Source organism: Caballeronia udeis (genome assembly GCF_001544555.2).
In the GTDB taxonomy this organism is placed as follows: Bacteria; Pseudomonadota; Gammaproteobacteria; order Burkholderiales; family Burkholderiaceae; genus Caballeronia; species Caballeronia udeis.
On the sequence record NZ_FCOK02000001.1, the window covers coordinates 111918 to 169173 of the forward strand.

Genomic DNA, 57256 nt, shown 5'->3' on the forward strand with positions numbered 1-57256 from the left:
ATGTATTGCCAGATATCCAGCTCGGTCCAGTTCGAGATCGGGAACACGCGCAGATGCTCGCCGTTATGCAGGCGCGCGTTATAGATGCTCCACAGTTCCGGGCGTTGCGCTTTCGGGTCCCACTGGCCGAATTCATCGCGGAAAGAGAAGATGCGCTCTTTCGCACGGGCCTTTTCTTCATCGCGGCGCGCTCCGCCGATCAACGCCGTATAACCGTACTCTTCGATGGTTTCGAGCAACGTCACCGCTTGCGCGGCGTTGCGCGAATCCGTTTCGCGACGCAGGCGCACGGTGCCTTTCCTGATCGAATCTTCGACATGACCGACCACGAGTTCGGCACCAATCTCAGCAGCGCGGCGATCGCGGAAGTCGATGACTTCGTCAAAATTATGACCGGTATCGATATGAACCAGCGGGAACGGCAGCACGGTCTTGCGGCCCGAGCCCAGCCCAAATGCCTTCAACGCGAGATGCAGCACAACGACCGAATCCTTACCGCCGGAGAACAGCAACGCAGGCTTGCTGCACTCGGCCACGAGTTCGCGCAGGATGTGAATGGACTCGGCTTCGAGCCAGTCGAGGTGGTCCATCCGGTTACCGCGGTTCGCCACCGGGGCGTTGACTGTTGAATCGAGCGTGGTGCTCATATGCGTCGTTCCTTGGTTACTTTGCATGACACCAGGCTTGAGCGAGCGTCATGCGTCAATATCAATGCGTTCAGAGCGCCGAACTTGGCGCTGCGCTGCGGTCTTCCACGATCTTTATATTCGTCACGTGCAATCCGCATTCCTTCGTGTCCCGCGACTCCCACCACCAGCGTCCTGCCCGGCTGTCTTCGCCCGGACGGATGGCGCGCGTGCACGGCTCACAGCCAATGCTCGGATAACCGCGCGCATGCAGCGGGTTGACGGGGACATCGAAAGCTTTCAAATAGGCCCAGACATCGGCTTCAGTCCAGTCCGCGAGCGGATTGAATTTGGCGATGCCACGCGGCGCGTCGTGCTCTTCTTCGTGTAACTCTACGCGAGTCACCGATTGCTCGCGGCGCTGTCCCGTAACCCACGCGCTCACGTCTTTCAGCGCACGATTCAGCGGTTCGACCTTACGAATCCCGCAGCAGCTTTTACGCAGGTCGACGCTTTCATAGAACGCGTTCAGACCGTGATCCCGAACATACTCCTCAACCGCTTGCGGCTGCGGATGAAACTGCTCGATATCATAGCCATAACGCTCTTTCACACGGTCGATCATGCCCAGCGTTTCAGCATGCAGACGGCCCGTGTTCAGCGAAAAGATGCCGATCTTTACACCGCGTGAAAGAATGGCATGCGTAAGCAGCATATCTTCGGCCGCGAGACTGCTGGCTAGCTTGACGTTCGCATGACGTTGCGCGATGGAATCGAGCAGGGAGTCCAGACGTTCGACCTTGGCTTGCAGTTCGGCATTCATGCCGACGCTCCGGCGACTGAGCTACGTTCCGCTGCGCCACGACGGCGAAACAGCGGTTCCGGATTGTCCACTGCACCCTGATACGGAATGCTCAATTCAGCGAACGCATTCAGCGCGTCGTGAATGTCTTTGTCGGCGCGAACGGCGAAGGCGTCGAAACCGCAACGTGCGTGAAAGCGCAACTGGTCGCGCAGTACGTCGCCGATGGCCCGCAACTCACCCTTCCACTGATAACGTTCGCGCAGCAAACGGCCGATGCTGAAACCGCGGCCATCGCTGAACTTCGGGAAATCAACGGCGATCAGCGCGATCTTGTCGAAATCCTCGACCAGTTCCGCGGGTTCATCGTCGGGGGCGAGCCACACGCCGATCAGCTCTTTCTTCTGCGCCGCGGTCAGCGCGTTCTTGTGCTCTTTCCACCACGTGAACGGCACGATTCCCCTGGCCGGCAACAATGCATCGACTGCGGGCAGCGTGCCATCTTCAGCGGCACGCACCACGGTCCAGTCGTCTTCAACCACTTCGCGATTCTTGATTATCAAAGCCATGTGCTTTTTTCCTTGAGCGACTCAACGTAGCAGATCAAGCATGCGCCGGTTGGCGCGACGCGTACACGCGTTCCTTGAACGGCGCGATGCCGATACGGCCGTACGTCTCGATGAAACGCTCGCCTTCAATGCGGTTCTCGACGAACGTATCGATCACTTGCGACACCACGTCGGGCATCTCTTCCGCCGAGAACGACGGGCCGATCACGCGGCCGAGATGCGCGCCCGTTACGCCCGAGCTTTGCTCGCCGCCGAGCGTGACCTGATACCACTCCGAGCCGTCCTTATCGACACCCAGCACACCGATGTTGCCGATGTGATGATGACCGCACGCGTTGATACAACCCGAGATGTTGAGCGTCAGGTCGCCCAGGTCATACACATAGTCAAGATCGCTGAAACGCTCTTGAATGGCTTGCGCGATCGGGATCGACTTCGCGTTCGCGAGCGAGCAGAAATCGCCGCCCGGGCACGCAATGATGTCGGTCAGCAAACCAATATTCGATGTCGCGAAACCCAGCGCCTTCGCGCGTTCCCACACCGTGTACAAGTCGCGCTTCTTCACGTTCGCGAGGATCAGGTTCTGCTCGTGCGAGACGCGGATTTCACCGAACGAGAATTCGTCGGCGAGATCGGCGACGGCTTCCATCTGCTTGTCCGTTGCGTCGCCCGGGGCAATGCCCGTGGGCTTCAGCGACAACGTCACCGACGCGTAACCCGGCACCTTGTGCGGACGCACGTTGCGTTCGATCCAGCGCGCGAACGCCTTGCTTTCGATCAGATGCTTTTCATACGACGCATCCGTATCCGGCAGCTTTTCATACGCGGGCGGTGCGAAGAACTGCGACACGCGGTCGAGTTCTTCCTGCGTGAGCGTGGAAGGACCGTCCTTCAAATGGACCCACTCTTCTTCCACTTGCTGCGCGAATTTCGCGGGGCTCAACGCCTTCACGAGAATCTTGATCCGCGCCTTGTACATATTGTCACGACGGCCGTAGCGGTTATACACACGCAATACGGCTTCGCAGTACGTCAGCAGATGCTGCCAGGGCAGATCTTCCTTGATGATCGCGCCAACAATCGGCGTGCGACCCAGGCCACCGCCCGCAAGAATGCTTGCGACCACTTCACCGGCTGCGTTCTTCTTCAGATAAACGCCCAGATCGTGCACTTGCACGGCCGCGCGATCTTCCACCGAGCCGTTGATCGCGATCTTGAACTTGCGCGGCAGCCAGGCGAATTCGGGGTGAAAAGTCGACCATTGGCGCAGGATTTCCGCCCAGGGACGCGGATCGACGAATTCATCGGGCGCCACGCCGGCAAATTGATCGGCGGTGATGTTGCGGATGCAATTGCCTGACGTTTGAATGCCGTGCATTTGCACCGACGCCAGCTTGCGCAGGATCTCCGGCGTCTCTTCGAGCTTGATCCAGTTGAACTGGATGTTGGTCCGCGTTGAAAAGTGGCCGTAACCGCGGTCGTGCTCACGCGCGATCGTGCCAAGCATGCGCATCTGGTCGCTGCGCAAATTGCCGTACGGAATCGCGATACGGTGCATGTACGCGTGCCGCTGCATATAGAGACCGTTCTGCAGGCGCAGCGGCCGGAATTCTTCTTCGCTCAACTCGCCGGACAAGCGGCGGCGCACTTGGTCGCTGTATTGAGCGACGCGTTCGTCGACGATTTTCTGGTCGATCTGATCGTATTGATACATTCGGGGGCCCCAGTTTTTAGTAGTTCCACCAGTACGGCGTCCTAGCCACGCCGCACATCGCCATGAGTAGAGTCATTGCCTGGAACGCCGTTCGGACAGTGCGTTCATTTGCTTATGACAAATACAGATATCGATATTGGAAAAATTGGCTCGATGGTAATAAACTTCCTATATATTGCAAACGACTGATAAATTACTTTGATATGCGGATGGGTTATATATGAATCTGCACCAGTTCCGCTTCGTGCGCGAAGCCGTCCGGCAGAACTACAACCTCACCGAAGCCGCTAAAGCGCTGTTCACGTCGCAGCCAGGGGTATCGAAGGCGATCATCGAGCTGGAGGATGAACTCGGGGTCGAGATCTTCACGCGTCACGGCAAACGGGTTCGTTCGCTGACGGAGCCGGGGCGAATTATCCTGGCATCGGTGGAAAAAATCCTGCAGGAAGTGGAAAGCCTGAAGCGTGTCGGTAAAGATTACGCGGCGCAGGATCAGGGCAACCTGGTGATCGCGGCCACGCATACGCAGGCGCGTTATTCCCTGCCGAACGCCATCGCGGAATTCAAGAAGCGTTTCCCGAAGGTGCACCTTTCGATTCTGCAAGGCAGTCCGACGCAGGTGGCCGAAATGGTCATCCACGATCAGGCCGACATCGCCATCGCCACGGAAGCGATCGCCAACTATAAGGAACTGGTGTCGTTGCCGTGTTTCCAGTGGCACCACGTCGCGGTCGTGCAGCCGGATCATCCGCTGCTCGAGCGCAAGCTGCTGACGCTCGACGACCTGGCGCAATACCCGATCATCACCTACGACAACGCGTTCGCCGGCCGCTCGAAAATCAACCAGGCTTTCGCGCTGCGCAACCTGACGCCCGATATCGTCCTGGAAGCCATTGATGCCGACGTGATCAAGACTTACGTCGAGCTGGGCCTGGGCGTGGGCATTCTCGCGGATATCGCGTTCAACCCCGAACGCGATAAGCATCTCCGCGCGATGCCCGTTGGCCATCTGTTCGGCACCAACGTCACGCGGCTCGCTTTGAAACAAGGCGCGTATTTACGCAGCTATGTGTACACGCTGGTCGAACTGCTTTCGCCTTCCATGAACCGCAAGCTGATCGAGCAGGCGCTCTCGGGCGAGCACGAAAGCTACGAGCTTTGATTGACCGGGTTCGAGTACGACGCGGGCCGCGCTCGCGTCGAAACTCGTGCCGCGCGATCGCGCCGCGCGATTTTTGTCAGCCCCACACTTCAGCATTTTTAAACCACACCTCTTCGCGGAGACCTTCCAATGAAGTTGTCGAAGTTCATGCGCCCGGCGCTGATGTTCAGCGCACTCGCGTTTTTCAGCGCAACGGCCAGTGCGCAACTGAAAGTCGGTATCGATCTGTCGAGCACGGGGCCGGCGGCCACCATCGGCATCACGAGCAAGAACGCCATGCTGATGTGGCCGAAGACTATTGCGGGTCAGCAGGCGGAATACATCATTCTCGACGACGGCTCCGACCCGGGCGCGGCCGTGCGCAATATCCGCAAACTGATTACAGAAGACAAGGTCGATGTGATCGTTGGACCGAACATCACGCCGGCAGCGCTCGCGGCGCTCGATCCGGTGGCCGAATACCAGACGCCGATGATCACGCTGATCGGCTCGGCGTCGGTGGTTGAACCGCAGGAAGGCAAGAAGGTGTGGGCGTTCAAGATGGCCCAGACCGACAGCGCCATGGCCGACGTCATGACGCGCACGATGGTCAGCCGGAACGTGAAGACGGTTGGGTTCATCGGTTTCGCCGATAGTTACGGCGATAGCTGGTTCAACGAATTCTCGAAGTTTGCCGAATTGCGGCATATCAAGGTGGTCGCGAGCGAGCGTTTTAATCGCACCGACGCGAGCGTGACCGGGCAGATTCTCAAGCTGATGGCCGCGAAACCGGATGCGGTGCTGATTGCGGGCGCGGGTACGCCGACGGTGCTGCCGGAACGCACGCTGATCGAGCGCGGCTACAAGGGCGCGATCTATCAGACGCACGGCATTGCGACGCCGGAGTTCATCAAGCTCGGCGGCAAGGATGTGGAAGGCACGCTGTTCCCGACGCAGCCGGTCGTGGTCGCGCGGACCTTGCCGGCGGATCATCCGTCGAAGAAGGCGGCGCTGGTTTTTGTTGACGCCTACGAAGCGAAGTACGGCAAGGGCACGGTCACGCAGTTTGCCGGCGATGCGGCTGGGGTCTATCCACGGCTGCAGGACGCGGTCGGACGGGCGCTGAAGGCCGGGCAGCCCGGTACGGTGGCGTTTCGGGTGGCATTGCGCTCGGAACTGGAACACGCGCATGAACTGGTTGTGCCGAACGGCGTGGTCAACACCAGTGCCACCGATCACGTCGGGTTGGATCAGCGGGCAAGCGTGATGGGCATCATCAAGAATGGCCAGTTCACGTATTTGAGCCAGTGAGTGGTCCATCTGGTCGAGCGCATGCCGTTATCTCCCGCGGGTGTCCGAGGGCTTGCCCGCGGAAACGATTTTCGGCATAATCGCTGACTTGCCGGTTGGCGTCGGATTTCTTCCGCCCTCAGTCGGCTGGTTCAAATGCTGTTTGCCCGGGTGGTGAAATTGGTAGACGCAGGGGACTCAAAATCCCCCGCCGCAAGGCGTGCCGGTTCGATTCCGGCCCCGGGCACCATTTCCGAAAAGCCGTTTCTGCGTATGCAGAGACGGCTTTTTCGCATCTGGGGCTGGGTTAGATCAGGGTTCGATCAATCACCCCGAGAAGCCACGTGCCAACCCGAACATTCCTCCGATCAGAACGCGTCCATCCCCGATATTCTCGTGGACTAGCATCGCGACCGCGAAGCTCTGACAGCCCTTCCCCGTCACGATTGTTTCTCTCTCCTCAAACCCCCGCGCACAAACAGATATCATGTGCGCTCGTTAATACTGCCGTGCACACCCGGCATTCCTGCTGGAGTTTCTATGGCCTCATCCCCTGATAGCGTCAGCATGGCGTTGTTTTGCGACTTCGAAAACGTCGCCCTCGGCGTACGCGACGCGAAATACGACAAGTTCGACATCATGCCGGTGCTCGAACGCCTGCTGCTCAAAGGCAGCATCGTGGTGAAGAAGGCTTATTGCGACTGGGATCGCTACAAAGGTTTTAAAGCCGCCATGCACGAAGCGAGTTTCGAGTTGATCGAAATTCCGCACGTGCGTCAGTCCGGCAAGAATTCAGCGGACATCCGCCTCGTCGTCGACGCACTCGATCTCTGCTACACGAAGTCCCATGTAGATACCTTCGTCATCATCAGCGGCGATTCGGACTTCTCGCCGCTCGTGTCGAAATTGCGTGAGAACGCGAAGAAAGTGATCGGCGTGGGCGTGAAAAACTCGACTTCCGACCTGCTCGTCGCGAACTGCGATGAATTCATTTTCTACGATGACCTCGTGCGCGAGCAGCAACGCGCGATCGCCAAGCGTGAAGCGCGCGAGGCCCGTGAAGCACGCGACGCACGGGATGCGAACGCGGCGGCTTCCTCGGCCAAACGCTCACCCGACGACGACCGCCAGCCCAAGCAGGAACTCGAAGCACGCAAGGCCAAGGCCATTGCGATCGCGGTGGAAACGTTCGATGACCTCGCCTCCGAGCGCGGCGAAAGCGGCAAGATCTGGGCCTCGGTCCTCAAAAGCGCGATCAAGCGGCGCAAGCCCGATTTCAACGAGTCGTACTACGGTTTCCGCGCGTTCGGCAATCTCCTTGAGGAAGCCCAGTTGCGCGGCTTGCTCGAAGTCGGACGGGACGAAAAGTCGGGATCATTTGTGTTTCGCGCGCAATCAGTGGCCGCAACGGAACCGGTAAGGGACATCGAGGCGCCCGTCGCGCCGAAGGAAAATCGGCAAACGGGGAATACGGGTAACGACCGGAACCGGAGGAAGGGCCGCAACCCGCGTCCGCAAGTTTCCGAACCCCTCTTCGATGAACCGCGCTCCGAGTCAAGCGGCGGCCCGAACTCACGACCGGAGGTTATGGAACCGCTTATCGACGAGCCCCAAAGCGCACAACCTGAGACCCAAGCCGAAGCGCGACCCAAGCAGGGCCGCGACCGCAATCGCCGAAACAATCGGAACCCAAGGCCGCAGGTTCACGAACCGCTGTTCGATGTAGCACAGGAACCGCCACCCGAAGCTCACGCTGAAGCCGCCGACGAGCGACCGTTCTTCACGCTACCGCCGAAGGCTAAGGAAGAATTCGTGTTCGTGGAACGCACGGAAGAAACGCTTGCGCAACCTGGCGAAGTCAGTGAAACGCCGTCACCCAAACGCGGCGTAGCGCGGCGTGGACGTCAGGCAGCAGCGAAGAAAGTCGTGGCAAAGACGCAGCCGGAAGCGCCGGTTGAGATTGCCGCTGCAGCCGACACCGCCGACAGCACGGACGAGTCTGCTGCAAGGAAAACCGCTGCGAAGAAAACGGCCGCAAAAAGGACGCCACGTAAAACGGCGCCGGCTAGCCGGCGTCCGCGAAAGACAGCGGCCGCAACGAGCGAAGAGTGAACGTTTGAAAACGCGTCATCGCCGTGACTTCGTTGTCATGGCGATGACGGCTTATGGAAAATTGCTTGCGGTTAAACGACTGGAACGCGTTGGCGACTGCCAGGAGTGGAGAGCCGAAATAAAACGCCGGGCTCTCCACAGCCGTCTTCATACGCTGCTGTGCTCAACTCGACAACGCAACGCCTCAAGGCTCCGGAATCTCCAGATCCATCAACGCCGAACTCAGCGATTTCCCGTGCGCATCGAGCGCGAGTGATCGTGTCACGCCACCACCCAGCGCGCGCCCGAGCACGAAATTCACCGCCGCTATTCCCGGCAATTCGAAGCGCGTCACATCGCTCTTCACCACATCGCTCAGATGCGCTTTCACACGCTCCGGCGTGACATGCGCGAGCAGATGATCGTAGTGCCGCGCGTCGTAACAGATCACCGATACATTCAGCGTATTGCCCTTGTCGCCGGTTCGCGAGTGAGCAAGCAGGCGTAATTTCATCTCAGGCCCCCACCATTTCAAACGATGGTCGCACGAGTTCTCGCGGCAACAACACCGACTGCACTGCGATCACTTCGCGCGCCGTCTTTGTCACCCCGCCGCCGCCGGCCGGACCATTGGTATAAAGCGTCTCGACTTCATTGCCGATACGAACCGCCTGCTCCATCGAATCAGTGCGGCCAGCGATACGCACGCGGACCTCATACGGTTCCGCATTACGCTCACCCAGCGTCGCGCCGTGCAACGAGTTGACACCGATCAGATCGAAGCGCAGTTCGCTGGTCGCGACGCCCGTTATCTCGAGCCGTTCACGCACGATCTCAAGTGCCAGCTTGGCCCGCGCGACCGCGCCCGGACCACCGTACGAAATCTGCCCCTCACCGATAAACCCATCCACGTAAGCCACGGTCACTTTTAACGTTCCTGTACGCGGTGTCCCGCGTCCTCCGCTTACGCGCACGCGATCCGGTGCTTCCTCCGCCACGCGAACCTGCGTGAAGTCGGCGACTACATCGGGCTGCAGATACCGGCGGGGATCGTGGATCTCGTACAGCAATTGCTCCTTGCACGTGGCCTCCGTCACACGGCCGCCGGCGTGCGCGACCTTGGTGATCGTGACGGCGCCATCGACTTCGACTTCGCCTATCGGAAAGCCGAGGCGCGCAAGCATTGGCACATCCTTGAAACCGGGATCGGCGAAATAACCGCCCGTGATCTGTCCGGCGCATTCGAGCAGATGCCCCACCACCGTCGCCTGACCAAGCATGTCCCAATCGTCCATTGCCCAGCCGAATGCGTGAATCAGCGGCGCCGTGAATAACGACGGATCAGCCGCGCGACCGGTGAGCACGATATCGGCGCCAGCCTTTAACGCGTCCACAATCGGCTCCGCGCCCAGATACGCATTCGCCGAAACAAGCCTGCTGTCATAGTCGGCAACGCTGTCGCCCGACTCCTCGAACACATACGTCCCTTGCCTCACGACATCGAGTACATCGTCACCGCTGATCGCAGCGATTTTCAAACCACCCAACACTAGCTCATGCGCAATAGATGCCGTCTTGCGTGCCGCCGCCAACGGGTTCGCCGCGCCCATGTTCGAGACGATCCGCACGCCGTTACGCACGGCGGCCGGTAACACCGCGCGCATCCGGGCTTCAAGCAACGGGTCATAACCCAGCTCGGGATTCGCTCGCCGCGCCTGTTGAGCAAGCGCAATGGTTCGCTCTGCCAAACACTCGAACACGAGATAGTCGAGCGCTCCATGTTCGGCCAGTTCGACCGCGGGCTCGATGCGATCGCCCGAGTAACCCGCGCCCGCGCCTATCCGCACGCGGGCAGCTTGGGTCTTAGCGTTGGATGCAACAGTCATACCCATTCCTTGCGTTGAAGAACACGCTCAAAGAGGAAAGATGCCCAGCACGACGCACGCGATCGTCATCACGATCGATGCGCCGAACAACAGCGGAAACGTGAATTTCTGATGGTCGGCGAGATCGATGCCGGTCAGCCCGACGACCAGGAACGTGGCGGGCGTGAGCGGGCTGACCGGGAACCCCGTCGTCATCTGTCCCAGCAATGCCGCCTGGCCGACATGCACAGCCGGCACGCCAAGCTGCCCAGCCACTTCCGCGATCACCGGCAGCACACCGAAGTAAAACGAGTCGGGATCGAAGAGCATGCTGAGCGGCATCGACAGGAAACCGAGCGCAACGGGAATGTGCGTTGCCATGGAAGGCGGCACGAAACCAACCGCGGCTTGCGCCATGGCCTTGAGCATGCCGCTGCCTTGCATCACGCCCGTGAACACGCCCGCTGCGAGCAGGATGCCGGCCATCATCAGCGCGGCGCGTGCGTGGGCATCAATACGCTGGCGCTGCATGTCCACATTCGGATAGTTGACGAGCAACGCGACGCACAGCCCGACCATGAACATGATCGCCGGAGGAATCTTCTCGCCCATCACCACCATCGTGCCGAGCACCACCAGCGTCAGCACAATGTTGAACCAGAAATTCTTCGGCCGGCGCAGCGCTTTCTGTTCGTCGGTGAGTTCGCGCTTCGGCATCGGGATTGCGCCATCGGCGCCGGTGTATCCGAGCCGTTTCTCTTCGCGCCGGCCGAGCCACCAGGACACGCCAAATACGAACACGAGGCCTACGATCTGCACCGGAATCAGCGGATTGAATAACGCCGATATAGGCAGATGCAGCGACGCCGACGCGCGGATCATCGGCCCGGTCCACGGCAGGAAATTGATCCCCGCCGCCATCGATGCCGCCGCAGCCAGCACGCGCCGATCCATCTTGAGACGGTCGTAAAGCGGCAGCATCGCGGGAATGGTCACGAGAAAACAAACTGCGCCCGAACCGTCGAGGTGAATCAGCAGCGCGAGCAGCGTCGTGCCCATCACAATGCGCGTCGGCCGCGTGCCAACCGTGCGCAAGATGCGGTCGATGATCGGATCGAGCGTGCCGGCGTCGGTGATCGTGCCGAAGTACAGGATCGCGAAGACGAACATGCCGACGACAGGCGCAAGGCTCTTCAGCCCGTCGATAAAACAATTGAAATGATTTGATGGCAGCAATCATGTTCTGTAATAGACGAAATAAGAGTCGAGAATCATGGACCTGAATCTCCGCGATATCCGCGCGTTCATCGCCGTGGCCCAGGCAGGCAGTTTCACGCGCGCCGCCGTGCGGCTGCATCTGTCGCAGCCCGCGTTGACCGTACAGATTCGCCGTCTTGAAGAAACGATCGGCGCGCGGCTGTTCGACCGCAATAGCCGCAGCGTTGCATTGACGCCGGTTGGGCGAGATCTGCGGCCGGTCCTGCAAAAGTCGCTGGGCGACATGGAACAGGTTCTCCACGACGCCCGCGCACTCAGCGACGGCTCCGCCGGCACGGTGAGGCTGGCGTGCCTGCCGTCATTCGCCGCAAGCTTGCTGCCCGATCTGATCCAGGATTTCAGACGCGAGTTGCCACACGTGTCGTTTCAAATCCGCGATGTCGTCGCGAGCGTCGTCAATACGCTGGTACGTAACGAGGATGTGGACGTGGGACTGACCGGCGGCGATGTCACCGACGCCTCGCTGGAAGTGCTGCACGCGGGTGAGGACAGGCTGTGCGTCGTGTGTCCGGACGGGCATCCGTTGACGGCGGGCAAGCGAATCGGCCTGGAGGAGATCGTCCGCTATCCGCTGGTACTGACAGCGGCGGGAACGAGCGTGCGGGCAGTGGTGGACGCGGCGTTCGAACGCGCCGACTACGCGCCCGTACCCACCTGCGAGCCGACCTACATGATGACGGCGGTGGCCATGGTTCGGGCAGGGCTCGGCGTGACCATCCTGCCGCGCTCAGCGCGCGAAGTGCGCGCCGAGCCGTCACTGGTGACGCGGGTTATCGATGAGCCGGGTTTCGTGCGCCCCATCGCGCTCGTGAAGAAGCGCGGACGTACGCTACCGCCCGTGACGGAGGCATTTGTCGGCGTGATCGTGAAGGGACTCCGACAGCGTGGAGAGTAACGCGCCGCTATCGACTCAACGCAGACTCATCGTAGATTCAACGCATGTAAGCGAACACCGCCAGTGCGGCCATTACCGTGATCGCACCGCCAATGCGCGTTGCGATCTGCGCGAACGGCATCAGTTCCATGCGGTTACCTGCCGTCAGGATAGCGACGTCGCCCGTGCCGCCCAGACCGCTGTGGGTTGCGTTGACCATCGCGGCTTCCACCGGATGCATACCCATCAACCGGCCCACGCCGAAGCCCGTCACCACCAGCGTCAGCACGGTCACCACGGCCGTCACGATATTCGCCCAATGAAATGCCGTTACGATCTCGCCCCACGGTGTCATGGCGACGCTGATGGCGAACATCAGCGGATACGTGACGGCGGTGGAAAAGAACGAATACATGAAGCGGGCACCGCCGCGCACGCGGGGAGAAACCGCTTGCAGCAATTGCGCCGCGACCACCAGCAGCAGCATCACCACAGGCGCAGGCCAGCCGAACCATTGATGACTCAACTGCCCGACCAGATACAACGCGATGGCGGTGGCGCCCGCTGCGGCAACCGAGCTGACATCGAATTCGAACGCCACAGGCGCCGCCGCCGATGTGTCCGCTTGCGAGGAATCGGTGTTACGCGTCAGTTGGCCGTTGCCGGTCCACGCCGGCTTCTTCGTACCCACGTAGTTCAGGAAACCCGCACAACAGATAGCCGCAATGTTGCCGAGCATGACCGCCGACAACACCTGCGCGAACAGCGGGCCTTGATCGACACCCAGCGTCTGCGCGTACCCCATCGACAACGGCAACGCGCCCTCACCCACGCCGCCTGCCATGATCGGTACGACCACAAAGAAGAGCGTGTGTTTCGCGCCAAGCCCAAGCAATGCGCCCACGCCGGTACCCACCAGCGCCGCTGCCAGCGAACCGGCGCAGACCGGCACGAAGATCTTGATAAAGCCCTTGATCAGCGTCTGCCGGTCCATGCTCAGCACGCTGCCCACGATAATCGCAGCGATGAAGAGATAGAGAAAATTGGTGCTCTTCGTGAACGACGTCACCGACTTCGCGACGCTCACCGGCATCAGGTGGTAATAGATCAGCGCCGACGGCAGGAAGGCCGCGAAGATCGACGTTGCGCCAATGTGGCGGATCCACGGAATGCGCCGCGCGAGTTCAGCGCAGCTAAAACCGCCGACGGCGACCAGCGCGATGCCGGTCGGCAGATCGGCATCGAGTTTGCCGCCGGCGGCCATGGCGGCGAGCACGAGCAGCAGCACGATATACACCGGCAGGGGCAACACGCCGATACGGACATCGAATATCACCCACCAGCGATCTCTCCATACCGTTACGCCCGATGGCGCCGCAGCGTGGGGATTGCGTGTTTCAGACGTCTCCATTCAAGTCTCCATCACTTCGTTTTGCCAGCACACGAATAGCGCGAACGAGCGCGAACGGCGCGAACGCCTAGATCAGCAACAGCAAGGCCGCGCCATACACCACGGCGCCGAGCAGGAAGGTCATCACGGTGAAGCCAAGCACGCGCTGCACGCCGACACCCGCCATGGCGACCACCGGCGCAGCCCAGAACGGCTGCAGCATGTTGGACACCTGTTCGCCCATGGCGACCGCCATCGTGGTGCCGGGTACCGATGCATGCAGCGCCACCGCCGCCGGCACCACGAACGGACCCTGCACCGCCCAGTGGCCGCCACCGGACGGCACGAGGAAGGTCACGATCAGCGAACACACGTAGCTCCAGAAAGGCAGCGTGTGCGCGTTCGAAATAGCGATGAAAAAGTGCGACAGCACGTCGGGCAAACCGGTCGCTTCCATGATCCCCATGATTCCGCCGTAGAGCGGGTATTGCAGCATCATCGAGCCGGTCTGGCGCGCGGCATTCTTGATGGCGTCGGCGTAAGCGAGGGGGTAGCCGTGCAGCACCACGCCCGCGATGAACATCACGAAGATCACCGCGTTCACGCCACTGAAGCCCGTCTTGTGCGTCCATGCAATCGCGAGGAACGACACCCCCGCCGCGCCGATAAACGCGCTGCCCACCCACGAATATTCGAGCCACTTCGCCGGCGTGAGCTTGCCTGCGGGGCGGGTCTTGGCGGGTGGATCGGGATTCTTGTCGAGATCGAGCACGACGATGTCTTCATCTGCCGGCTTGAGAAAGGCCAGCGCGATCGGCGTGGCGACCAGCATCACGATCGTCGGCACCAGGTTGAACGCGGTGAACACCGTGCTGCTGAACGGCAGCACCTGTCCCGTCAGCTTTTCGACGACGTTCATGGAGCTGCCGTGCGTCGCCTGCGCGAGTGCGATCGAACTCGAAATACCGCTCGCCCACACGACCCAGCCGGAGAACCCGGCCGCGACTATCCACGCAAAGTCCACGCGCATGCGCTTGGCAACTTCACGCGCGAGCAGCGCTGCAACCACGAGCCCGAAACCCCAGTTGAAAAACGATGCCACCGCTACCGACACAAAGGTGAGCGTGGCAGCCTGGACCGGCGTGCGCGCGAGAGAAACAACCGCACGGAAAAGCCGCTGCACAGGGGGCGCGTGCGCGAACGCGTGACCGGTGACGAGGATCAGTGTGATCTGGAACGCGAACGTCAGGATATCGAAGAAACCCTTGTACCAGCCGCCGACAATTCCCATAAACGAGGCGTGCGGCGCGAATAACGCCGACACGACCGCGACGAACGCCGTGATCATGATGGCAAGGACGAACGGGTCGGGGATAACTCGCTCGAAGAGGTCAATGGTCGCGTTGGTGAAGCGCGTTTTACCGCTGCCGCCCGAAGGTGAAGCGCTCGCCGGTTTCATGTCAGTCTCCTTGTGATTGTTGTTGGATGTTTTAGTGTCGGGCCGTGTCGGAAGTCATTTCAGAAGTCATATAGCCTGGCGGGGTTATCGACGAGAATGGCGCGGCGTTGCGCGGGGTTGTCCACCCAGTGCGAAAGCAGGTCGAACAGCGCGGCGTCGTCAGGCTTTGCAGGCTCGGTCGTGTGCGGCCAGTCGCTGCCCCACACCAACCGCTCAGGCGCCGCATTGACCCAGGCATGCGCCGCGCGGTCCATGTCGCTGTAGCGTTGCGCTTCGCCCACGCGCGAATCGAGGTACGGGCCCGACAGTTTCAGCCACGCACGCCCTCCATCCAGCAGCGAACGAACAATGCCGAACGCGGGATGATCAATACCTTCAGGCAAGGGCAAACGCGCGAGGTGATCGAAGACGATCTTCGACGGCAGGCGTCTTAGCAAAGCCTCATGGTCCACGACCTGAGCCGCGGTCCAATGCAACTGGACATGCCAGCCAAGCTCATGCACCCGGCGCGACAACGACTCCACCATGTCGAAGCCGACCACTGCCTGCACCGGCGTGTACAGCGTGAAGCGAATCCCGCGGATACCGCCTTCATGCAGCGTGACGAGGTCCGCATCGCTCACGTCGGGGCGCAGCACCGCCACGCCGCGCGTACGGTCTGCACCCAGTTGCCGGATCGCGTCGAGTGTCACGCGGTTGTCGACGCCATAGATACGTGGCGTCACCACCACCGTGCGTGTAGTGCCAATGCGTGCCTGAATCTCACGGCGATAATCATCGGCGGTAGCGCCGTTCACCAGCGTGCCGCTGTGCGGATAGCGGGCGTCGTAGACATGCATATGCGCATCGCAGGCAAGCGGTGGCGCCGGGGTGTTTGCGGGCATGACGTGTCTCCTTCTTTTGCTTGTTTTATTCGCTTTTATTCGCGTTTATTCAATCACGCGCTTCGCCCGGAGCGCTTCAATGTCCTCACCCGACAGGCCTTGCTCGCTCAGCACCTGCTCTGAATCCTGTCCAAACGTGGGCGCGGCAAACGGTTCGGGACCGGGCGTCCGGCCGAACCGGATCGAACGCTTGAGCCCGCGATATCGCCCCACCACCGGATGCTCATACGTCGCAATCATGTCTTCGGCCAGCACTTGCGGGTCGTCGAACATGTCTTCGACCGTACGCGCCGCGGCACAAGGCACGTCTTCGCCGAACAGCGCTTCCCATTCCAGCGCGCTCTTCCCTGCCAAGGCGGCGTGAAGCTGCGGCACGATTTCATCCACGTGGAGTGCGCGCTTCCTGACGGTATCGAAACGCGGATCGGCGGCGAGTGCATCGAGGCCCGTCTTGCGGCACAGCGCCTGCCAGAAATGCGGCGTATTGGCGGAGATGTAGAGGTATCCCTCGCGCGTCGGATGAATGCCGGTGATGCCGCCTGAACGCATGTCCCGGCCGACTTCGCGAGGCTCGCTGTCGGCCCAGACCAGACGCGCCGACTGCATGGCGAGCGCGCTGCGCAACAGCGACACGCCCACGTACTGTCCCTCGCCGCTGCGCTCACGCTCGAACAAGGCCGACGCCACGCCCCCGGCTACCAGCGCGGCCGCGTAGTAATCCACCACCGATCCGTAGAGCACCTCAGGCGGGCCGCCGCTCTTGCCTTGCATCGTGCACATGCCGGTCATGGTCTGCAGCACCTGGTCGTAGCCGGCCTTGTCCTTGAGCGGCCCGGTTTCGCCATAACCGGTCACGGCGCAGTAAATGAGTCGGGGATTGAGGACCTTCAACTGCTCGTAATCAATACCGAGACGCGCCGGCACGCTCGGCCGGAAGTTGTGCACGAGCACGTCGGCACTGGCCACCAGCGCCTTGAGCGCAGCCAGCCCTTCAGGTTGCTTCAGGTCGAGCGCGAGGCCAAGCTTGCTCCGGTTCACGCCAAGAAACGCTCGGCTTTCGCTCTCGAGCGTCGAGGGATATTTGCGCAGGTTGTCGCCCGCAGGCGGCTCGATCTTGATGACTTCGGCGCCCTGGTCGGCAAGCAGGCTGCACCCATACGGCCCGGCGATATACGCGCTCAGGTCAAGCACGCGGATGCCGCTCAGCGGCCCGCGTGCGCCATCAGGTCTGCGGGATGGCTTGCTCATGCCTGTGACTCCCGATCTTGCTTTGAAACCGCGCCCGAAGCCGCATTCAAAGCCGCCTGTGCCACGATCGCGCGCGCCCGAGCGACGAATGGGCCGTCGATCATCTTGCCGTCGACCACGTACGCGCCCCGGCCTGCCGCATCGGCTTCTGCTGCCGCCTCGACCACCCGTTGCGCGTGGGCGATCTCATCGGGCGTCGGCTGGAATACTTCGTTGGCGAGCGCCACCTGGCTCGGATGAATGCAGCTCTTGCCGATAAAACCGAGACTGCGCGCAAGCCGCGCTTCGGCCTGGAAACCGGCCTGATCGCGGATATCGGCGAACGCCGAGTCGTAGGCGAACACGCCCGCCTCGCCCGCCGCCATGCTCAACGCAAACATGGCCTGCTGGATCGCCGCGATTTCCCGCCGCGCGATGCCCAGCGGCTCGAACAAGTCGCCCAGCCCGAGCTGCAGGCCTTTCACGCGAGGATGCGCGCTGGCCAGTTCAAACGCGCGCCGCAATGCCCCGGGCGATTCGATATTCAGCAGCAAGCCAATCGGCTCCGTCACGCTGTTTGCGCGTTCGGCTGCATCGAGCGCGTTCGCGGCTGCCCGCACGTCGTCGGCATGGCGCGGTTTCGGCAGGTTGATCAAATTGACGCCCGCCTGCACGACGGCGGCGAGATCGGCTTCGAAATGGGGTGAATCGATGGCGTTCACCCGCACGATCATCGTCTTTCCACCGAACCGGTCCGAGGAAGAACAGTTCGAACCGGGAGGAGAACTCAGCAGAAGATCGCGCAGATGCGCCCGGGCTTCGGGCTTGCGCGCCTCCGACACGGAGTCTTCGAGATCGAAAGAAAGGGCGTCTGCCTGGCTCGCCAGCGCTTTGGCGAACAGTTCGGGCCTTGAGCCCGGAACAAATAATTTGCTTTTCATCCTGCCAGTCTAGCCACCGGCACAATGAAGATAAAGCGATAGAATGTGCCTTCAAAATCAACTAAAAGTATCTTTATGGAGACCTCGTTCCTGACCAGTTTCCTGCTGGTCGTCGATACCGGCTCAATGGCCGAAGCCGCGCGCCGCCTCGACCTGACGCCCGCTGCGGTGGCGCAGCAGATCCGCACGCTCGAGCGCGAATTCGGCGCGCCGCTCCTCGCGCGTGCCGGCCGGACGGTATCGGTCACGCCTGCAGGCAGCCGGATAGTCGCGCAGTCGCGGGGTTTGCTGCGTGAACTCGCCGACCTGAAGGTCCTCGCCAACGACGAACACGCGACTGGCGAGCTCAGGCTCGGCACGATCAATACGGCGCTGCATAGCCTGCTGCCGGACATCCTGGCGCATTTTGTCAGCGCACATCCGCATGTGAAGGTGTTCATCCAGTCGGGATCCTCGAACGAATTGTATGAAGCATTGCGGCAAGGCGACGTCGATGCAGCCGTCTGCACGCATCCTGCATTCGCCATGCCGAAAACCTTCGTGTGGGAGCTGCTGCGTGAGGAACCGCTGGTGGTGATCGCGCCGCAGAGCCTGGCGAAACGCGATGCGCATGACCTGCTCGCGCACGAGCCGCTGATCCGCTACGACCGCTCGCGGGCGGGCGGCAAGGAGGCCGAGCGCTATCTGAGGCGTGCGGGCATCGTGCCGACCGAGCGCTTCGAACTCAGCTCGCTCGCAGCCATCGCGATGATGGTGGACCGTGGACTCGGGGTGTCCCTTGCACCGGATGTCGCGACACCAATAACCGGCACCCTGCGCATCGCGCGGATCAGCTTGCCGATGGAGTCAGAACCTCGCCGCTTCGGTGTGCTCTGGAAACGGGGGTCAGTACGTGACCGCCTGATTCGCAGCCTGATGGACTGCGCGCTGCTGTGCGTGCGCGGCTAATGATATGAAAATACCGGGACTGCTTGCGCCGCCCCAAAAACAATACGGCGGCACGTTTGCACGTGCCGCCGTATGTAGCGCTTGAAACAGCCTTAGACATACTGTCCCGAGCGCCGGGCTCCTGGCCTTGCCGCTTACTGCGGTTGGCCCTTGTCATTGGTACCCATGGCCGAAGCAGCTGCGGCGGCCGATGCACCCTTCAGGTGCGACGCCTTGTCTTCCTGATGCAACGTCGTACCGTGGACGCCGGATGCTGCTTTCTTATGCTTGAAGTGCGGCAGGTGCGGTTTGGGTTCTTTAGGACTGACAGCAGGCTTGCTTTCGTCCGTCTTCGAACCGCCACCACCCGATTGAGCCATTGCCGTGCCTGCGAACGCGAATGCGAGCGCACCAACCATTGCAATTTGCGAGAACTTCTTCATTGCCAATCTCCCTGGAGTTATAAATCGATTGCAGCACCGCATTGTTGTTCGAAATACAGAGAATTTCAACGAATTCAGCGCATTCCTATCGAAAGTTGGTTTTGGCCAACTCAACGATTTCGTCCCCGCGCCCGTTCAAAATTGCGCGCAGCATATAGAGGCTGAATCCCTTCGCCTGCGCCAGTTCCACTTTTGGCGGCATGGCCAGCTCGTGTCTGGACGTCACCACGTCCACGAGCGCCGGCCCGGGATAAGCGAAAGCCTTCTGCAGAGCCTCCGCAATGTCCTCCGACTCCTCCACCCGGATGCTGAAAATACCCGCGCCCTGGGCGATGGCGGCGAAGTCGGTCCTGGCCAGATCGACGTTGGTATCCAGGTAGCCGGCGGCCTTGAGCTCCATGGAAACGAAGCCGAGCAGACTGTTGTTATAAACCACCACTTTGATGGGCAGATCGAGCTGGCGGGCGCTGAGCAGGTCGCCCAGCAGCATCGACAACCCGCCGTCACCCGAGAGCGAGATCACCTGCCGCCCCGGGTTCGCACCCTGCGCGCCAAGCGCCTGGGGCATCGCGTTGGCCATGGAACCGTGGTTGAACGAGCCGTGAAGCTGGCGTTTGCCGTTCATCGTGAGGTAACGCGCGGCCCAGACGGTCGGCGTGCCGACATCGGCGGTGAAAATGGCGTCTTCCGCAGCGGCTTCGTTGATGAGTTTCGTCAGATATTGGGGATGGATCGGCTTGCCCGGGCCTGACGGCGTAGCCAGTTCGTCGAGCCCCTTTCGCGCCGTTGCGTAGTGCTTGCGGGCGGTATCGATGAAATTGCGGTCCGGCTTGCGCGAGAGCTTCGGCAGGACCGCCGCGACCGTCTCCTTGACCGTGCCGACCAGCCCTAGTGCAAGCGGCGCACGCGAGCCGAGCTTCGAGCCGCGCCAGTCGACCTGGATGATCTTGGCGTCGGCCGGATAGAACGGCCGGTAGGGGAAATCGCAGCCGAGCAGCAGCAGCGTGTCGCACGACATCATCGCGTGGTAGCCGGAGCTGAAACCGATCAACCCCGTCATGCCGACGTCGTACGGGTTGTCCCATTCAATGAACTGCTTGCCGCGCATCGCGTGGACAACCGGTGCGCCCAGCATGTCCGCGAGCGCGACCACTTCGTCGTGCGCGCCCGCGGTGCCGCTGCCGCACATGAGCGTCACCGCTTCCGACTCGTTCAGCATGGCCGCCAGCCGGTCGATATCGACGTCCGATGGCAGGATGGTCGACGGCCCCGTGGCGGACCAGCCGGGTTTTTCCGTTGGCGCGTCGCTCAACGCGACATCGCCGGGCAGCACGATCACCGCTACGCCACGCTCTTCGATCGCCGTGCGCATCGCGCGGGCGAGCACGCGCGGGAATTGCGCTGCGCTCGACACCAGCTCGACATAGTGGCTGCATTCCTTGAACAGCGCGGTCGGATGGGTCTCCTGAAAGTAGCCCAACCCGATTTCCGTCGATGGAATATGCGCGGCAATAGCCAGCACCGGCTGCTGGTTACGGTGGCAGTCGTACAAGCCATTGATCAGGTGCAGGTTGCCCGGGCCGCAACTGCCGGCGCACACGGCAAGCTTGCCCGTCGATGCCGCGTCGGCGCCTGCCGCGAACGCGGCCACTTCCTCGTGGCGCGTATGCATCCAGCGGATGGAGCCGACCTGATCGAGGCTGTAGGCGAGCCCGTTCAGGCTGTCGCCGGTAACGCCCCAGATACGCTCGACGCCTGCCGCCGCCAGCGTCCTGGCCAAAAATTCCGCAACCGTGTTTCTTGCCATGTCCTGCTCCTTGCATGAAAAGAGGGATCGGAGTGGTGGAAAGGATGCCGGCTTGTCAGCGTCCTTTCGTCATACGCGTGAGACAGGTCAAAACGACAGCTCAAAACGACAGCTCAAAACGGGCTCAAAGTGAAAAGCATAGACGTCACGCAGGGGATCAACTATGAAAAACCTTAATCGGCCTGCTTTACGAATGGCCGACGACGGGGTCGGGCGATGGTCGAATGACCGCGCGCCGTCCTCGTTCACGCAGCCGCCACGCGGGATCGAAGCGCACCGGTTGCTAGAATGTCCGTCCCTCCTTTCTGCCTGAGCCAAGAACCGCCCTGATGGATCTCGAACGCATTCTCTTCACGCAGGGCTTTGGCTCGCGCCGCCAATGCCGCGCGCTCGTAGCTGATGGCCGCGTATCCATCGCGGGTTCGCTTTGTACCGATGCCGCGATCGACATCGCGTCTGACGCGCTCGCGTCATTCGAGTTTCAGGTCGATGGCGCGACATGGCGGTATCGGGAAAAAGCGTATCTGGTACTTAACAAGCCGCCGGGATACGAGTGTTCACGCGATCCGCAACACCACCTGAGCATCTTTCACCTGTTGCCGCTGCCATTGACGGAGCGCGGCGTGCAATGTGTGGGACGTCTGGATCAGGACACGACCGGGCTCCTGCTTCTCTCTGACGATGGTGCGTTCGTGCATGCGTTCACATCACCGAAACGCAAGGTGGCGAAGATGTATCTCGCGACCACTCGCCATCCATTGGACGATGCTCAGCTCTGCGCACTGCGCAATGGCGTCCTGCTGCACGGCGAATCGCAGCCAATAGCGGCAGTCAGCGCAAAACAACGTGACGAGCGAGAGCTCGAACTGTCGGTGCTCGAAGGCAAGTACCACCAGGTGAAGCGGATGGTCGCGGCGGCGGGGAACCGCGTGGAGAAATTGCATCGGGAGCGTATTGGCGGCTTTGGTTTGCCTGATGACCTGGCCGAAGGCCAATGGCGCTGGCTGGACGATGCAGACCTCACCATGCTCAGGCAAAGCTGATACGCCCGGCGTGCGTCATGTTCGTGCGATAGCGCGCTGAGTCACGATCGCGGCGGGTTTAACGTCACGATGAGACCCGAGCCGGTGCGCTGCATCCATCCGCGCGCTTCGAGCGTAGAACGTGGCATCCCTCTGCTTTTCGACATTTATGCCCGCACAAGAAAAACGCCGCATCGTGACATTCGGGCTTGCGAGTCTTGCCGCTGCGGCACTCGCCGCCTGTAGTCCCGTCAGACTCTTGAACGCCGCCATCCCGTCGGGTGGTTACAGGAAAACATCAGGCATTGCGTACGGAAGCGATCCGCGTCAGGTACTCGACGTCTATGTGCCCGTCGCGGCAGGTGCCGCGCCGCGCCCGGTTGTCGTCTTCTTCTACGGCGGAAGCTGGCAAAACGGCGACCGTGCCAACTACCTGTTCGTAGCACAGGCACTGACCTCACGCGGTTACGTAGCCGTGCTGCCCGACTACCGTACGTATCCGGAAACGGCGTTTCCCGGTTTCGTTAATGATGCGGCAGCCAGCGCTCGCTGGACCCGCGACCACGCGCATGAATTCGGCGGCGATCCGTCGCGGCTGTTCGTCATGGGTCATTCGGCAGGCGCTCATCTCGCCGCGCTGATCGCGACGGATCCGCGTTATCTCGCTTCGCAATCAATGTCGAAAGCCGACTTGCGCGGGGTGATCGGCCTGGCTGGACCTTACGACTTCCTGCCGATCAAGGACCCCACGCTACTCGACGTATTTCCGGCAGGCACGCGTGCCGAGAGCCAGCCGATCAATTTCGTCACTGGCCACGAGCCGCCAATGTTCCTCGCAGCCGGCACGGACGACACCGTTGTCGATCCCGGCAACACCGATCGCCTGGCGGCCATGCTGCGCAAACATGGCGATTCGGTGGAGGTAAAACACTACGACGGCTTTGGCCATATCCGCATTGTTTCGGCGCTGGCGTTGCCGTTGCGGGGACGCTCGACGGTGCTCGCGGATGTATCGGCGTTCATTGATTCGCGATGAGCGGACTGTGACCCGGACCGTCGCGATTCAATAGGTGTTAACACAACGCGCTGGTGCCGCGTTGCAGCATGCCTTTCTTACGACGTAAATCTATACTCCTTACACGACTATTAAAAGAAGCAGGAGGGCCATCATGGCCGCTCACATGACCATTGCAATGATTGCGTTCGTGGCTTTCAGCGTGTTGTTCATCGTCGGATTGCTGGTGACGATGCACCTGCGCCATCGCTATCAACCCAACCTGATTGGTGCGCTGATCGGGGCTTTGCTGTGCTTCATTCTGCTGGAGACGCTACCGGTACTGATGTGATGGTGAACTGAGCATTCGCCTCGTTCCGGAAGTCGCGCAGGAAGTCGTGAATGCTCGGATAACGCAACGTGTAACGCATTTCGTCTCGCAGCCGGGTGTTCTGCAGACGTCGCGATTCACGCATGAACGAGAGCATCATCGGCTCGAGTTGCGTCTCTGCCTGCTCGCGCGAAACACGGGGAGCGCGCGGCAAGCCGAACGCATCGGCCACCAGGTCGAAATAGTCCCCCATGCGCAAGTCGCTATCGTCCGATGCATGCACCACACGCTGCGGACGTGCCCGCCGGATTGCGAGTACGAGAATGGCGGCGAGATCGTCGGCATGGATGTGGTTGGTGTAGACGTCGTCGCCGGGCGCGAGCGCCGGCGTCCCCTTCTGCAGCCGTGCCAGCGGCAGGCGGTTGCCGGCGTAAATACCGGGAATCCGCACAATCGATGCACTCAGCAGACCGCGCCGCGTGGCGCCCCGCAATTGCGCTTCCGCCGATACCCGCCGTTTCGCACGCGCGTTGTCCGGCCTGACCGGGCGCGTTTCATCAATCCACGCCCCGCCGCAATCGCCATAAACCCCCGACGTGCTCGCATAAATCAGGCGGATTTGCCGCGGGCGCGCAGCGGTGCTGGAAACCCGGTCGGGTACAATAGACGGTCTTTTTATGGCTTTGGCGTGCGTTTTGACGCCCGCTTGCATGCTGCTTTTGAAGGTCGCGCGAAACCATTCGCGCCACGCCCTCTGGCGCGCCACCGCGCTGGTCGCCACGCGCGCAACGGACCGTCGCCGCGCACTCAGCGCGGCAATCAGCGCGCGGGTCCTGCTGTCGTCGTCGCCGTCTTTCTGGGGCGGCGCGAGATGCAACACCGTGGACGCAAGACCGGCCAGGCGCCGCAGGCTGCGGCGCTCGTCCAGATTGCCGATCAACGGTGTTGTGCCGGCTGCGCGCAGTTCGGCGGCACGCGCGGGTTGACTTGAAAGTGCGATCACGCGAGGCGCGGCGGCACGGCGGGCGAGAAGCGGCACGCACCGCAGGCCGACATCGCCGCAACCGGCAATCAGCACGCACGCGCGGCGTAGTTTTCGAGTGGCGATCATGCTGTCGATTGTAGCCGCGGCGGCTTTTGCATTTGTTTCACCCAACTCATTCAGGATCTATGGCTTTCAACGTTACGCTCCGGCAAAGCGGCCGGCAGTTTCAGGTAGAACCAGACGAAGCGGTGCTGCTTGCCGCGCTGCGTCAGGGCATTGGACTTCCCTACGGCTGCAAGAACGGAGCCTGCGGTTCATGCAAGGGCACGGTCGTGTCCGGCGAAGTCGAGCAGGCGCCGCATTCGTCGTCGGCATTATCCAACGACGAGAAGACCCGCGGCATGGCCCTTCTCTGCTGCGCGACCGCCAAGGGCGACCTGACAGTCGACATACGCGAGGTCGCAGGCGTAGGCGACATCCAGGTCAAGAAGCTGCCCTGCCGCGTGAACGCGCTGGAGCGCAAGGCGGGCGACGTCATTGAACTGAAGCTGCAATTGCCGGCCAACGAACGTCTGCAATACCTGGCCGGCCAGTACATCGAATTCATATTGAAGGACGGCAAGCGCCGCAGCTATTCGATGGCGAGCCCCCCGCACCACGAAGGCCCGATCGAACTGCACGTGCGCCACATGCCCGGCGGCACCTTCACGGACCACGTGTTCGGCACCATGAAAGAGCGCGACATCCTGCGCTTCGAAGGCCCGCTCGGCACGTTCTTCCTGCGTGAGGATTCAGAGAAACCCATCGTGCTGCTCGCTTCCGGCACGGGCTTCGCACCCATCAAGGCGATCATTGAACATGCCGTGTTCAAGAACCTGAACCGGCCCATGACGCTCTATTGGGGCGGCCGCCGCAAGCAGGACCTGTACATGATGGACATGGCCGAACAATGGGCGAAGGACGTGCCCAACTTCTCGTTCGTGCCGGTGCTGTCGGAACCCGATGCAAACGACGCATGGACTGGCCGTACGGGCTTTGTTCATCGTGCTGTCATTGAAGATCTGCCAGACTTGAGCGCGTATCAGGTGTACGCGTGCGGCGCACCGGTCATGGTGGAATCCGCGCAGCGCGATTTCACGAGTCACCACCGTTTGCCGGAGGACGAGTTCTACGCCGATTCGTTTACCAGCGCGGCGGATCTCGCCAATCCGGTTTGAGCGCAAGTTAGCCGCACCAAAGCCGGCGAGTGTGGCGGCTCGAAAAAAAATCGGGCCGCCATGGTTTACACGCAGGAACTTCGTATCGTATTCTTCGCGAATGCTCAAAATTTACGCCACTCTTCGACGTCGCCGCTCGCTGCTCCCCTAGGGATGCCGCTGGCTCGTCACGGATTGGCGCTTGAGTTTTCGGACCAGCGCACACTTCGCCACCATGAAGCCACGGAATTCCGTGGCTTTTTGCATTGTTGGTTCGGTATTTTTCCCCGCCACCTTTTTTCCTTGCTGTTTTCGTGGAGCCCGCCGTCATGAATTTCCAAGAGTACCCCGTCGAATCGCTGATGTTCATCACGAACCGTCCTGAAATCGTGTTCACGCACGGCAAGGGTTCCTGGCTCTACGACAACAACGAGAAGCGATACCTCGACTTCATCCAGGGCTGGGCGGTGAATAGTCTGGGTCATTGCAACGACGGCATGATCGAAGCCATGGACAAGCAGGCTCGCACGCTGATCAACCCGTCGCCGGCTTTCTACAACGCGCCGATGGCCCAGCTCGCCGGCCTCCTGACCGCGAACAGCTGCTTCGACAAGGTGTTCTTCGCCAACAGCGGCGCCGAAGCCAACGAAGGCGCGATCAAGCTCGCGCGCAAGTGGGGCAAGAAGTTCAAGGGCGGCGCGTACGAGATCATCACGTTCGACCACAGCTTCCACGGCCGGACGTTGGCGACCATGTCGGCCAGCGGCAAGCCGGGCTGGGACACCATCTATGCACCGCAAGTGCCGGGCTTCCCGAAGGCTGACCTGAACGACATCGCGTCGGTGGAAAAGCTCATCACCGATAAAACCGTCGGCGTGATGCTCGAGCCTATCCAGGGCGAAGGCGGCGTGATCCCGGCCACGCGCGAGTTCATGCAGGCTTTGCGCGCGCTGACGAAGAAACACAACCTGCTGATGATCGTCGATGAAGTGCAAAGCGGTTGCGGCCGCGCCGGCACCTTGTTCGCGTATGAATTGTCGGGCGTGGAGCCGGACGTCATGACGCTCGGCAAGGGCATTGGCGGCGGCGTGCCGCTGGCTGCGTTGCTCGCGACCAAGGAAGTGGCGTGCTTTGAACCCGGCGACCAGGGCGGCACGTACAACGGTAATCCGCTGATGACGGCCGCGGGTTTTTCGGTGATTTCCCAACTGACCGCGCCTGGTTTTCTCGAAGGCGTGCGTGAACGCGGTGAGTACCTGAAGGCGCAGTTGCTGCAGCTCTCCGAAGAGCGGGGTTTTAACGGCGAACGTGGCGAAGGTTTGCTGCGCGCGTTGCTGCTCAATAACGACAACGGTCCGAAGATTGTCGACATGGCGCGCGACATGGGACCGGATGGCTTGCTTCTGAATGCGGCGCGGCCGAACCTGCTGCGCTTCATGCCGGCGCTGAACGTGACGAAGGCCGAGATCGACCAGATGATGTCGATGCTTCGGACCGTGCTGGATTCGCTATGATCATCCGGGTTTTCGACGAGCGCGACACGCAGGCTGTGCTCGCGCTCTGGGCACAAGCATTTCCGGAATACGCCACGCCAGGAAAGCCGCAGCGTGATCCGCGTTTATCGATTAGAAACAAGCTTGCCATGCAACCGGAGTTCTTCTTTGTCGGCATGTTGGAAGAGCGCTTGATCGGCACGGTGATGACGGGTTACGACGGGCATCGCGGATGGATGTATTCGCTCGCGGTCGCCGAGGATCAACGCGGTAACGGTTATGCCCGTGCGCTGGTCGAGCACGCGGAACGCGCTCTCGCCGCTATCGGATGTCCGAAGCTCAATCTGCAGATCATGGCGAACAAGCCTGAAACGCAGGCCTTTTACGCGAAGCTCGGTTATCAGATGGATGAAGTGGTCAGCTTCGGCAAGCGGCTTTGAGCACGCGTTAAAAAAGCCGCATGCCCTTCAAAGGCATGCGGTTTCGTCATTCATCAACGCCGATCACTCGCCGACTCATTCACCCAAGTAAGCAGCCCGCACCTTCGGATCGTCGAGCATGGTCTTCGCGTCACCCGACATGGTGACCAGGCCCGAATCCATCACGTAACCGCGGTTCGCCGCCTGCAACGCCAGACGCGCGTTCTGCTCAACCAGCAGCACTGTCAACCCTTCGCCCGAAATCTCGCGCACCACTTCGAAGATCTTCTCGACCATGATCGGCGAGAGACCCATCGACGGTTCGTCCAGCAACAGCAGCTTCGGCCGCGACAACAGCGCCCGCGCCATGGCCAGCATCTGCTGCTCACCGCCCGACAACGTGCCCGCATACTGCGACGCCCGCTCCTTCAGCCGCGGGAAGAAGCCGAACATGCGGTCGGTGTCCTTGTCGATTTCGTCCTTGTCGTTACGCAAGTACGCGCCCATCTGCATGTTTTCCAGAATCGACATGCGCGCAAAAATGCCCCGCCCTTCCGGCACCATCGCGAGGCCGCGCTTGAGCAATTCATGCGACGGCACACCCTTGATCGACTCGCCCATATATTCGATATCGCCAGCCGAATACGCCTTCAGGCCCGTGATAGCTTTCATCGTGGTCGTCTTGCCCGCGCCGTTCGCGCCGATCAGCGTCACGAGTTCGCCCTTGCCGACTTCCAGGTCCACGCCCTTGACGGCATGAATGCCGCCATAGCTGACCTGCAGCCCCTTGATCTTCAACATTGCGCCGTTCGCGCCATTCGTCGTAGCCATCAGTGAACCCCTGCCCCGAGATAAGCCTCGATCACCTTCGGATCCTTCTGCACGTCCTGCGGCAGACCCTCGGCGATCACCTTGCCGTAATCGAGCACCGTCATCCGGTTGCACAATCCCATCACCAGTTTCACATCGTGTTCGATCAAGAGGATCGTGCGGCCGTCGCTGCGAATCTTGTCGAGCAGGCGCGTGAGTTCGACCTTCTCCGTCGCGTTCATGCCGGCGGCAGGTTCATCGAGCGCGAGCAGCTTCGGATCGGTGGCCAGCGCACGTGCAATTTCCAGGCGGCGCTGGTGCCCGTACGACAGGTTGCGCGACGTGTAGTCCGCGTATTGCAGCACGCCCACGTACTCCAGCAACTCCAGCGCGCGCTCCTTGATTTCCTTCTCTTCGCGACGCTCGGACGGCGTCTGCAGCACCGCGCCGATCAGGCCGTGCTTGGTGCGCACGTGGCGTCCGACCATCACGTTTTCCAGCGCCGTCATGCCGCCGAACAGACGAATGTTCTGGAAGGTACGCGCAATGCCCGCCTTGGCCACCTGATGCACGGCCGTCGGCGTGTAAGGCGTGCCGTCGAGCACGAACGCGCCCGAATCCGGCGTGTACAAGCCCGTGATCACGTTGAAGAACGTGGTCTTGCCGGCGCCGTTCGGGCCGATCAGGCCATAGATTTCGCCCTCCCTGATTTCCAGGCCAACTTCGGCTAGTGCCTGCAAGCCGCCGAAGCGCTTGTTCACGCCCTTCACGGACAGTCGAATGGGTTTATCACTCATTGTGTTTTCTCCGCTCTCTCGGGGGCTCAGGCGCGCACCGGCTTCTTGCCAGCGCGCTTCGCAATCTTCGCGATCTTGTCTTCGTGTTTCGGAGACGGCCACAGGCCTTCCGAGCGATACAGCATGATCAGCACCATCGCGAGACCGTAGAGCAACTGGCGGATGACTTCGGTGTCCACGATCTGGTGACCGAAGATGAAGTTCTGCAGCGGACCCATGGTCGAGCGCAGGAATTCAGGAAACACGGCCAGCAGCACCGCGCCCAGGATCACGCCCGGAATGTGGCCCATGCCGCCGAGCACCACGCAGGCCAGCACCACGATGGATTCCCAGAACGTGAACGATTCCGGCGAAACGAATCCCTGGAACGTACCGAACATCGCGCCCGACAAACCGCCGAACGACGCACCCATCGCGAAGGCCAGCAGCTTCACGTTACGGGTGTTGATGCCCATCGCCTTGGCGGCGATTTCGTCTTCGCGGATCGCGGCCCACGCGCGGCCAATACGCGAATGCTGCAAGCGTACGCACACGAAGATCACGAACAGCGAACACAGCACGAACAGGTAGTAATAGTTGTAGACCGAGGGGAAGCTGAACCCGAACAACGAGTGCGTCTTCGACAAATCGAATCCGAGGAACGACACCGGGTCGATGCCGGTAATCCCCTTCGGCCCGTTCGTGATGTTGACCGGACGATCCAGGTTGTTCATGAAGATCCGGACGATTTCCCCGAAGCCCAAGGTCACGATAGCGAGGTAGTCACCGCGCAGACGCAGCGTTGGTGCGCCGAGCAGGACACCGAAGGTGGCAGCCAGCCCCATTGCACAAGGCACGATCACCCAGATCGGCGTATGCAACCCGCCGGGGAACAGGTGGGCGATCCACTCGAACTGCGTGGTCAACTGCGGCGAGGACAGCAACGCAGCCACGTAAGCGCCCACCGCATAGAAAGCGATATAGCCCAAGTCCAGCAGCCCGGCAAAACCCACCACCACGTTCAGGCCCAGCGCCAACATCACGTACAGCATCGCGAAGTCGAGCACGCGGACCCAGTAGTTGCCGCCGGCGGCGCCAATCAACATCGGCGCGAGGACGACGAGTGCGGTAACCAGCACCGTGACGGCGTAGTTCTTCGCGGTCTTTTTTTCAGGGATGAGCGTGGTCGACGGCTCGATCGGTTGAATTGAAGTCATGCTTGGTCTCCCCTATTTATGCGCGATCTGCGACACGTTCGCCGAGCAGCCCGGACGGACGGAACACCAGCACGATGATCAGCACGATGAACGCGAACACGTCCTGGTAGTTACTGCCGAACACACCGCCTGTCAGATTGCCGATATACCCCGCCCCAAGCTGTTCGATCAGGCCGAGCAGCACGCCGCCCACCATCGCGCCGCCCAGGTTGCCGATCCCGCCCAGCACCGCCGCCGTGAACGCCTTCAACCCGGGGATGAAGCCCATGTAGAAGTGCGCGTTGCCGTATTCGGAGGCGATCATCACACCGGCGAGAGCCGCAAGCGCGGAGCCGATCATGAAGGTCGCGGAGATCACGAAGTTAGGGTTCACCCCCATCAGGCTCGCGACACCCGGGTTCTCGGCAATGGCCCGCATTGCGCGGCCGAGTTTCGTCTTGTGCACGAGCAGCAGCAGCCCGCCCATCACGAGGAACGCCACCACGATAATCACGATTTCCGTCATTGAAATGACGGCGCCCGGACGGTCGGCCGTGGCCGTGATCACGTTGATCGGATCGGTGGGCAGCAGTTGCGGGAAGGCCAGCGGATTGCGGCCCCAGATCATCATGGCGATCGTCTGGAGAAGAATCGATACGCCGATGGCGGTGATCAGCGGAGCCAAACGCGGCGCTCTGCGCAAAGGCCGGTAAGCCACGCGTTCGATGGTGTAGCCGACCAGCGCGCAGACGACTGCGGCGACCAGCAGCGCGATGACCAGCACCAGCGCTAACGGCATGCCCGGGAAGTGGTTCTGCAAAACGCCGATGGCCGACAACGCGACCATGGCGCCCACCATCAGCACGTCCCCGTGAGCGAAGTTGATGATGCCGAGAATCCCGTACACCATCGTGTAACCCAACGCGATGATGGCGTACACGCTGCCAAGCACCAGCCCGTTGATAATCTGCTGGATGAAGATATCCATTGAAGGCTCCTTAGCCGTGCGACTAGATTTACGCTTTATCGCTGGCCGATAAACCGAAGGGAAGAAAAAAACGCACCCGCACCGCGCGTACTTGAAAAAAAACTCTAAAACGTCCGAAAGTGACTACGTATCGAGGGATTGCTCAACCTGGTGTGCACTCGCCGCACGGCGCTGCAGCACAGGGTTACGGCGTAATGACGTCAATGACGTTCTTCTTGTTATCCTTGAAATCCATTAGCGTGATTGCACCGCCGCCTTTCAAATCGCCTTTGTCATCGAATGCAATGTGCCCTGTCAGGCCATTGAAATCCGTCGACGCAATCGCGGCGAGCACCTTGGGCGCTTCAATCGAGTTAGCCCGCTTCATTGCATCGACAATCACATACACGGCGTCATAGGTGAACGGCGCATAGCTCTGGACCGGCAGATGGAATCGGGCTTCGTAGTGCTGCGCGAAATCGCCGCCCTTGTCCAGCTTCGACACGTCCACCCCGAGTTCCGAGCACACCACGTTCGGTGCTGCGTTGGCCGCGAGCGTGGCCATCTCGGCGGAACACACGCCGTCACCGCCAAGAATCTTCGCCTTGATGCCCATTGCCGCCGCCTGCCTGGCAAACGGTCCGCCGGTCACGTCCATGCCGCCGAACATCACGGCGTCCGGCTGGACACGCTTGATCTTGTTCAGTATTGCCTTGAAGTCCCGGGCTTTTTCGCTCGTCACTTCGTGCCCCGTGATGCGGCCGCCGCCTGCGACCACGGCTTTTGCAAACTCGTTCGCGAGACCCCGGCCGTAGAGCGTGGCGTCATCGACGACCACGATTTTCCGCGCGTGCAGCGTCTTGAGCGCGTAGGTCGCAAGCACCGGCCCCTGGCGCGCGTCCGTCGGCACTACACGAAACGTCGTTTTGTACCCCTGCTGCGTGAACGCCGGGTTGGTCGTCGCCCCCGAGATCTGCGCCACGTCAGCGTCGCTATAGATCTTCGATGCCGGAATCGACACGCCCGAATTCAAATGTCCGACGACCGCCACCACGTGATCGGCCACCAGCTGCTGCGCCGCTGCAATACCCTTCTTGGGATCGGCCGCGTCATCCTGCGTGTCCAGTTCGAGATGAATCGCGTGACCGTCGATAGTCAGTCCCTGCGCGCTGATTTCCTCGATGGCCAGCCGTGCGCCGTTTTCATTGTCCTGCCCGAGATGCGCCAGCGGCCCGCTGAGCGGCGCAACATGGCCGATCCTGACGACCGTCGCGCTGCTGGCCGGTGCAGGCGCGGACGCCGCAGCCACCGATGCAGCCGATGCCGCCACGGCGGGCGCACTTCCCGGCGCACTCGCCCCGGCACTCGCCGACGCTTCCGGCACCGCCGATGCCCCTGCGGGCGGCTCGTTATCACTCTTTTTGCTGCACGCCGTTGTCATCGCAACCGCAGCGGCGATGGTCAAGGCAAAGCCAAACTTCATTCGCATTCAATAAGTCTCCGGCGCCTTGAAAAGCTGGTGTTTCCAGCCCATCCGGCTTGGAACGCGCGCATTGTAACTCGGTTTTTGAGACGTGCAATATTGTTCAGCGACAGGGGTTTTCCTCCATTGCAACCCTCTCTCCGGCCTCTGGCTGAGGCATTGGAGCAACCCGGTTGCGCCCCGTCACGGTGCGCGAGTTGCACCATTGGTTGGCGTTGTGGGTAAACACCGATGCATGCATCGGCTTCGGCGCCGCTGTGGATTCTCATAAACGCACTTTCATGGTGCGAGTGCAAAATCAGCGGGTCAATCCGGAGGTTCTCGTAGCGCCGTAGAGGTGAGACGGCAGGCGCGACCTCTTTTCACGGCCGGCAAAACAAAAGGCCGCGCCAACGTGAGTTGGCGCGGCCTCTCAATGCGCGTTCGACTGTAGCCTCTAATTCAACACGCGAGGACGCTCCGCGGACAGTGCTTCATTCCGACGGCAGCGTCAGACCCCGTGGCAGCGGAAACGACACTTTCTCCTCGATCCCTTCGAGCGGACGCACGTTGCGCACGCCCAGCTCCCGCAACCGCGCGATCACCGCCTGCGCCAGCACTTCCGGCGCCGACGCGCCCGCCGTCACGCCGATGCGCTTTTTCCCTTCCACCCATTTCGGATCGATTTGCGTGGGCGAATCCACCATATAGGCGGGGATGCCGCGTTTTTCAGCCACTTCGCGCAGCCGGCTTGAATTCGAGCTGTTCGGGCTGCCCACCACGATCACCACATCGCATTGCGGCGCGAGAAACTTCACGGCGTCCTGACGATTCTGCGTGGCGTAGCAAATGTCCTGTTTCTTCGGCTCTTTCACCGACGGGTATTTCGACTTCAGCGCGCCGATGATCGCGGAGGCGTCGTCCACTGACAGCGTGGTTTGCGTCACGTAGGCAATCCTGTCGGGATCGGCAAGCGCGAGGGCTTCCACGTCCTCGATGTCCTCCACCAGATGCATGCCCTCGCCGCTCTGCCCCATCGTGCCCTCGACTTCCGGATGCCCCTTGTGGCCGATCATCACGATGTCGAAGCCTTCCTGGCGCATCTTCGCGACTTCCATATGCACTTTGGTCACGAGCGGGCAGGTTGCGTCGAATACGCGCAAGCCGCGGGTTTCCGCTTCCGAGCGCACCGCTTTCGACACGCCATGCGCGCTGAAAATCAGCGTGCTGCCTTCAGGCGCGTCCGCCAGGTCTTCGATGAACACGGCGCCTTTCTTGCGCAGGTCCTCGACCACGTAGGCGTTGTGCACGATCTCGTGGCGCACGTAGATAGGCGCGCCGAACAGCGCGATGGCCCGCTCCACTATTTCGATTGCGCGATCGACGCCTGCGCAAAAACCGCGCGGCTGGGCGAGAAGAATTTCGACATCGAGAAGGGTGTCAGTGGAGCTCATGGCTACAGAATTCCGATGATTTTCACTTCGAACGCCAGCGCCTGGCCGGCAAGCGGATGGTTGAAATCGAACAGCGCGGAGGTCTCGCCGACCTCCTTGAGCACGCCTGCGTAACGGCCACCGCCCGGCGCGTTGAATTCGACGAGGTCACCCGGGGAAAAATTCTCGCCGATCATTGCGTTCTCGCGCAACGTGGCCAGCGACACCCATTGCAGCATTTCCGGATTGCGCGGACCGAACGCCTGACCGGGCATCAGCCGAAAGGTCGAGTGGTGACCCACCTTCAGACCCAGGAGAATGTCTTCCAGCGGCGGCGCAAGATGACCGGCGCCCAACAATAGCGTAGCGGGCTTGTCGGCGAACGTGCTGACAATGTCCGCTCCATCCTCAAGCGCAAGCCGGTAATGAAGCGTGACGTGCGAACCGGGTTTCACCTCGGAAATATCAATGATGCTCATGTTTGATCGTGGTAGCCGTAAAAGCCGTAATTACCTTCTCAGCCGGTCCCGCCGTCCGATAAAAGGCCGGGCGTCCAGACAGGACGCAGTCATGGCGAAAGCTTGGGTCGCCCCCGGGCATTGCGCCGCCGAAGCCTCCGCGGGGCAAACCGCCGGGCGCTCGCTCGGGGTGGTGCCAAACCCGTATTGTAAGCCACAGTGCGACCGCCCCGCCTTGGTCCGGGCAATGCCCCGGCGTGATAACGCACGGGCGGGACAGTCACCGCTTCCGACATTACTTCCGGTGTTCCCCGACGGGAGCGTGACATGAACGCCCGGCTCGAACTGGTGCAAAACAACGCCCCCTATCCCGCCCGAGCCCTGCTGGCAGCGGACCCTCCCGCACGGATCGCGCCTGGCGTCATGCGCATCCTCGACTGGCCCGTGCGTGATCGTCCGCGCGAGCGCCTGTTGAAACTGGGTGCGCAGACGTTATCCGACGCCGAGTTGCTCGCGCTGTTCCTGAACACGGGCCGCCCGGGCATGACCTCCGTCGACGTGGCGCGCGACCTCCTGGTCCGGTTCGAATCAATCAGAGGCGTACTGGGCGCGACTGCGGCGGAATTACGCGGGTTCGACGGTATCGGGCCGGCGAAGGCGGCGCTGCTGCTGGCTGTCTCGGAGCTGTGCCAGCGTTCGCTCGCGGAAAAAACCCGCGACCGGCCGTTGCTGGATGCCCCGCAAGCGGTGGAAGACTATTTGAAGTGGCTGATCGGCACGCGGCCCAACGAAGTGTTCGTCACCCTTTTTCTCGACATCAAACATTGCCTGATCACCGTGGACGAATCGGCGAAGGGTTCGATCTCGCGCGTTGCCGTGTATCCGCGTGAAATCGTACGGCGGGCACTCACTTTAAATGCGGCCAGCCTGATCGTCGCGCATAATCACCCCTCCGGCGGGGTGGAGCCGAGCGCAAACGACCGCCGGCTGACGCGTGTGCTGCAGGATTCGCTCGCGCTGATCGACGTCCGGCTGCTGGATCATCTGGTCGTGACCTCGAACGAGGTTTTCTCTTTTTCGCGACAGGGATGGATGCCGGCATGACTTGAAGCCGGAGTGACAGCTCAACGCTGATTTCACTGATTTAATAGTCCGCCTGCGGCAAAAGGCGGGAAAACCGGGCCTAATGGGCCTTTGCAAGCCGAAAACCGCATGAAACCTGCACCGGACCGGACAGCCGGATACCTCGTCCGGCACCAAAAAGAGTTGATTTTGCAGGTTTTTTGCGGTTAGAATCTCGGTTTGCTTCTTTCAACCAACCTGTTCCGAGCCGAGCAAACGTAGCGGTCATCATTTCGGGTAAACCTCTCGGTAGCCCGAAGCGGTCCCAAATGTATCTGGCGTTCGAACTCAGAATTAAAGCGTATTAGGAGTGCTCTCATGGCACGTGTATGCCAAGTAACCGGGAAGGGGCCGATGAGCGGCAACAACGTTTCCCATGCGAACAACCGCACCAAGCGTCGTTTCCTGCCCAATCTGCAAAATCGCCGCTTCTTCGTTGAAAGCGAAAACCGCTGGGTTCGTCTGCGTCTCTCGAACGCCGGCCTTCGCCTGATCGACAAAAACGGCATCGACTCCGTGCTCGCAGATCTGCGCGCACGTGGCGAAGTCTAAGGAGCACGAACATGGCCAAGGGCGCACGCGACAAGATCAAGCTGGAATCGACCGCAGGAACGGGTCACTTCTACACGACCACGAAGAACAAGCGCAACATGCCGGAAAAGATGGCGATCAAGAAGTTTGATCCCGTTGTCCGCAAGCACGTTGAATACAAAGAAACCAAGATCAAATAAGATCCGGTTTCTTTCGCTCCAGCATCACGAAAAGCCTCGCTCACGCGAGGCTTTTTGCTTTGGCGCCGTCGGCCTTGGCACCGTCGTTTTTGACACCTCGTCCGCCCGGGCTCGGGCTCACCCTGTTCGCCCTACTGGCCAAACGGCCAAGTCATCGCGTAACGTTACACGCGTTATCCTTACCGCCCAGGCTTTCCCCATGCCATAGGCGTGAGTCCCGAAAGTCGCGGCGGACAACAATCAACGGAGACGTGGCGGGATGAATTTCGACGTGGCAATCATCGGCAGCGGTCTGGCGGGCCTGAGCGTGGCGCTGAATCTGGCGGACACGCGGCGCGTTGCCATACTCGCCAAGCGCAGCGTCAGCGAAGGCGCCAGCGACTGGGCCCAGGGCGGTATTGCAGCTGTGCTCGACTCGGCCGACAGTATCGACAACCACGTTCGCGACACGTTGATTGCCGGCGGCGGTTTGTGCGACGAAGCGGCTACGCGGTTCATCGTGGAAAACGGGCGCGCTGCGATCGAATGGCTGATCGGCGAAGGCGTGCCGTTCACCAGGGATCTGTCCGCCGAGCTCGGCTTTCATCTGACGCGTGAAGGGGGTCATAGCCATCGGCGAATCATTCATGCCGCCGATGCAACCGGTCACGCCGTGGTCACCACGCTCAACGAGCGCGTGCGCAATCATCCGAACATCACGGTCCTCGAAGATCATTACGCCATCGACCTGATTACGTCCGAGCGGCTCGGGTTGCCCGGGCATCGCTGTCACGGGCTTTATGCGCTCGATCTGGCAAGCGGCCGTACCGTTACCATTGAAGCGCCGCATACCGTGCTTGCGACCGGCGGCGCCGGCAAGGTGTATCTGTACACCACCAATCCGGATACGGCGACCGGCGACGGCATTGCAATGGCATGGCGCGCCGGCTGCCGCGTGTCGAACATGGAGTTCATCCAGTTCCATCCGACCTGCCTGTTCCATCCATATGCGAAGTCATTCCTGATCTCCGAAGCCGTACGTGGCGAAGGCGGCATCCTGCGCCTGCCCGACGGCACGCGTTTCATGCCCGCCCACGACGAACGCGCTGAACTTGCCCCGCGCGATATCGTCGCCCGGGCGATCGACTTCGAGATCAAGAAGCGCGGTATTGACTGCGTGTATCTCGACATCAGCCATCAACCGGAGGCGTTTCTTCAGGAGCACTTCCCTACTATCCTCGCGCGCTGCCGTGAGTTCGGTATTGATATGGCGAAGCAACCCATCCCCGTCGTGCCGGCGGCGCATTACACGTGCGGGGGCGTGGTGACCGACCTGGCCGGCCGCACGGATCGCGCGGGCCTGTATGCCGTGGGTGAAACCTCGTGCACCGGGCTGCACGGCGCGAACCGGCTGGCAAGCAACTCGCTGCTGGAATGCCTGGTGGTGGGGCGCGCGGCGGCGCAAGCAATGGAAAAGGATGGCTTCGCGGCGAGCGGCCATGCGCCGTTACCGGCCTGGGATGAAAGCCGCGTCTCCGATCCGGACGAGGAGGTTGTGGTCGCGCACAACTGGGACGAGTTGCGGCGGCTGATGTGGAATTACGTGGGCATTGTGCGTACCGATAAACGGCTCGCACGCGCCCAGCACCGGATAACGCTGCTTCGTGACGAGATCCACGAGTACTACGCGAACTTCAAGGTGAGCCGCGACCTGCTTGAGTTGCGCAACCTTGTTGATGTCGCGTCGATGATCGTGGAAAGCGCGTGCTCGCGGCGCGAGAGCCGCGGTTTGCACTTCAGCCGCGACTGGCCGGAGACATTGCCGAAGGCGCTGCCTACTGTGTTGACACCGCCAGCGGTGAGGCGGCGCGGGATTTGAGCCGAGAAAACCGCCGCATGTTCCGCCATGACGACTAGTCGAAGGCGTGCTGGATGCGGCGCTTCCGGCAACAGCGCGTGGTTAAAGCGAAAAGCCATTCCAGCACAAGCGGAAATGGCTTTTTCGTTTCTGCTTCGCTGTGCATCCCGCCCGGCCTCGAGCGAGAAACCGGCATCGAAGAATCGTATGAAAGCGGGGTTAGATCGTCCCGCCCTTCCCGCAACGCCCGGTCACGCCGCACGCACCGCATCAAGCGCGCACTGCACCAGTTCCCGCATCAACGGCGCGACCTGTCCGGCGCGGGCTTCGTCATACGCATACGGCCGCGTCTCCTCCATATAAGTCACCTGCGACAACTCCAGCTGCACTGCGTGAATGCCGTCCCGCGGCGCCCCGTAGTGCCGCGTGATGTAACCGCCCTTGAAGCGGCCGTTCGCGACAGCCGTGTAAGCGCCCTGCCTGAGCACCATTGCTTCGAGCTTTTCCGCGAGACCCGCAACCGCGCTTTCCCCGCCCGCCGTGCCGAAATTGAAGTCGGCAAGCTTGCCGTCGAAGAAACGCGGCACGTGTGAACGGATTGAATGCGCTTCCCACAGCAGCGCTTTGCCGTGCACAGCTTTCAAACGCGCCAGCTCTTCGGTCAGCGCAGCGTGGTACGGCCGCCAATATTTCTCGCGACGGTTGGCGATCTGCGCCTCCGAAGGCGCAGCGCCGGCGGAATACAGCGCCTCGCTGTTGAACGTATCGACGGGACACAGGCCGGTTGTATCGCGTCCCGGATACAGGTTCGCGCCGTCGGGCGGACGGTTCAAATCGATCACATAACGCGAGTTCGCGGGCACGAGGATCGACGCGCCCATCTCCACCGCGAACGCGTAGAGACGTTCCAGATGCCAGTCGGTGTCGTCGACTTCACGGGCGATCGACGTCATGAAAGCGGCTATGTCGGCGGGAATCTGCGTGCCGGCATGGGGAATCGAAATCAGCAGCGGCGCAGTGCCGCGCTTCAACGTGAAAACTTGATCGGCCACAGGCTGCGTCCTTTATTTAAGCAATCCGGCCAGCGTATTTCGATACTGTCCGAACGACGCGTCTTCATCGCGATGCCGCCGCGCTTGAACCACGATGTTCCCGCCGACGCTCACATCGAGCACCGGCGTTTCACCGTGTTCGCAGAACACCACGCCCGATAACCACGCGTCCGGCGCGTGTCCGGCTATAGCCGGATGATCGGGATCGAGCACGATGAAATCCGCCTGGCGCCCCGCTTCCAGCACGCCGACCGCGCGGCCTGTGGCACGGGCTCCGCCTTGTACGGCGGCGTCGAAGAGACGGTCCGCCACGTGCGCCTGTTCATTCGATGCCAGCACGTTGCGCTCGCGGCGCGTCAGCCGTTGTCCGTATTCGAGCAAGCGCAACTCTGAGCGCCAGTCGACGGCAATGTGGCTGTCCGAACCGAGTCCAAACCGTCCGCCATCGTTCAGGTACGCATACGCGGGGAAAATGCCATCGCCGAGATTGGCTTCGGTTGTCAGGCACAGGCCCGCGACAGCGCGACTTGCTGCCATTGCGCGGACTTCGTTGTCGTCGACGTGCGTGGCGTGCACGAGGCACCAGCGTTCGTTCACGTCGAAGTTATCGAGCAGCCAGCGCACGGGCCGCGCTTTCAGCGTCTCCAGACAGGCGTCGACTTCAGCCGTCTGCTCGGCTATGTGGATATGCACCGGCGCGCCCGGAAACGCGCTGTCGAGTCCGTTGAGCAAACGGCCCAGCGATTCCTTCGATACAGCCCGCAGCGAATGCGGTGCAACGCCATACCGCAGGTTGCCGTTTTCGGGCTGCGCCGCGCGCAATGAAACGAGGGCGTCGAGCAGGCTTTCCGGCGTGTGGACAAAACGCGCCTGACCCGCTGTGGGCTCGCGTTCGCCGAAACCGCCGTATTGATATAGCACGGGCAACATCGTCATGCCGATGCCGGTTTGTGCCGCTGCGTCGACCACACGAGCGGCCATTTCGGAAGGATTCGCGTACGGCTTACCATCCGGTGCGTGATGCACGTAGTGGAATTCGCAGACCGACGTGTAGCCCGCCTTCAACATTTCGATATAAAGCCAGCGCGCGATATCGCCAATACTGTCCGGCGAAATACGCGCGGCAAACCGGTACATCAGGTCGCGCCAGCTCCAGAAGCTGTCCGTAGGATTCGCGCGATATTCGGTGAGCCCCGCCATCGCGCGCTGGAACGCATGCGAGTGAAGATTCGGCATGCCGGCGAGCACCGGACCTTTCGCTTTATTCACGCCCGCCGGTTGCGCGCTGTCCGGCGTGACCGCGACCAACGTTCCGTGATCGTCCCATTCCAGCAGCACGTCGCGAGACCAGCCATCTTGCAAACGCGCGTGCTCGGCAAACAAGCTATTTCGTGTCATCGGATAGTCCGTTTATCTACGGTCACAACCCCGTGGCGCACGACCAGCGCGCAGCGATCGAGGCCGGTCCAGTACGCCAGCTCCGCCAGCGTTTCGATATCCCACGCAACAAAGTCCGCCTTCGCACCAACGCTGATCTGGCCGCTGACATCGGCGTGACCTAGCGCTTTTGCGCCGTGACGTGTCACACCCGCGAGCACTTCAGCCACCGACAAACGAAACAACGTGCAGCCCATGTTGAGCATCAGCAGCAGCGACGTACTCGGCGATGTCCCCGGATTGCTGTCGGTGGCGAGCGCGATGGGTACGCCGTGGCGACGCAGCAGGTCGACAGGCGGCAACTGTTTTTCGCGGATGAAATAGAACGCGCCCGGCAACAACACGGCAACGGTGCCGGCTTCGCGCATCGCGATTGCGCCGGCTTCGTCGAGGAATTCGAGGTGATCGGCGGATAGCGCGTGATGCTTCGCCGCGAGCGCTGCGCCGCCCATCAGCGACAACTGCTCCGCGTGCATTTTCACGGGCAGATTCAGTTTCGATGCCGCGTTGAACACGCGTTCCGCTTGCGCGAGCGTGAACGCAATGCGCTCGCAGAAGACATCGACGGCATCGACCAGGCCTTCTGCCGCGAGCGTCGGCAACATCTCGTCGCAGACATGCGCGATGTAGTCATCGGCACGGCCTGCGTATTCCGGCGGTAACGCGTGCGCGCCGAGGAATGTCGTGGCAATGGTCACCGGGCGCGCCGCTGCAAGCCGCCGTGCAACGCGCAGCATCTTGCGTTCGGTCGCAAGGTCCAGCCCATAACCCGATTTGATTTCCAGCGCGGTCACGCCTTCGGCGAGCAACGCATCCAGGCGGCGCAGCGATTGCGCGAACAGTTCGTCTTCGCTCGCGGCGCGTGTATTGCGCACGGTCGAGACAATGCCGCCGCCGCTTTTCGCGATGTCTTCGTAACTCGCCCCTTCAAGCCGCATCGCGAATTCTTCTGCGCGGTTTCCCGAGTAGACCAGGTGCGTGTGGCAATCGACGAGACCCGGCGTCACGATCCGCCCTTCCAGATCGTGGCTCGCGGCTTCGGCGAACGCGGAAGGTATGTCAGCTTCGGCGCCGAACCATTCGATACGCCCGTCGCGTACGACGATCGCCGCGTTTTCAAGAACATCCGCGGGATCGGCGCGCGCTGCAAGACGCGCGTTGCGCCAGATTTGAGCGCTGTTGTCAGTCATGTCAGCGATCCTTTGACAATGCGAGCGTCGATAAGAACCGCGCCCTTTGAAACCGGTTCGGCCTTCAGCAACGCATGCTCCCCAGCCTCGAAAACAAGCGCATCGCCCGGGGACAAACGCTCGCCATCAACAACAAACTCGCCAAGCGCACAGACCAGCACAACGCTGCCCTTCTCCACGCTCAACGCGGCCGCATCACGCCGCACCGTCACACTTCCCGACACACGATCCCGCCTCAACATCAGGTTGAAATCGCGCGTCGGACCGTGCGGCAACTCTGCCGTGATCTTTTTTTCGCCCGCGAACGCGAGCGAGTCCCAGCGCGCAAGAACGTGCCGCAGGCCGTCTGCATCGATGAGCGCCATCTCCGTGCCCTCGATCAACGTCAGCACGCGGTCAATGCCCTCGAACACCGAGAACGCCCCCGCCTCCGATACATCCGCGACGCTCACGCGCCAGTCGAACGCATCGAAGGCGGCTCCCGGCGGCGACGCGGCGATCTCGCGCGTCGCCCCGCCGCCGTTCTTCCACGGCACGGCCTTCAAATCGGCCGCGCGAATAATGCTGAAGGCCGCTGCCATGATCAGGTCGTGATGAACGGCAGATCGAGGCCGAAGTTCTTCGCGCACTCAATGGCCTGCTCATAACCGGCGTCGCCATGACGCATCACGCCCGACGCGCAGTCATTCACCAGCACGCGCGCAAGGCGCTTCTGGGCTGCATCGGTACCGTCAGCGACGATCACCATGCCCGCGTGTTGCGAGTAGCCCATGCCGACCCCGCCGCCGTGATGCAGGCTGACCCACGTCGCGCCGCCCGCGGTGTTCAACAGTGCATTGAGCAGTGGCCAGTCCGACACGGCGTCCGTGCCGTCCTTCATGCTTTCCGTTTCGCGATTCGGGCTGGCGACCGAACCCGTATCCAGATGATCCCGGCCGATCACGATCGGCGCTTTCAACTCGCCGCTCTTCACCATCTCGTTGAACGCGAGACCGGCGACGTGACGCTCGCCCAGGCCCAGCCAGCAGATCCGCGCCGGCAAACCCTGGAACGCGATGCGGTCGCGCGCCATGTCGAGCCAGCGGTTCATGCCCGCGTTATGCGGGAACAGTTCTTTGAGCTTCGCGTCGGTCTTGTAGATGTCTTCCGGGTCGCCGGAGAGCGCAACCCAACGGAACGGACCCTTGCCTTCGCAAAACAACGGGCGAATGTACGCCGGAACGAAGCCGGGGAAATCGAACGCGTTCTTGACGCCGTCGTCGAAAGCGACCTGGCGCAGGTTGTTGCCGTAATCCACTGCGTGAATGCCCATCGCGTGGAAATCGAGCATGGCCTGGACGTGCTGGGCGCACGAGCGTTGCGCGGCGGCTTTCAGTTCAGCGTGCTGGGACTCATCCTGCGAAGCGGCGCGCCACTTTTCCAGGCTCCAGCCGGCCGGCAGATAGCCGTTGATCAGGTCGTGCGACGAGGTTTGATCGGTGACCAGGTCCGGCTTGATCCCGCCCGCCTTCGCGCGGCGCACGAGTTCCGGCAGAACTTCGGCCGCGTTGCCCAGCAGCGCGATAGAGACAGCGTCGCCGGCAGCCGTGTGTTGCTTGATCAGTTCAAGCGCATGGTCGATGTCCTTCGCTTGCTTGTCGACGTAGCGCGTACGCAGACGGAAGTCGATACGCGTCTGGTCGCATTCGATGTTCAGCGATACCGCGCCCGCCAGCGTCGCCGCCAGCGGCTGCGCGCCGCCCATGCCGCCAAGACCCGCGGTCAGGATCCAGCGGCCCTTCCAGTCGCCGTTAAAGTGCTGCCGCGCGGCTTCGACGAAGGTTTCGTACGTGCCCTGCACGATTCCCTGGCTGCCGATGTAGATCCAGCTCCCGGCCGTCATCTGGCCGTACATGAACAGGCCCTTGCGGTCGAGTTCGTTGAAGTGTTCCCACGTGGCCCATTTCGGCACGAGGTTGGAGTTCGCGATCAACACGCGCGGCGCGTCGGCATGCGTCTTGAACACGCCGACCGGCTTGCCGGACTGAACCAGCAGCGATTCGTCGCTTTCCAGGCGCTGCAGCGTTTCAAGGATTTTGTCGAGACATTCCCAGTTGCGCGCAGCGCGGCCTATACCGCCATAGACCACCAGCTTGTCGGGGTTCTCGGCAACCTCCGGATCGAGGTTGTTCAGCAGCATCCGATACGGCGCTTCGGTGAGCCAGCTCTTGCACGTAAGCTCGGTGCCGCGCGGTGCGCGCAGGGGACGCGGGTTGTGGTTTTTCATCAAAGCACTCCTCGGACGGGATGGTGAACATTCGGTATCTTGCAGCCAATTCCTCGGGGCGTTTCAGCCAGTGAAGAAGCTTGGTCGGCGAGTTGTATATACAAGTCTGAATCAAAACAAATCGGAGCGCAAGCGGTGTGCAGATCGATTCAGGTAGGGGTTTACTTGAACGGCGGGGAAGCCCCGTTATAAACCGGGCGGCAGGCGTCGACCCCGCGTCAAAACTGCGGAATCGACGGCCATTGAGGTTGTCCGATCTGTCTATACAAGACCCCGGTGGACTAGAACCCGGGGTTTGCCTCGTGGACGAACGCCCAGGCTGCGGCAATATCGCCTGCCAATGGCCGGTCGTCGCGGTATTGGGAGATCACAGCCCGGACGCTTCGATAAATTGCGTCGGTTTTAGGTGCGCGCGACAGGTCGGCGGGTTGCAGGTCATAGGCCTGAGCCGCAGCCAGCAATTCGATAGCAAGGATCCGCTCGGCATTGGCGATGATTTCCAGCGCCTTCAACGCAGCCGGCGTCGCGTGGCACAGATGGTCCTCCTGCAAGCCGGAGGTAATGCCCCCATCCAGGCTCGCAGGCATCGCAAGCCGGCGGTTGTGCGCAACCAGCGAAGCCGCCGTGTACTGCGCGATCATGAAACCGGAACACGTGCCGCCGCCATCGGCGAGAAAAGCGGGCAAGCCGCTTACCAGCGGGTTCACCAGCCGGTCGATGCGGCGCTCGGCCATCGCGGCGACCTCGGCCACCGCGGTGCTCAGGCTATCCATCGCCAGGCCGATCGACGCGCCCACCGCATGCGCCTGCGAAAACACCCGGGGCGACGCCAGCGTGCCGGCGACGACGGGGTTATCGGTGACCGAAGCCAGCTCGCGATTCACCACTTCCGCCGTCGTCGCGAATACGTCGCGCGCCGCGCCGTGCACGTGGGGAATGGTCCTCAAGCTCAAGGGGTCCTGCGTCTTGCGTCCGAACGACGCCGCGATGATGCCGCTGTCAGCAAGCAGCGCACGCAGGTGTGCGCCCACCAACGACAATCCCGGCGATATGCGCAGCGCGAGCGAGTCGGCATCGAAGGCGGCCGCCTGGCCGCGCAGGTTCTCGAAGGACATCGCCGAAATGGTGTCGGCCCATTCGAGCAGCCGCTCGGTGCGCGCCAGCGCCAGCGAGGCGAGTCCCGTCACGCAAGGCGTGCCGTTGACCACGCTCAGGCCCTCCTTCGCCTCGAGCACGAGCGGTTCGCGCGCGAGGCGCTGCAACGCGCCGGCGGCGCTCATGCGGCCGGTGTCGTCGCGGACAAACCCTTCGCCGATCAGCACCAGCGCGATGTGCGCCATATGGCTCAGGTACCCGACCGAACCGAACGCCGGGACTTCGGGTATCAACCCGCTGTCGAGCAACGTGACGAGCAGTTCCACCAGTTCGAGCCGCACGCCGGAATGCCCGTGCGCGAAGTTGTTCACGGCGGCCGCGATGATCGCGCGGGTCTCTTCCCGCCGCAGCGGCTCACCCACGCCGACCGAATGACTCATCAGGATGTTGCGCGACAACGCGCGCTGTTCCGACGGCGACACGACCACGTCGCACAGCGCACCCACGCCGGTGTTCACGCCATACGCGCGAATCCGGCGTTCGACGATTCTCTCGACGAGCGCGCGCGCATGGTCGATCCGCGAACGCACCGCCGGCGACAAAACCAGCTTCGCGCCGTTCGCGATCTGCGCGACACCACGCCAGTCGAGCGGCTGGTCAATACACACGGAAGCCCGCGAGCGCTCGTTGCCGCAATCCTCATTCAAGTCCAAGCCGATGATGACGGGACCAATCGATGGCGTCGGTAAAACTGAACTGGCAAGCACGTCAACCTCGTCGATTTAGTTAGCAGTACGGGAATGATGACTCGACACGAACTGCTGGAAACGTTCCGAGCAGCGGCCGTTGAACAGGTCGTCGGGTGCGCCTTCGGCATCGACCTGTCCCTGGTGCAGGAGCATCACGCGATTCGATACGTGCCGCGCGAAACCCATCTCATGCGTGACGACCAGCATGGTCCGGCCTTCCTCGGCGAGCGCGCGCATCACGCGCAATACTTCGCCGACCAGTTCCGGATCGAGCGCGGACGTGGGTTCATCGAAGAGCATGACCTTGGGATGCATGGCCAGCGCACGGGCAATCGCTACGCGCTGCTGCTGGCCGCCCGACAGATGCGCGGGGTAGGCATCGCGCTTCTCGTAAAGACCGACCTTCGTCAGCAACTGCTCCGCCTCTTCAACGCACTCCGCACGCGTGCGTTTCTGGACGCGCAACGGCCCTTCAATCACGTTCTGCATCACCGTCATGTGCGACCAGAGATTGAAACTCTGGAACACCATGCCGAGCTGCGAGCGAATGCGGTCAACCTGCTTGCGGTTGCCCGGGTGCAGGCGTCCATCGCGGCCGCGCTTCATTTCGATCGCTTCGCCCGCGAGTTTCACTTCGCCGTCGTCGGGTGTTTCCAGCATGTTGATACAGCGCAGGAAGGTGCTTTTGCCGGACCCGCTCGCGCCGAGAATGGAGATCACATCGCCTTCGTGCGCGTCGAGGGAAATGCCCTTGAGCACGTGCGCGTCGCCGAAGGACTTGTGGATGTTGGTCGCGGACAGCGCAATGGAACTGCTTGGGTTCATGAGGTTTTCTCCCTTGGATTCAGGAATCGATGTGCTGGCTGTCGGGGACCGTCACCGCTTTGAGCGTGGCCTGTGGACGCTTCTTCGGCGCGGTGGCGTTACGATCGCGCAGGTGCGGCGAAAGCTTCTTTTCGAGCATGCCCAGCGCCCGCACGATGATGAAATTCAGCACGAGGTAGATAGCGGCCGCGCAGATGAAAACCTCCATCGTGCGGTAGGTCCGCTGGATGATCTGCTGCGCGACGCCCGTCACGTCCCACACCGTGACAAGACTGGCCAGCGCCGTCGACTTGACGAGCAGCACGGCTTCGGTCGAGTACGCCGGCAATGCGTAACGCAGCGTGATCGGTGCGATGATCCGGCGCAACACCGTCCATCGCGACATGCCGCACGCAAGCGCCGCTTCAATCTGCCCGTGCGGTACCGACTGCAGGCCGCCGCGAATGATCTCGGCGGTATATCCGGCCGTGCACAGCGCAAGCGAGACGATCGCGCACACGTACGGCACGCGCAGCAGCGGCCAGAGGAAGCTCTCGCGGACGGCCGGGAACTGGCCCAGGCCGTAATAGACAAGGAACATCTGGATCAGCAGCGGCGAGCCGCGAAACACCAGGATGTAGCCACGCGCAAAGCGGTTGAGCGCCCAGTTCGGGCTCACCCGCATCGCGACAATCACAAGAGAAAGCAAACCGCCCACGATCAGCGAGGCGAAGAACAACCCGAGCGTGGTGGGAACGGCGGCTAATAGTTTCGACAACGTATCGCCGAGAAATTCGAAATCGATATTCATGGTCGGATTCACCAGGGGAACGTATTAGTGGCTCAGTGGCTCAGTGGCTCAGTGGCTCAGTGCCGCGCGAGCGTGCCGCGAAACGATCGGCCGATACGTGCTTCGGCACGCTCGAAGACCCGGTTCGACAGGCTCGTGAGGATCAGGTACAGCGCACCGCCGACCATATAAAACGTGAAGTATTGATGTGTCGATCCGGCGGCGACCTGGCTGGTACGCATCAGTTCCGCGAGCCCTGTCACTGCGATCAACGCTGAATCCTTGAGGCTCAATTGCCACACGTTGCCAATACCGGGCAACGCAAAACGGATGACTTGCGGAATCAGCACGCGCCGCCATAACGTTGCCGTCGGCATGCCGATGGCCCGCGCCGCCTCGATCTCGCCACGCGACACCGCCAGCACCGCCGAGCGATACACCTCAGCTTGATACGATCCGGAAATCAGGCCAATGGCGAGTGCGCCGACCACGAAAGGCGGCACGCCGATGAACCCGTCGGCGCCGAAAAAGTGGCCGACGGCGGTCATCACCGACGAGCCGCCGAAGTAGAAGAGATAGATGATCAGCAGTTCGGGAATGCCGCGAAAGAGCGTGGTGTAGGCATCGCCGATAATTCTTAGCGTGCGGCTGCGCGACAGCTTCGCGGCAGCGACCATTGCGCCGAACACTGCGCCGACTGCAAGCGCGGCGATCGTCAGCACCACGGTCATGAGCAGTGCGAGCAGCAAGGTGGCGCCCCACCCTTGCTCGCCGAAGCCGAGTAGTTGAACCAGACTCATCTTTTATCTCCAACGGTGACACATCGTCGAGCGCGCCCGCTTACAGACACGCGCTCGCCAGAGCTTCTTGAATCAGCTGCGCATCAAGGTGTAGCGTCTACCTTCAGCCACTTCAGCGAGAGGCGCTTGACCGTGCCGTCGGCGAGTGCCGCCTGGATGCCCTGGTCGAATTTCGCCTTCAGGTCCTTGTCGGACTGACGGAACGCGAGCGCTTCGCCCGGGCCCCAGATCGATCCGGCGATCTTCGGACCGGTGAACGCAAGGCCCTTGTTTTCCGGCTTGGTGAATGCCGAAGCCCAATAGGTACTGTCGTCGAAAGCGACGTCAATGCGGCCGGCGACCAGATCGAGGTCATGCTCCGGCGCTGTCTTGTATTCGCGGATGGTCGCGACGTCCTTGAAGTTCGTATCGATGAACTTGGTGTAGACCGTGCCCGACTGGATGCCGATGGTCTTGCCCTTCAGCGCGACACGCAGTGCATCGACCGTGGCTTTGTCGTGGGCGGTGTCGCCGGTCAGCTTGACGGTCTGGCCTGCGCCGGGTTGCTTCGCGAGCGAGGCCGCGCTTTGGTCGGCGGACACGAAAGCAGCCGGGGTCGCTGCGTACGGCGTCGAGAAAGCGATGATTTTTTCGCGTTCAGGCGTGACCGAGATGGCGTCCATCAGCACGTCGAACTTGCCCGCTTGCAGGCCGGCGATCATGCCGTCCCAGTCTTGCGTGACCAGGTTGCACTGGATCTTGATACGGGCGCAGACGTTCTCGATCAGTTCCGGCTCAAAACCGCCGAGCTTGCCGCCGGGGAGCGTCAGGTTCCACGGTTCGTACGCGCCTTCCGTGGCGATCGTGACGGATTTCCAGTCTTTTGCCTGGGCGCTGACAGCGCCGAGAGCGATTACACCAACGGCCACCGATGCAGCCAGCCGGGCGAGCAATTTCATTTTGCCTGTCATTGTTGAGCCACTCTTCCACGAAGGTTGTTGGATCAAGTGGCGAACGCCAACTTGTATATACAAGCATGGAGTGAACAAAAATGACTGGCAACGTTTTTTTGCGCCCAACGGGAGAAGTTAGGGAAAATACCGACTGTCTTTGTGGGTAAGGCTTACGGAGGCTTTACTACGAATGATGCGGAGAACTCGACGAGCGATCGTTCGGCTTTTTTTAATTTTTATTAAAGTTGTCTAGACACGATGGGAAGGAAATACCGAGTGACTGCTGCTCGGTCAGCGGTGCTCTGGGGCAACGGGTTGAGTACTGCTTTCAGGCAAACCACCAAGCCTGAAGCCTGAAAGCAGCGACCGGGCGTGACGTCCCTACTCGAGCCGCATCGAATAATCCGTGGCCCGCACGTCCTTCGTCAGTGCGCCGATGGAAATCCGGTCCACACCCGTCTCGGCAATCGTCCTCACGGTATCGAAGTTCACGCCGCCTGACACTTCCAGCACCGCTCGGCCGGCAGTCAGCCGCACCGCGTCGCGCATGGCATCGAAGGCAAAATTATCGAGCAGGATCGATTCCGCCCGATGAGCCAGCGCCGTTTCAAGCTGTTCGAGCGTCTCCACTTCAATCTGAATCGGCACCCCGACATTCAAGGCAAGCGCGGCATCCATGGCCGCGCCCACACCGCCCGCTGCGGCAATATGGTTTTCCTTGATCAGGATGCCATCGTAGAGCGCCAGCCGCTGGTTCGCGCCTCCGCCGACCCGCACCGCGTACTTCTGCGCGAGACGCAAACCCGGCAAGGTCTTGCGCGTGTCGAGAATCCGCGCCCGCGTCCCTTCGATTGCGTCCACATATCGACGCGTAGCGGTCGCCACTCCCGACAACATCTGCAGGAAATTCAGCCCGTTGCGTTCCGCGGTCAACAGCGCGCGCGCTGGCCCTCGCAGCAAAACCACGGGCGTATTGGCGATCATCCGCGCCCCTTCGCGATACAGCCATTCCACGCGAATCGATTCATCCACCCGGCGCATCACCGCCTCGAACCATGGAACGCCGCACAACACCGCCTCTTCGCGAACCGTCACGCGAGCCGTCCGCTGCACGTTGGCAGGCACAAGAAGCCCCGTCCGGTCGCCGTCGCCGATGTCTTCCGCCAGCGCGTCGGTGACGTTGCGCTGAAGCGCCTGATCAAATGCCTCGCCGTACAAGACCCGGATTTCTTCGAGTAAGGGAGAAACCAACTGACTTGCCACCATCACGCCGCTCCTACGTTTGAAAATAACGAAACGTCCTTCGCGAGGTCCCCGCTCGCCTGGACGCGCTTCTTGTGACGAGCAGCGAAATCGAGCATGCGGTCGATCGGCAACCGTGCACGCGCCGCGATCCGGGCATCGACGAAAATTTCGTTGTGGCCGCGCTCCAGCACGGCCGCCAGATTCGCCAGTCCGTTCATTGCCATCCACGGGCAATGCGCGCAGCTCTTGCAGGTCGCGCTGTTCCCGGCCGTCGGCGCTTCGATGAACTCCTTTTCCGGCGCGGCAAGCCGCATCTTGTGCAGGATCCCGCGATCCGTCGCGACAATAAACCGCTTCGCCTCGAGCCGCACCGCGGCATCGATCAATTGCGTGGTGGAGCCGACCACATCGGCGAGCGCGACCACCGCTTCCGGCGACTCCGGATGAACGAGGATCTTCGCGTCGGGATACTCGGCGCGCAACAGATCGAGTTCGATACCCTTGAACTCATCGTGGACAAGACACGAGCCTTGCCACGACAGCATGTCGGCGCCGGTTTTCTTCTGGATGTAACCACCGAGATGCCGGTCAGGCGCCCAGAGGATCTTTTCGCCGCGCGCGTGCAGGTCCGCAACAATCTCCAACCCGATCGACGATGTCACCATCCAGTCCGCCCGCGCTTTCACAGCAGCGCTGGTGTTGGCGTACACCACGACCGTCCGGTCGGGATGGGCGTCACAGAAAGCGGAAAACTCGTCGGCGGGACAACCCAGGTCGAGGGAACAGGTCGCGTCGAGATCGGGCATCAGCACGCGCTTTTCGGGGCTGAGGATTTTTGCGGTCTCGCCCATGAAACGCACGCCGGCCACAATCAGCGTTTGCGCCGCGTGATCGCGCCCGAAACGCGCCATCTCAAGTGAATCCGCCACGCAACCGCCCGTCTCGTCGGCGAGCTCCTGCAACTCGGCATCGACATAATAGTGCGCAACCAATACCGCCTTCTCGCGCACGAGCAACGCACGGATGCGCTCCTTCAACTCGCGCTTTTCCTCGCGCGTTGGGGTGTCGGGCACTTTCGCCCACGCCTGGCCGATGCCGCATGTCAGTCCCTGCGGCCGGTCGTACTCGACGCTTTTAATCGCCTGGTCCATCGCTTCCTCGTCTCCATTGCTCGTGAATACGTCGTGATCACGCCGTGCATGACTGCGTCCTGAAACGAAAAAACCCCGCCAGAGCGGGGTCTTATGACGTCATCAAATTTTAACGGATATCGATGACGAAGGTAGGCGGCCTAACTACCGTCAGGCGTAGCGTCGCAGGCGTAACGCAAAGTCCTGCAGCGCCTTGATGCCGCTTTGCTCCGCCCGATGACACCAGTCCTGCAGCTGCGCGAGCAGTTGTTCGCGCGACGCGTTGGAGCGGTCCCACATAGCCGACAGGTCCTGACGCAATTCAATATACGTGCGCAGCTTGTGGTTGTCCGAGAAAAGCGCCGGCAACTGCTGGCGTTGCGGCTCGTCCAGACCCGCCTCTTCCTTGTGCGCCCACTTGCGGGCACCACGCATCAGTTGATACTTGTCCACCGAACCGCCTTCTTTCAGCTTCGACAGTTCCTGCCGGTACGCGCGCTTGAGCGTCTTGCCGTAACGCGCCATCACTTCATAGCGGTTCGACAGCACGGCTTGCAACGTGTCGTGATCGAGCACCGGCTTGGACGCCGACAGACGCGGCGTGGGTGCGATCTTCTTGACCTTGGCCAGCTTGAACGCCGACATGATGCGGATATACATCCAGCCAATATCGAATTCGTACCACTTGTTCGACAGCTTCGCCGACGTGGCATACGTGTGGTGATTGTTGTGCAGCTCTTCGCCGCCGATCAGGATGCCGAGCGGGAAGATGTTCGTGCTGGCGTCAGCGGAATTGAAGTTCCGGTAACCCCACCAGTGAGCCAGTCCGTTGACCACTCCGGCTGCCCAGAACGGAATCCAGATCATCTGCACGGCCCACACCGACAGCCCGACAAGGCCGAACAGCGCAACGTCGATCACCATCATGATGCTGATGCCGAGAATGGGATAGCGCGTGTACACGTTGCGTTCCATCCAGTCGTTCGGCGTGCCGTGACTGAACTTGCGCATGGTTTCCTCGTTCTTGGCTTCCGAACGGTAGAGTTCGGCGCCTTCGAGCAGGACTTTCCAGATGCCGCGCGTTTGCGGGCTGTGCGGATCTTCTTCGGTCTCGCACTTGGCGTGATGCTTACGGTGAATCGCGGCCCATTGGCCGGTCAGCATGCCCGTGGTCATCCAGAGCCAGAAACGGAAAAAGTGGCTGACGACCGGATGCAGTTCCAGCGCACGATGCGCCTGGCAACGATGCAGATAGACGGTCACGCCGATGATCGTGATGTGCGTCATCACGAGAGTGAACAGCAAAATCTGCCACCACGAGAGGTCGAACAATCCGTTGGCGAGAAATTCAAGCGATGAATTCAGCAAGGCAATTTACCTGAAAGGCGGAAAAAATAGCCGAACGAAAACAGGATCGACGGCTGTTTGGCACATGAAAGGAACATGCACGTGGTTCGACGGCATTTTACTTCATGCGTTCCAAGTCTTTGTGTCGATTAGGGAAAATTTTGATTTCGCGCAGGGCCAGCAGGAAATTTGACCGCTAAACCGGGACTTTGTTTAGTGCGGTAAACACGAATTTCCCGCTTTTGAAAGCTTTGGCCGGGGATTGAACGCGGTTCCCCCGACCAAAGCGAGCGTAATTTACTTATTCCTCAACTGCGTCCTCAACCACGGCTTCCTTCACGGCAACCGGCAGCCGCTCAAGCACGGCGGCGAAGAAACCGTCGGTGCCGTGCTTGTGCGGCCAGAGTTGCAGATAGTCGCCCGTGTCGAGGTCAATACGTTGTTCAGCCAGCACGTCGCGCGCCGGAACCAGCTTGAACCCCGGATGCGCGGCGAGGAACTGATTGACCACACCCTCGTTTTCCGCTTCCAGCATGCTGCATGTTGCGTAGACGAGACGGCCACCCACTTTCACCAGCCGCGCCGCGCTGGTCAGGATGGACAACTGCTTCGGCGTCAGTTCCGCAACCGACTCCGGCGACTGGCGCCATTTCAGGTCCGGATTACGACGCAGCGTGCCGAGGCCGGAACAGGGAGCGTCGACCAGAACACGGTCGATCTTGCCGGCCAGGCGCTTGATCTTGGCGTCGTGCTCGCTGTCGATCAGCACCGGATTCACATTCGACAAACCACTGCGAGCCAGGCGCGGTTTGAGTTTGGCGAGCCGGCGGTCCGACACGTCGAACGCGTAGAGGCGGCCCGAGGAGCGCATCATCGCGCCGAGCGCCAGCGTCTTGCCGCCCGCGCCCGCGCAGAAATCGACGATCATCTCGCCGCGCCGGGGCGCGACCAGCGAACACAAAAGCTGGCTGCCTTCGTCCTGCACCTCGATCCAGCCGTCCTGGAACGGCTGCAGGCGCGTCAACGCCGGCTTGCCGTCCACGCGCACGCCAAACGGTGCAAACGGCATTTCGCCTGCATCAATTCCTGCTTCCGTCAGCGTCTTGATGACCACATCGCGCGTGGCCTTGATCGGGTTCGCGCGCAGGTCGAGCGGCGCCGGGTAGTTCAGCGCGGCGGCCAGCAAGGCGAGCTCTTCGGTATCGAAGCGCTTGGTCATGGCGTCGTAGATCCACTGCGGCAAATTGGTCCGCACGCGCACCGGCAAGCTGGCCGGATCGATCTTCGACACCTGGTTGAGCCACTGGTATTCATCGGCGGAAATGAACGGCTTGACCGCCGATAACCCCGCCGTCTGCATCAGGCCCAGCAAGGCGAGACGCCGTGCGAGGTTGCCGCTGCCGCTTTCGGCGAGATGGGAAAACTCCATCTTGCGGCGCAGGACGGCGAACACCGCTTCGGCAATCACACCGCGCTCGTTGTGGCCGAGCTTCGGATGCGCGCGGAAAAAGCGGCTGGTGGCAGCGTCGGCGGGACCGCTGAAGCGTAAAACGTCGGCCAGCAACGTCTCTGTCTGTCCTATCAAAAATCCATGAAGCCTCATACGCCCTCCCCGGCAATGTCGGCAAAGAGCCATTGCGGCTCTGGTGGCGTGAGCACGACACGCTCGCCGTCGATGGCAAGACGCCCTTCGACGAACCAGCGCACCGCGCGTGGGTAAATAACGTGTTCGACCGCCAGCACCCGCGAAGCGAGCGCCACGGCGTCGTCGCCAGCCATGATTGGCACCGCCGCCTGCGCGACAATGGGACCATGATCCAGCGTCGGCGTGACAAAATGGACGCTGGCGCCGTGCACGCGCACGCCCGCGTCGAGCGCTTGCTGGTGGGTCTTGAGCCCCGGAAAGCACGGCAGCAGCGACGGATGAATATTGATCATGCGGCCCGCGTAGTGCTCGACGAAAGCGTCGGTCAGTACGCGCATGAAACCCGCGAGCATGACGAGATCCGGCTCGAAGCCGTCGATAGTGCGTGCAAGCGCCTGATCGAAGGCTTCGCGCGTGGTGAAATCACGGTGATCTATGACAGTTGCCGGAATGCCGTTTGCCGCTGCGAAAGCAAGCCCGGCGGCGTCCGGGCGATTCGATATGACAGCGGCCACCGCCGCCTGCCAGCCTTCGCGCGCGCAAGCCCGCACGACGGCTTCCATATTGCTTCCCCGCCCGGAAATCAGGATGACGATTTTTTTCATCCGTGGATTTTATCATTCGATGCCGTCAAAACCCGGCGAATCGGCCCGGCCCGCAGTGGGCTCGGCCTCCGTCCCGTGCCGTGAACGTTTATAATCGAACGCTTTGCGGCTTTGCCAGCCTCGCGCGGCTTTAGCCCTGCGTTACCGCATTCGCCCATTTAACCGCCAACCGCCGACCCAACCGATATCGTGAGAGTCTTTCGCGGCCTACCCAATGCCGAAAGCCGCGCACCCTGTGCGCTGACCATCGGCAATTTCGACGGTGTTCACCGTGGCCATCAGGCGCTGCTCGCCCACGTGCGCGCCGCCGCGGACGCCCGCGGACTGCCGGTCTGCGTAATGACCTTCGAGCCCCATCCCCGCGAATTCTTCAATCCCGCCGGCGCGCCGCCACGCATCGCCATGCTGCGCGACAAGCTTGAAGCGCTGCGCACGAACGGCGTGGATCGCGTCGTGGTCGAACATTTCAATCGCACCTTCGCCAGCCAGCCACCCGATACATTCGTCGAAAACGTGATCGTGAACGGCCTGCACGCGCGCTGGGTGATGATCGGCGACGACTTCCGCTACGGCGCAAAACGTGCCGGGGATTTCGAATCGCTGCAGGAAGCCGGACGCAAGCACGGCTTCGAAGTCGAGCAAATGGCAACGGTCGCGGACCTGAACGGCGCACGCATTTCGAGTTCGGGCGTGCGGGCGTCGCTGGTAGCAGGCGATCTCGACGCCGCCCGCCTCGCACTCGGCCGCCCCTATGTCATCAGCGGCCACGTGGTCCACGGGCAAAAACTGGGTCGCGATCTGGGTTTCCCCACGCTCAACATACCGATCGCCCACAAGCGGCCGGCGCTCGCGGGCATCTTCGTCGTGCGTGTGCATGGGCTCGCGCCCGCGCCGCTGCCGGGCGTGGCGAGCCTCGGACTGCGTCCGACCGTGGACGATTCCGGCCGCGTGCTGCTTGAAACCTTCGTGCTCGACTGGCATGGCGACGCGTACGGCAAGCTCGTGCGTATCGAATTCCTGAAAAAGCTGCGCGACGAGGAGAAGTTCGTGGACCTCGAAACACTAACGGCAGCCATAGCGCGCGACGTAACCAACGCCCGCGCCTATTTCGCTGCAGACGTGAACTCAAGTGGCCGCGACAGCGGTTTCGCCACCTCGGCCACCGACCGAATTAGGTGAGCGCGTGGCGCCGGGTGCTGGAAGTTTCCGATAAGGTTTCCGATCAAGCTCCCGACGCGCTGCCCGCTGCCTCGCCAGACACGCACCTTCGAGCCCGTTCCCGAGCTTGCCCGCTTGGAACCGCCGCCTCACCGCCGCTTCACCGAACAGATATCGAGTCATCCATGAGCAACAAGAAAGAAGCCAAGCCCCAGTCGAAATATCCGGTCAATCTGCTGGATACGCCGTTTCCCATGCGGGGTGACTTGCCCAAGCGCGAGCCGCAATGGGTGAAGGAATGGCAAGACAACAAGATCTACGAAAAAATCCGCGCCGCCAGCAAGGGCCGCAAGAAGTTCATCCTGCACGACGGCCCCCCGTATGCGAATGGCGACATTCACCTCGGCCACGCGGTGAACAAGATCCTGAAGGACATGATCGTGAAGGCGCG

Annotated in this window: 53 protein-coding genes, 1 tRNA gene and 1 pseudogene (2 of these 55 only partly in view); 18 read left to right on the plus strand and 37 right to left on the minus strand. The window is 61.6% G+C overall.

Features of this window, described 5'->3' with window-relative positions; genetic code table 11:
* From cysD to AWB69_RS00595, 4 genes are all read right to left on the minus strand, one after another.
* Positions 1–647, minus strand: the 5' portion of a protein-coding gene (cysD, locus tag AWB69_RS00580) for a sulfate adenylyltransferase subunit CysD (RefSeq protein WP_062080984.1). Its footprint begins 316 nt before the window's first position; the window shows 647 of its 963 coding nt (coding positions 1–647); the start codon lies at positions 645–647; its stop codon lies beyond the left edge, outside the window.
* Between the two features lie 70 nt (positions 648–717).
* Positions 718–1449: a phosphoadenylyl-sulfate reductase gene (locus AWB69_RS00585; protein WP_062080986.1), complete on the minus strand. Its 732-nt coding sequence runs from the start codon at positions 1447–1449 to the stop codon at positions 718–720.
* On the minus strand, positions 1446–1997 hold the full coding sequence (locus tag AWB69_RS00590; RefSeq protein WP_062080987.1) for a DUF934 domain-containing protein: 552 nt from the start codon (positions 1995–1997) through the stop codon (positions 1446–1448). Before AWB69_RS00590 ends, AWB69_RS00585 begins: the two co-directional genes overlap by 4 nt.
* 34 nt (positions 1998–2031) lie before the next feature.
* Positions 2032–3711, minus strand: a complete 1680-nt coding sequence (locus AWB69_RS00595; protein ID WP_062080989.1) for a nitrite/sulfite reductase — start codon at positions 3709–3711, stop codon at positions 2032–2034.
* Positions 3712–3931: 220 nt separating this feature from the next.
* Here AWB69_RS00595 and AWB69_RS00600 point away from each other — a divergent pair, with 220 nt between their 5' ends.
* The 4 genes from AWB69_RS00600 (at position 3932) to AWB69_RS00615 (ending at position 8254) form a co-directional block, all read left to right on the plus strand.
* Positions 3932–4873 (plus strand): CysB family HTH-type transcriptional regulator, encoded by a 942-nt coding sequence (locus AWB69_RS00600; RefSeq protein WP_062080991.1) that lies wholly within the window; start codon positions 3932–3934, stop codon positions 4871–4873.
* A gap of 147 nt (positions 4874–5020) precedes the next feature.
* Positions 5021–6163 carry an ABC transporter substrate-binding protein gene (locus AWB69_RS00605; RefSeq protein WP_407923001.1) on the plus strand — a complete coding sequence of 381 codons (1143 nt, stop codon included), beginning with the start codon at positions 5021–5023 and terminating at the stop codon, positions 6161–6163.
* A 144-nt stretch (positions 6164–6307) separates the two neighbouring features.
* Positions 6308–6392, plus strand: a tRNA-Leu gene (locus tag AWB69_RS00610).
* Positions 6393–6709: 317 nt separating this feature from the next.
* A complete protein-coding gene (locus tag AWB69_RS00615) occupies positions 6710–8254 on the plus strand; it encodes an NYN domain-containing protein (protein WP_062080994.1) in 1545 nt (514 codons plus the stop codon).
* A gap of 184 nt (positions 8255–8438) precedes the next feature.
* On the opposite strand, the gene AWB69_RS00625 is transcribed toward AWB69_RS00615, so the two are convergent.
* The 3 genes and pseudogenes from AWB69_RS00625 to AWB69_RS00635 form a co-directional block, all read right to left on the minus strand.
* The gene (locus tag AWB69_RS00625) at positions 8439–8747 is read right to left on the minus strand and encodes an AtuA-related protein (RefSeq protein WP_062080997.1); all 309 of its coding nucleotides are present in this window, start codon (positions 8745–8747) and stop codon (positions 8439–8441) included.
* Position 8748: 1 nt separating this feature from the next.
* Complete coding sequence (locus AWB69_RS00630) at positions 8749–10119, minus strand: acyclic terpene utilization AtuA family protein (RefSeq protein WP_156528695.1); 1371 nt, start codon at positions 10117–10119, stop codon at positions 8749–8751.
* A gap of 27 nt (positions 10120–10146) precedes the next feature.
* Positions 10147–11304 (minus strand): annotated as a pseudogene (locus AWB69_RS00635) (CitMHS family transporter); the annotation flags it as partial.
* Positions 11305–11371: 67 nt separating this feature from the next.
* Here AWB69_RS00635 and AWB69_RS00640 point away from each other — a divergent pair.
* A complete protein-coding gene (locus AWB69_RS00640) occupies positions 11372–12271 on the plus strand; it encodes a LysR family transcriptional regulator (RefSeq protein ID WP_062081001.1) in 900 nt (299 codons plus the stop codon).
* A 37-nt stretch (positions 12272–12308) separates the two neighbouring features.
* Here AWB69_RS00640 and AWB69_RS00645 read toward each other — a convergent pair whose 3' ends face one another.
* The 5 genes from AWB69_RS00645 to AWB69_RS00665 form a co-directional block, all read right to left on the minus strand.
* Positions 12309–13661 carry a 2-hydroxycarboxylate transporter family protein gene (locus tag AWB69_RS00645; protein WP_062081002.1) on the minus strand — a complete coding sequence of 451 codons (1353 nt, stop codon included), beginning with the start codon at positions 13659–13661 and terminating at the stop codon, positions 12309–12311.
* A gap of 67 nt (positions 13662–13728) precedes the next feature.
* The gene (locus AWB69_RS00650; RefSeq protein WP_062081004.1) at positions 13729–15099 is read right to left on the minus strand and encodes a short-chain fatty acid transporter; all 1371 of its coding nucleotides are present in this window, start codon (positions 15097–15099) and stop codon (positions 13729–13731) included.
* A 59-nt stretch (positions 15100–15158) separates the two neighbouring features.
* On the minus strand, positions 15159–15983 hold the full coding sequence (locus tag AWB69_RS00655; RefSeq protein ID WP_062081006.1) for an amidohydrolase family protein: 825 nt from the start codon (positions 15981–15983) through the stop codon (positions 15159–15161).
* 45 nt (positions 15984–16028) lie between these two features.
* The gene (locus tag AWB69_RS00660; protein WP_062081008.1) at positions 16029–17231 is read right to left on the minus strand and encodes a CaiB/BaiF CoA transferase family protein; all 1203 of its coding nucleotides are present in this window, start codon (positions 17229–17231) and stop codon (positions 16029–16031) included.
* On the minus strand, positions 17228–18151 hold the full coding sequence (locus AWB69_RS00665; protein WP_062081009.1) for an HpcH/HpaI aldolase/citrate lyase family protein: 924 nt from the start codon (positions 18149–18151) through the stop codon (positions 17228–17230). The genes AWB69_RS00660 and AWB69_RS00665 overlap by 4 nt, the downstream gene beginning before the upstream one ends.
* A gap of 75 nt (positions 18152–18226) precedes the next feature.
* Between AWB69_RS00665 and AWB69_RS00670 the strand changes: the two genes are divergently transcribed.
* Entirely contained in the window at positions 18227–19099 is an 873-nt protein-coding gene (locus AWB69_RS00670) for a LysR family transcriptional regulator (RefSeq protein ID WP_062081011.1), read from the plus strand.
* Positions 19100–19233: 134 nt separating this feature from the next.
* Here the strand turns inward: AWB69_RS00670 and AWB69_RS00675 are convergent, their stop codons facing one another.
* Both AWB69_RS00675 and poxB read right to left on the minus strand, forming a co-directional pair.
* Complete coding sequence (locus AWB69_RS00675; RefSeq protein ID WP_062081013.1) at positions 19234–19521, minus strand: hypothetical protein; 288 nt, start codon at positions 19519–19521, stop codon at positions 19234–19236.
* A gap of 85 nt (positions 19522–19606) precedes the next feature.
* Positions 19607–21328, minus strand: a complete 1722-nt coding sequence (poxB, locus tag AWB69_RS00680) for a ubiquinone-dependent pyruvate dehydrogenase (RefSeq protein ID WP_062081016.1) — start codon at positions 21326–21328, stop codon at positions 19607–19609.
* Between the two features lie 329 nt (positions 21329–21657).
* On the opposite strand from poxB, the gene AWB69_RS00685 reads away from it, so the two are divergent.
* From AWB69_RS00685 to AWB69_RS48545, 3 genes are all read left to right on the plus strand, one after another.
* Positions 21658–22371 (plus strand): pseudouridine synthase, encoded by a 714-nt coding sequence (locus AWB69_RS00685; protein WP_062081018.1) that lies wholly within the window; start codon positions 21658–21660, stop codon positions 22369–22371.
* A 148-nt stretch (positions 22372–22519) separates the two neighbouring features.
* A complete protein-coding gene (locus tag AWB69_RS00690) occupies positions 22520–23386 on the plus strand; it encodes an alpha/beta hydrolase (protein ID WP_062081020.1) in 867 nt (288 codons plus the stop codon).
* A 133-nt stretch (positions 23387–23519) separates the two neighbouring features.
* Positions 23520–23696, plus strand: coding sequence for a hypothetical protein (locus AWB69_RS48545; protein ID WP_165936529.1), 177 nt, complete (start codon positions 23520–23522; stop codon positions 23694–23696).
* Here AWB69_RS48545 and AWB69_RS00695 read toward each other — a convergent pair.
* Complete coding sequence (locus AWB69_RS00695; protein WP_062081331.1) at positions 23662–24786, minus strand: NAD-dependent epimerase/dehydratase family protein; 1125 nt, start codon at positions 24784–24786, stop codon at positions 23662–23664. The two genes, AWB69_RS48545 and AWB69_RS00695, sit on opposite strands and share 35 nt — an antisense overlap.
* A 59-nt stretch (positions 24787–24845) precedes the next feature.
* Between AWB69_RS00695 and AWB69_RS00700 the strand changes: the two genes are divergently transcribed.
* The 3 genes from AWB69_RS00700 to AWB69_RS00710 all read left to right on the plus strand — a co-directional run bounded on the left by AWB69_RS00700 (position 24846) and on the right by AWB69_RS00710 (position 27789).
* Positions 24846–25877 carry a CDP-6-deoxy-delta-3,4-glucoseen reductase gene (locus tag AWB69_RS00700; protein ID WP_062081022.1) on the plus strand — a complete coding sequence of 344 codons (1032 nt, stop codon included), beginning with the start codon at positions 24846–24848 and terminating at the stop codon, positions 25875–25877.
* 308 nt (positions 25878–26185) lie between these two features.
* Positions 26186–27370, plus strand: coding sequence for an acetylornithine transaminase (locus AWB69_RS00705; protein ID WP_062081024.1), 1185 nt, complete (start codon positions 26186–26188; stop codon positions 27368–27370).
* A complete protein-coding gene (locus tag AWB69_RS00710; protein ID WP_062081026.1) occupies positions 27367–27789 on the plus strand; it encodes a GNAT family acetyltransferase in 423 nt (140 codons plus the stop codon). The genes AWB69_RS00705 and AWB69_RS00710 overlap by 4 nt, the downstream gene beginning before the upstream one ends.
* A gap of 75 nt (positions 27790–27864) precedes the next feature.
* Here AWB69_RS00710 and AWB69_RS00715 read toward each other — a convergent pair whose 3' ends face one another.
* The 7 genes from AWB69_RS00715 to AWB69_RS00745 all read right to left on the minus strand — a co-directional run bounded on the left by AWB69_RS00715 (position 27865) and on the right by AWB69_RS00745 (position 34891).
* On the minus strand, positions 27865–28569 hold the full coding sequence (locus AWB69_RS00715; protein WP_097265852.1) for an ABC transporter ATP-binding protein: 705 nt from the start codon (positions 28567–28569) through the stop codon (positions 27865–27867).
* Positions 28570–28598: 29 nt separating this feature from the next.
* Positions 28599–29375: an ABC transporter ATP-binding protein gene (locus AWB69_RS00720; RefSeq protein WP_062081030.1), complete on the minus strand. Its 777-nt coding sequence runs from the start codon at positions 29373–29375 to the stop codon at positions 28599–28601.
* A gap of 26 nt (positions 29376–29401) precedes the next feature.
* Entirely contained in the window at positions 29402–30571 is a 1170-nt protein-coding gene (locus AWB69_RS00725; RefSeq protein ID WP_062081032.1) for an ABC transporter permease subunit, read from the minus strand.
* 16 nt (positions 30572–30587) lie between these two features.
* Entirely contained in the window at positions 30588–31538 is a 951-nt protein-coding gene (locus tag AWB69_RS00730; RefSeq protein WP_062081034.1) for a branched-chain amino acid ABC transporter permease, read from the minus strand.
* A gap of 184 nt (positions 31539–31722) precedes the next feature.
* Positions 31723–33006 (minus strand): branched-chain amino acid ABC transporter substrate-binding protein, encoded by a 1284-nt coding sequence (locus tag AWB69_RS00735; protein ID WP_062081036.1) that lies wholly within the window; start codon positions 33004–33006, stop codon positions 31723–31725.
* Between the two features lie 467 nt (positions 33007–33473).
* Positions 33474–34433, minus strand: a complete 960-nt coding sequence (gene ispH, locus AWB69_RS00740) for a 4-hydroxy-3-methylbut-2-enyl diphosphate reductase (protein ID WP_062081039.1) — start codon at positions 34431–34433, stop codon at positions 33474–33476.
* A gap of 2 nt (positions 34434–34435) precedes the next feature.
* Complete coding sequence (locus AWB69_RS00745; protein WP_062081042.1) at positions 34436–34891, minus strand: FKBP-type peptidyl-prolyl cis-trans isomerase; 456 nt, start codon at positions 34889–34891, stop codon at positions 34436–34438.
* Positions 34892–35197: 306 nt separating this feature from the next.
* On the opposite strand from AWB69_RS00745, the gene radC reads away from it, so the two are divergent.
* The 4 genes from radC (at position 35198) to nadB (ending at position 38581) form a co-directional block, all read left to right on the plus strand.
* Positions 35198–35974 (plus strand): RadC family protein, encoded by a 777-nt coding sequence (gene radC / locus AWB69_RS00750; RefSeq protein ID WP_062081044.1) that lies wholly within the window; start codon positions 35198–35200, stop codon positions 35972–35974.
* Positions 35975–36310: 336 nt separating this feature from the next.
* Positions 36311–36544, plus strand: a complete 234-nt coding sequence (rpmB, locus tag AWB69_RS00755) for a 50S ribosomal protein L28 (protein WP_031359861.1) — start codon at positions 36311–36313, stop codon at positions 36542–36544.
* An 11-nt stretch (positions 36545–36555) separates the two neighbouring features.
* Positions 36556–36723 (plus strand): 50S ribosomal protein L33, encoded by a 168-nt coding sequence (rpmG, locus tag AWB69_RS00760; RefSeq protein WP_006478046.1) that lies wholly within the window; start codon positions 36556–36558, stop codon positions 36721–36723.
* A 259-nt stretch (positions 36724–36982) separates the two neighbouring features.
* Positions 36983–38581 carry an L-aspartate oxidase gene (nadB, locus tag AWB69_RS00765; protein ID WP_062081046.1) on the plus strand — a complete coding sequence of 533 codons (1599 nt, stop codon included), beginning with the start codon at positions 36983–36985 and terminating at the stop codon, positions 38579–38581.
* Between the two features lie 230 nt (positions 38582–38811).
* Here nadB and hutG read toward each other — a convergent pair whose 3' ends face one another.
* The 15 genes from hutG to purN form a co-directional block, all read right to left on the minus strand.
* Positions 38812–39612 (minus strand): N-formylglutamate deformylase, encoded by an 801-nt coding sequence (gene hutG, locus AWB69_RS47430; protein ID WP_062081048.1) that lies wholly within the window; start codon positions 39610–39612, stop codon positions 38812–38814.
* A gap of 12 nt (positions 39613–39624) precedes the next feature.
* Positions 39625–41010 carry a formimidoylglutamate deiminase gene (locus AWB69_RS47435; protein ID WP_062081049.1) on the minus strand — a complete coding sequence of 462 codons (1386 nt, stop codon included), beginning with the start codon at positions 41008–41010 and terminating at the stop codon, positions 39625–39627.
* Positions 41007–42239 (minus strand): imidazolonepropionase, encoded by a 1233-nt coding sequence (gene hutI / locus AWB69_RS00780; RefSeq protein WP_062081051.1) that lies wholly within the window; start codon positions 42237–42239, stop codon positions 41007–41009. The genes AWB69_RS47435 and hutI overlap by 4 nt, the downstream gene beginning before the upstream one ends.
* Positions 42236–42820, minus strand: a complete 585-nt coding sequence (locus AWB69_RS00785) for a HutD/Ves family protein (protein WP_062081053.1) — start codon at positions 42818–42820, stop codon at positions 42236–42238. Before AWB69_RS00785 ends, hutI begins: the two co-directional genes overlap by 4 nt.
* Positions 42821–42822: 2 nt before the next feature.
* Positions 42823–44505 (minus strand): urocanate hydratase, encoded by a 1683-nt coding sequence (hutU, locus tag AWB69_RS00790; RefSeq protein WP_031359855.1) that lies wholly within the window; start codon positions 44503–44505, stop codon positions 42823–42825.
* A gap of 281 nt (positions 44506–44786) precedes the next feature.
* Complete coding sequence (locus AWB69_RS00795; RefSeq protein ID WP_156528702.1) at positions 44787–46268, minus strand: HAL/PAL/TAL family ammonia-lyase; 1482 nt, start codon at positions 46266–46268, stop codon at positions 44787–44789.
* A 114-nt stretch (positions 46269–46382) separates the two neighbouring features.
* Positions 46383–47174, minus strand: coding sequence for an ABC transporter ATP-binding protein (locus AWB69_RS00800; RefSeq protein ID WP_062081054.1), 792 nt, complete (start codon positions 47172–47174; stop codon positions 46383–46385).
* A gap of 19 nt (positions 47175–47193) precedes the next feature.
* Complete coding sequence (locus AWB69_RS00805; protein WP_062081056.1) at positions 47194–47964, minus strand: ABC transporter permease; 771 nt, start codon at positions 47962–47964, stop codon at positions 47194–47196.
* Positions 47965–48020: 56 nt separating this feature from the next.
* Positions 48021–48743: an ABC transporter permease gene (locus tag AWB69_RS00810; protein WP_062081058.1), complete on the minus strand. Its 723-nt coding sequence runs from the start codon at positions 48741–48743 to the stop codon at positions 48021–48023.
* 83 nt (positions 48744–48826) lie between these two features.
* Positions 48827–49693 carry a transporter substrate-binding domain-containing protein gene (locus AWB69_RS00815; RefSeq protein ID WP_062081061.1) on the minus strand — a complete coding sequence of 289 codons (867 nt, stop codon included), beginning with the start codon at positions 49691–49693 and terminating at the stop codon, positions 48827–48829.
* 363 nt (positions 49694–50056) lie between these two features.
* Positions 50057–50941, minus strand: a complete 885-nt coding sequence (nadC, locus tag AWB69_RS00820) for a carboxylating nicotinate-nucleotide diphosphorylase (RefSeq protein WP_062081062.1) — start codon at positions 50939–50941, stop codon at positions 50057–50059.
* Positions 50941–52071, minus strand: coding sequence for a quinolinate synthase NadA (gene nadA, locus AWB69_RS00825; protein WP_062081064.1), 1131 nt, complete (start codon positions 52069–52071; stop codon positions 50941–50943). The genes nadC and nadA overlap by 1 nt, the downstream gene beginning before the upstream one ends.
* A gap of 150 nt (positions 52072–52221) precedes the next feature.
* Positions 52222–53418 (minus strand): DesA family fatty acid desaturase, encoded by a 1197-nt coding sequence (locus tag AWB69_RS00830; RefSeq protein ID WP_062081066.1) that lies wholly within the window; start codon positions 53416–53418, stop codon positions 52222–52224.
* Positions 53419–53698: 280 nt separating this feature from the next.
* Positions 53699–55000 (minus strand): RsmB/NOP family class I SAM-dependent RNA methyltransferase, encoded by a 1302-nt coding sequence (locus AWB69_RS00835; RefSeq protein ID WP_062081068.1) that lies wholly within the window; start codon positions 54998–55000, stop codon positions 53699–53701.
* Positions 54997–55647 (minus strand): phosphoribosylglycinamide formyltransferase, encoded by a 651-nt coding sequence (gene purN / locus AWB69_RS00840; protein WP_062081069.1) that lies wholly within the window; start codon positions 55645–55647, stop codon positions 54997–54999. The genes AWB69_RS00835 and purN overlap by 4 nt, the downstream gene beginning before the upstream one ends.
* A 189-nt stretch (positions 55648–55836) precedes the next feature.
* Here purN and AWB69_RS00845 point away from each other — a divergent pair, with 189 nt between their 5' ends.
* Positions 55837–56826: a bifunctional riboflavin kinase/FAD synthetase gene (locus AWB69_RS00845; RefSeq protein WP_062081071.1), complete on the plus strand. Its 990-nt coding sequence runs from the start codon at positions 55837–55839 to the stop codon at positions 56824–56826.
* Between the two features lie 164 nt (positions 56827–56990).
* A protein-coding gene (gene ileS, locus AWB69_RS00850) for an isoleucine--tRNA ligase (protein WP_062081073.1) crosses the window boundary here: on the plus strand, positions 56991–57256 show its start. 2569 nt of this gene lie beyond the right edge of the window; the window shows 266 of its 2835 coding nt (coding positions 1–266); the start codon lies at positions 56991–56993; the stop codon falls past the right edge of the window.

Coding starts and splice junctions, on each gene's coding strand:
- AWB69_RS00585 (WP_062080986.1), bottom strand. CDS start 1,449: ATGAATGCCGAACTGCAAGCCAAGGTCGAACGTCTGGACTCCCTGCTC.
- AWB69_RS00590 (WP_062080987.1), bottom strand. CDS start 1,997: ATGGCTTTGATAATCAAGAATCGCGAAGTGGTTGAAGACGACTGGACC.
- AWB69_RS00595 (WP_062080989.1), bottom strand. CDS start 3,711: ATGTATCAATACGATCAGATCGACCAGAAAATCGTCGACGAACGCGTC.
- AWB69_RS00600 (WP_062080991.1), top strand. CDS start 3,932: ATGAATCTGCACCAGTTCCGCTTCGTGCGCGAAGCCGTCCGGCAGAAC.
- AWB69_RS00605 (WP_407923001.1), top strand. CDS start 5,021: ATGCGCCCGGCGCTGATGTTCAGCGCACTCGCGTTTTTCAGCGCAACG.
- AWB69_RS00615 (WP_062080994.1), top strand. CDS start 6,710: ATGGCGTTGTTTTGCGACTTCGAAAACGTCGCCCTCGGCGTACGCGAC.
- AWB69_RS00625 (WP_062080997.1), bottom strand. CDS start 8,747: ATGAAATTACGCCTGCTTGCTCACTCGCGAACCGGCGACAAGGGCAAT.
- AWB69_RS00630 (WP_156528695.1), bottom strand. CDS start 10,119: ATGACTGTTGCATCCAACGCTAAGACCCAAGCTGCCCGCGTGCGGATA.
- AWB69_RS00640 (WP_062081001.1), top strand. CDS start 11,372: ATGGACCTGAATCTCCGCGATATCCGCGCGTTCATCGCCGTGGCCCAG.
- AWB69_RS00645 (WP_062081002.1), bottom strand. CDS start 13,661: ATGGAGACGTCTGAAACACGCAATCCCCACGCTGCGGCGCCATCGGGC.
- AWB69_RS00650 (WP_062081004.1), bottom strand. CDS start 15,099: ATGAAACCGGCGAGCGCTTCACCTTCGGGCGGCAGCGGTAAAACGCGC.
- AWB69_RS00655 (WP_062081006.1), bottom strand. CDS start 15,983: ATGCCCGCAAACACCCCGGCGCCACCGCTTGCCTGCGATGCGCATATG.
- AWB69_RS00660 (WP_062081008.1), bottom strand. CDS start 17,231: ATGAGCAAGCCATCCCGCAGACCTGATGGCGCACGCGGGCCGCTGAGC.
- AWB69_RS00665 (WP_062081009.1), bottom strand. CDS start 18,151: ATGAAAAGCAAATTATTTGTTCCGGGCTCAAGGCCCGAACTGTTCGCC.
- AWB69_RS00670 (WP_062081011.1), top strand. CDS start 18,227: ATGGAGACCTCGTTCCTGACCAGTTTCCTGCTGGTCGTCGATACCGGC.
- AWB69_RS00675 (WP_062081013.1), bottom strand. CDS start 19,521: ATGAAGAAGTTCTCGCAAATTGCAATGGTTGGTGCGCTCGCATTCGCG.
- poxB (WP_062081016.1), bottom strand. CDS start 21,328: ATGGCAAGAAACACGGTTGCGGAATTTTTGGCCAGGACGCTGGCGGCG.
- AWB69_RS00685 (WP_062081018.1), top strand. CDS start 21,658: ATGGATCTCGAACGCATTCTCTTCACGCAGGGCTTTGGCTCGCGCCGC.
- AWB69_RS00690 (WP_062081020.1), top strand. CDS start 22,520: ATGCCCGCACAAGAAAAACGCCGCATCGTGACATTCGGGCTTGCGAGT.
- AWB69_RS48545 (WP_165936529.1), top strand. CDS start 23,520: ATGGCCGCTCACATGACCATTGCAATGATTGCGTTCGTGGCTTTCAGC.
- AWB69_RS00695 (WP_062081331.1), bottom strand. CDS start 24,786: ATGATCGCCACTCGAAAACTACGCCGCGCGTGCGTGCTGATTGCCGGT.
- AWB69_RS00700 (WP_062081022.1), top strand. CDS start 24,846: ATGGCTTTCAACGTTACGCTCCGGCAAAGCGGCCGGCAGTTTCAGGTA.
- AWB69_RS00705 (WP_062081024.1), top strand. CDS start 26,186: ATGAATTTCCAAGAGTACCCCGTCGAATCGCTGATGTTCATCACGAAC.
- AWB69_RS00710 (WP_062081026.1), top strand. CDS start 27,367: ATGATCATCCGGGTTTTCGACGAGCGCGACACGCAGGCTGTGCTCGCG.
- AWB69_RS00715 (WP_097265852.1), bottom strand. CDS start 28,569: ATGTTGAAGATCAAGGGGCTGCAGGTCAGCTATGGCGGCATTCATGCC.
- AWB69_RS00720 (WP_062081030.1), bottom strand. CDS start 29,375: ATGAGTGATAAACCCATTCGACTGTCCGTGAAGGGCGTGAACAAGCGC.
- AWB69_RS00725 (WP_062081032.1), bottom strand. CDS start 30,571: ATGACTTCAATTCAACCGATCGAGCCGTCGACCACGCTCATCCCTGAA.
- AWB69_RS00730 (WP_062081034.1), bottom strand. CDS start 31,538: ATGGATATCTTCATCCAGCAGATTATCAACGGGCTGGTGCTTGGCAGC.
- AWB69_RS00735 (WP_062081036.1), bottom strand. CDS start 33,006: ATGCGAATGAAGTTTGGCTTTGCCTTGACCATCGCCGCTGCGGTTGCG.
- ispH (WP_062081039.1), bottom strand. CDS start 34,433: ATGAGCTCCACTGACACCCTTCTCGATGTCGAAATTCTTCTCGCCCAG.
- AWB69_RS00745 (WP_062081042.1), bottom strand. CDS start 34,891: ATGAGCATCATTGATATTTCCGAGGTGAAACCCGGTTCGCACGTCACG.
- radC (WP_062081044.1), top strand. CDS start 35,198: ATGAACGCCCGGCTCGAACTGGTGCAAAACAACGCCCCCTATCCCGCC.
- rpmB (WP_031359861.1), top strand. CDS start 36,311: ATGGCACGTGTATGCCAAGTAACCGGGAAGGGGCCGATGAGCGGCAAC.
- rpmG (WP_006478046.1), top strand. CDS start 36,556: ATGGCCAAGGGCGCACGCGACAAGATCAAGCTGGAATCGACCGCAGGA.
- nadB (WP_062081046.1), top strand. CDS start 36,983: ATGAATTTCGACGTGGCAATCATCGGCAGCGGTCTGGCGGGCCTGAGC.
- AWB69_RS47435 (WP_062081049.1), bottom strand. CDS start 41,010: ATGACACGAAATAGCTTGTTTGCCGAGCACGCGCGTTTGCAAGATGGC.
- hutI (WP_062081051.1), bottom strand. CDS start 42,239: ATGACTGACAACAGCGCTCAAATCTGGCGCAACGCGCGTCTTGCAGCG.
- AWB69_RS00785 (WP_062081053.1), bottom strand. CDS start 42,820: ATGGCAGCGGCCTTCAGCATTATTCGCGCGGCCGATTTGAAGGCCGTG.
- hutU (WP_031359855.1), bottom strand. CDS start 44,505: ATGAAAAACCACAACCCGCGTCCCCTGCGCGCACCGCGCGGCACCGAG.
- AWB69_RS00800 (WP_062081054.1), bottom strand. CDS start 47,174: ATGAACCCAAGCAGTTCCATTGCGCTGTCCGCGACCAACATCCACAAG.
- AWB69_RS00805 (WP_062081056.1), bottom strand. CDS start 47,964: ATGAATATCGATTTCGAATTTCTCGGCGATACGTTGTCGAAACTATTA.
- AWB69_RS00810 (WP_062081058.1), bottom strand. CDS start 48,743: ATGAGTCTGGTTCAACTACTCGGCTTCGGCGAGCAAGGGTGGGGCGCC.
- AWB69_RS00815 (WP_062081061.1), bottom strand. CDS start 49,693: ATGACAGGCAAAATGAAATTGCTCGCCCGGCTGGCTGCATCGGTGGCC.
- nadC (WP_062081062.1), bottom strand. CDS start 50,941: ATGGTGGCAAGTCAGTTGGTTTCTCCCTTACTCGAAGAAATCCGGGTC.
- nadA (WP_062081064.1), bottom strand. CDS start 52,071: ATGGACCAGGCGATTAAAAGCGTCGAGTACGACCGGCCGCAGGGACTG.
- AWB69_RS00835 (WP_062081068.1), bottom strand. CDS start 55,000: ATGAGGCTTCATGGATTTTTGATAGGACAGACAGAGACGTTGCTGGCC.
- purN (WP_062081069.1), bottom strand. CDS start 55,647: ATGAAAAAAATCGTCATCCTGATTTCCGGGCGGGGAAGCAATATGGAA.